The sequence below is a fragment of the Pseudonocardia sp. P-1 genome (assembly GCF_058111925.1).
The window spans coordinates 1,703,558-1,761,228 of record NZ_CM176614.1; the positions used below are offsets into that span (position 1 = coordinate 1,703,558).

At 73.6% G+C, this 57,671-nt stretch carries 40 protein-coding genes, 1 tRNA gene, 3 rRNA genes and 2 pseudogenes (2 of these 46 running past the window's edge); 15 read left to right on the plus strand and 31 right to left on the minus strand.

Annotated elements, in window-relative coordinates:
* Together AC0GKK_RS08200 and AC0GKK_RS08205 are read left to right on the plus strand one after the other, a co-directional pair.
* Positions 1-501, plus strand: partial view of an FAD-binding oxidoreductase gene (locus AC0GKK_RS08200; protein ID WP_476654112.1) — the 3' end only. Its footprint begins 645 nt before the window's first position; the window shows 501 of its 1,146 coding nt (coding positions 646-1,146); its start codon lies beyond the left edge, outside the window; the stop codon is at positions 499-501.
* A gap of 7 nt (positions 502-508) precedes the next feature.
* A complete protein-coding gene (locus tag AC0GKK_RS08205) occupies positions 509-1,897 on the plus strand; it encodes a (Fe-S)-binding protein (protein ID WP_405418697.1) in 1,389 nt (462 codons plus the stop codon).
* A gap of 13 nt (positions 1,898-1,910) precedes the next feature.
* Here AC0GKK_RS08205 and AC0GKK_RS08210 read toward each other — a convergent pair whose 3' ends face one another.
* Entirely contained in the window at positions 1,911-2,285 is a 375-nt protein-coding gene (locus tag AC0GKK_RS08210; protein ID WP_100879954.1) for a hypothetical protein, read from the minus strand.
* A gap of 248 nt (positions 2,286-2,533) precedes the next feature.
* On the opposite strand from AC0GKK_RS08210, the gene AC0GKK_RS08215 reads away from it, so the two are divergent.
* The gene (locus AC0GKK_RS08215) at positions 2,534-2,809 is read left to right on the plus strand and encodes a hypothetical protein (protein ID WP_073578221.1); all 276 of its coding nucleotides are present in this window, start codon (positions 2,534-2,536) and stop codon (positions 2,807-2,809) included.
* 60 nt (positions 2,810-2,869) lie between these two features.
* Here the strand turns inward: AC0GKK_RS08215 and AC0GKK_RS08220 are convergent, their stop codons facing one another.
* Complete coding sequence (locus AC0GKK_RS08220) at positions 2,870-4,645, minus strand: L-lactate permease (RefSeq protein ID WP_489883518.1); 1,776 nt, start codon at positions 4,643-4,645, stop codon at positions 2,870-2,872.
* Between the two features lie 105 nt (positions 4,646-4,750).
* Positions 4,751-5,737: a thiamine-phosphate kinase gene (locus AC0GKK_RS08225; protein WP_489883997.1), complete on the minus strand. Its 987-nt coding sequence runs from the start codon at positions 5,735-5,737 to the stop codon at positions 4,751-4,753.
* Positions 5,738-5,837: 100 nt separating this feature from the next.
* Between AC0GKK_RS08225 and AC0GKK_RS08230 the strand changes: the two genes are divergently transcribed.
* A complete protein-coding gene (locus AC0GKK_RS08230) occupies positions 5,838-6,074 on the plus strand; it encodes an Lrp/AsnC family transcriptional regulator (protein WP_020627802.1) in 237 nt (78 codons plus the stop codon).
* A gap of 13 nt (positions 6,075-6,087) precedes the next feature.
* Positions 6,088-6,624, plus strand: a complete 537-nt coding sequence (locus AC0GKK_RS08235) for a DUF3515 domain-containing protein (protein WP_405418703.1) — start codon at positions 6,088-6,090, stop codon at positions 6,622-6,624.
* Here AC0GKK_RS08235 and AC0GKK_RS08240 read toward each other — a convergent pair whose 3' ends face one another.
* Both AC0GKK_RS08240 and pdxR read right to left on the minus strand, forming a co-directional pair.
* Entirely contained in the window at positions 6,625-7,695 is a 1,071-nt protein-coding gene (locus tag AC0GKK_RS08240) for a D-alanine--D-alanine ligase family protein (protein ID WP_062400911.1), read from the minus strand. It abuts the gene before it with no gap.
* Positions 7,696-7,758: 63 nt separating this feature from the next.
* On the minus strand, positions 7,759-9,096 hold the full coding sequence (gene pdxR / locus AC0GKK_RS08245) for a MocR-like pyridoxine biosynthesis transcription factor PdxR (protein WP_489883519.1): 1,338 nt from the start codon (positions 9,094-9,096) through the stop codon (positions 7,759-7,761).
* 68 nt (positions 9,097-9,164) lie between these two features.
* Between pdxR and AC0GKK_RS08250 the strand changes: the two genes are divergently transcribed.
* The 5 genes from AC0GKK_RS08250 (at position 9,165) to AC0GKK_RS08270 (ending at position 16,286) form a co-directional block, all read left to right on the plus strand.
* Complete coding sequence (locus tag AC0GKK_RS08250; RefSeq protein WP_489883520.1) at positions 9,165-9,818, plus strand: pyridoxamine 5'-phosphate oxidase family protein; 654 nt, start codon at positions 9,165-9,167, stop codon at positions 9,816-9,818.
* Positions 9,819-9,868: 50 nt separating this feature from the next.
* A complete protein-coding gene (locus AC0GKK_RS08255) occupies positions 9,869-10,900 on the plus strand; it encodes a mechanosensitive ion channel family protein (protein WP_489883521.1) in 1,032 nt (343 codons plus the stop codon).
* Positions 10,901-10,923: 23 nt separating this feature from the next.
* Positions 10,924-11,307 carry a globin gene (locus tag AC0GKK_RS08260; protein WP_405418706.1) on the plus strand — a complete coding sequence of 128 codons (384 nt, stop codon included), beginning with the start codon at positions 10,924-10,926 and terminating at the stop codon, positions 11,305-11,307.
* Positions 11,308-11,493: 186 nt separating this feature from the next.
* Entirely contained in the window at positions 11,494-12,783 is a 1,290-nt protein-coding gene (locus tag AC0GKK_RS08265) for a hypothetical protein (RefSeq protein ID WP_489883522.1), read from the plus strand.
* A gap of 2,087 nt (positions 12,784-14,870) precedes the next feature.
* Positions 14,871-16,286: a YncE family protein gene (locus AC0GKK_RS08270; protein WP_489883523.1), complete on the plus strand. Its 1,416-nt coding sequence runs from the start codon at positions 14,871-14,873 to the stop codon at positions 16,284-16,286.
* A gap of 33 nt (positions 16,287-16,319) precedes the next feature.
* Here the strand turns inward: AC0GKK_RS08270 and AC0GKK_RS08275 are convergent, their stop codons facing one another.
* The 10 genes from AC0GKK_RS08275 to AC0GKK_RS08320 all read right to left on the minus strand — a co-directional run bounded on the left by AC0GKK_RS08275 (position 16,320) and on the right by AC0GKK_RS08320 (position 35,093).
* Positions 16,320-16,964 carry a DUF8185 domain-containing protein gene (locus AC0GKK_RS08275; RefSeq protein WP_405418713.1) on the minus strand — a complete coding sequence of 215 codons (645 nt, stop codon included), beginning with the start codon at positions 16,962-16,964 and terminating at the stop codon, positions 16,320-16,322.
* Positions 16,961-17,386, minus strand: coding sequence for an acyl-CoA thioesterase (locus AC0GKK_RS08280; RefSeq protein ID WP_489883524.1), 426 nt, complete (start codon positions 17,384-17,386; stop codon positions 16,961-16,963). Before AC0GKK_RS08280 ends, AC0GKK_RS08275 begins: the two co-directional genes overlap by 4 nt.
* 9 nt (positions 17,387-17,395) lie before the next feature.
* Entirely contained in the window at positions 17,396-22,297 is a 4,902-nt protein-coding gene (locus AC0GKK_RS08285) for an NAD-glutamate dehydrogenase (RefSeq protein ID WP_476654106.1), read from the minus strand.
* A gap of 57 nt (positions 22,298-22,354) precedes the next feature.
* Positions 22,355-22,630, minus strand: a complete 276-nt coding sequence (locus AC0GKK_RS08290) for a hypothetical protein (RefSeq protein WP_489883525.1) — start codon at positions 22,628-22,630, stop codon at positions 22,355-22,357.
* Between the two features lie 454 nt (positions 22,631-23,084).
* A complete protein-coding gene (locus AC0GKK_RS08295; RefSeq protein WP_489883526.1) occupies positions 23,085-26,687 on the minus strand; it encodes a hypothetical protein in 3,603 nt (1,200 codons plus the stop codon).
* A 105-nt stretch (positions 26,688-26,792) separates the two neighbouring features.
* A complete protein-coding gene (gene ettA / locus AC0GKK_RS08300) occupies positions 26,793-28,469 on the minus strand; it encodes an energy-dependent translational throttle protein EttA (protein WP_208826435.1) in 1,677 nt (558 codons plus the stop codon).
* A 24-nt stretch (positions 28,470-28,493) separates the two neighbouring features.
* On the minus strand, positions 28,494-29,036 hold the full coding sequence (locus AC0GKK_RS08305; protein ID WP_346106268.1) for a single-stranded DNA-binding protein: 543 nt from the start codon (positions 29,034-29,036) through the stop codon (positions 28,494-28,496).
* Between the two features lie 871 nt (positions 29,037-29,907).
* Positions 29,908-30,024: ribosomal RNA gene (gene rrf, locus AC0GKK_RS08310) — 5S ribosomal RNA — on the minus strand.
* Positions 30,025-30,166: 142 nt separating this feature from the next.
* Positions 30,167-33,249 (minus strand): 23S ribosomal RNA (locus AC0GKK_RS08315).
* Between the two features lie 324 nt (positions 33,250-33,573).
* Positions 33,574-35,093: ribosomal RNA gene (locus AC0GKK_RS08320) — 16S ribosomal RNA — on the minus strand.
* Together the 16S, 23S and 5S rRNA genes form the textbook arrangement of a ribosomal RNA operon.
* A gap of 736 nt (positions 35,094-35,829) precedes the next feature.
* Here AC0GKK_RS08320 and AC0GKK_RS08325 point away from each other — a divergent pair.
* The gene (locus tag AC0GKK_RS08325) at positions 35,830-36,453 is read left to right on the plus strand and encodes a class I SAM-dependent methyltransferase (RefSeq protein ID WP_489883527.1); all 624 of its coding nucleotides are present in this window, start codon (positions 35,830-35,832) and stop codon (positions 36,451-36,453) included.
* 3 nt (positions 36,454-36,456) lie between these two features.
* Here AC0GKK_RS08325 and AC0GKK_RS08330 read toward each other — a convergent pair whose 3' ends face one another.
* Positions 36,457-37,260, minus strand: a complete 804-nt coding sequence (locus AC0GKK_RS08330) for a PP2C family protein-serine/threonine phosphatase (RefSeq protein WP_251786930.1) — start codon at positions 37,258-37,260, stop codon at positions 36,457-36,459.
* Positions 37,261-37,453: 193 nt separating this feature from the next.
* Here AC0GKK_RS08330 and AC0GKK_RS08335 point away from each other — a divergent pair.
* Positions 37,454-37,527, plus strand: a tRNA-Arg gene (locus tag AC0GKK_RS08335).
* Positions 37,528-37,592: 65 nt separating this feature from the next.
* On the opposite strand, the gene AC0GKK_RS08340 is transcribed toward AC0GKK_RS08335, so the two are convergent.
* The 3 genes and pseudogenes from AC0GKK_RS08340 to AC0GKK_RS08350 form a co-directional block, all read right to left on the minus strand.
* The gene (locus AC0GKK_RS08340) at positions 37,593-38,408 is read right to left on the minus strand and encodes a family 1 encapsulin nanocompartment shell protein (RefSeq protein WP_073577214.1); all 816 of its coding nucleotides are present in this window, start codon (positions 38,406-38,408) and stop codon (positions 37,593-37,595) included.
* Between the two features lie 8 nt (positions 38,409-38,416).
* Entirely contained in the window at positions 38,417-38,989 is a 573-nt protein-coding gene (locus AC0GKK_RS08345) for a hemerythrin domain-containing protein (protein WP_489883528.1), read from the minus strand.
* A 9-nt stretch (positions 38,990-38,998) separates the two neighbouring features.
* Positions 38,999-39,780, minus strand: a pseudogene (locus tag AC0GKK_RS08350) (serine/threonine-protein kinase).
* Between the two features lie 418 nt (positions 39,781-40,198).
* On the opposite strand from AC0GKK_RS08350, the gene AC0GKK_RS08355 reads away from it, so the two are divergent.
* On the plus strand, positions 40,199-41,011 hold the full coding sequence (locus AC0GKK_RS08355; RefSeq protein WP_489883529.1) for an LmeA family phospholipid-binding protein: 813 nt from the start codon (positions 40,199-40,201) through the stop codon (positions 41,009-41,011).
* A 10-nt stretch (positions 41,012-41,021) separates the two neighbouring features.
* Here AC0GKK_RS08355 and AC0GKK_RS08360 read toward each other — a convergent pair whose 3' ends face one another.
* Both AC0GKK_RS08360 and AC0GKK_RS08365 read right to left on the minus strand, forming a co-directional pair.
* Positions 41,022-42,521, minus strand: coding sequence for an FAD-dependent oxidoreductase (locus tag AC0GKK_RS08360; RefSeq protein WP_405418747.1), 1,500 nt, complete (start codon positions 42,519-42,521; stop codon positions 41,022-41,024).
* A 13-nt stretch (positions 42,522-42,534) separates the two neighbouring features.
* Positions 42,535-43,479, minus strand: coding sequence for an AurF N-oxygenase family protein (locus AC0GKK_RS08365; RefSeq protein WP_489883530.1), 945 nt, complete (start codon positions 43,477-43,479; stop codon positions 42,535-42,537).
* Positions 43,480-43,664: 185 nt separating this feature from the next.
* On the opposite strand from AC0GKK_RS08365, the gene AC0GKK_RS08370 reads away from it, so the two are divergent.
* A complete protein-coding gene (locus AC0GKK_RS08370; protein WP_489883531.1) occupies positions 43,665-44,486 on the plus strand; it encodes an MSCRAMM family protein in 822 nt (273 codons plus the stop codon).
* Positions 44,479-45,282 (plus strand): YceI family protein, encoded by an 804-nt coding sequence (locus AC0GKK_RS08375; protein WP_251786897.1) that lies wholly within the window; start codon positions 44,479-44,481, stop codon positions 45,280-45,282. The genes AC0GKK_RS08370 and AC0GKK_RS08375 overlap by 8 nt, the downstream gene beginning before the upstream one ends.
* 99 nt (positions 45,283-45,381) lie before the next feature.
* Here the strand turns inward: AC0GKK_RS08375 and AC0GKK_RS08380 are convergent, their stop codons facing one another.
* The 10 genes and pseudogenes from AC0GKK_RS08380 to AC0GKK_RS08425 form a co-directional block, all read right to left on the minus strand.
* Positions 45,382-45,714: a hypothetical protein gene (locus tag AC0GKK_RS08380; protein ID WP_405418749.1), complete on the minus strand. Its 333-nt coding sequence runs from the start codon at positions 45,712-45,714 to the stop codon at positions 45,382-45,384.
* A 38-nt stretch (positions 45,715-45,752) separates the two neighbouring features.
* Positions 45,753-46,994 (minus strand): annotated as a pseudogene (locus AC0GKK_RS08385) (YeeE/YedE family protein).
* A gap of 80 nt (positions 46,995-47,074) precedes the next feature.
* Complete coding sequence (locus AC0GKK_RS08390) at positions 47,075-49,084, minus strand: hypothetical protein (protein WP_489883532.1); 2,010 nt, start codon at positions 49,082-49,084, stop codon at positions 47,075-47,077.
* Positions 49,084-50,916 carry an FHA domain-containing protein gene (locus AC0GKK_RS08395; RefSeq protein ID WP_489883533.1) on the minus strand — a complete coding sequence of 611 codons (1,833 nt, stop codon included), beginning with the start codon at positions 50,914-50,916 and terminating at the stop codon, positions 49,084-49,086. The genes AC0GKK_RS08390 and AC0GKK_RS08395 overlap by 1 nt, the downstream gene beginning before the upstream one ends.
* Positions 50,913-51,278, minus strand: coding sequence for a hypothetical protein (locus AC0GKK_RS08400; RefSeq protein WP_476654094.1), 366 nt, complete (start codon positions 51,276-51,278; stop codon positions 50,913-50,915). The genes AC0GKK_RS08395 and AC0GKK_RS08400 overlap by 4 nt, the downstream gene beginning before the upstream one ends.
* A gap of 732 nt (positions 51,279-52,010) precedes the next feature.
* A complete protein-coding gene (gene couO, locus AC0GKK_RS08405; RefSeq protein WP_405418757.1) occupies positions 52,011-52,883 on the minus strand; it encodes a 4-hydroxyphenyl-beta-ketoacyl-CoA hydrolase in 873 nt (290 codons plus the stop codon).
* 12 nt (positions 52,884-52,895) lie between these two features.
* Positions 52,896-53,861, minus strand: a complete 966-nt coding sequence (locus AC0GKK_RS08410; RefSeq protein ID WP_405418758.1) for a 3-hydroxyacyl-CoA dehydrogenase NAD-binding domain-containing protein — start codon at positions 53,859-53,861, stop codon at positions 52,896-52,898.
* A complete protein-coding gene (locus AC0GKK_RS08415; RefSeq protein WP_489883534.1) occupies positions 53,858-55,804 on the minus strand; it encodes an acetoacetate--CoA ligase in 1,947 nt (648 codons plus the stop codon). Before AC0GKK_RS08415 ends, AC0GKK_RS08410 begins: the two co-directional genes overlap by 4 nt.
* Positions 55,801-56,577 carry a crotonase/enoyl-CoA hydratase family protein gene (locus tag AC0GKK_RS08420; protein WP_208822643.1) on the minus strand — a complete coding sequence of 259 codons (777 nt, stop codon included), beginning with the start codon at positions 56,575-56,577 and terminating at the stop codon, positions 55,801-55,803. The genes AC0GKK_RS08415 and AC0GKK_RS08420 overlap by 4 nt, the downstream gene beginning before the upstream one ends.
* Positions 56,574-57,671: the 3' portion of an acyl-CoA synthetase gene (locus AC0GKK_RS08425; protein ID WP_253068504.1), read on the minus strand. Its footprint extends 411 nt past the window's final position; the window shows 1,098 of its 1,509 coding nt (coding positions 412-1,509); its start codon lies beyond the right edge, outside the window; the stop codon is at positions 56,574-56,576. Before AC0GKK_RS08425 ends, AC0GKK_RS08420 begins: the two co-directional genes overlap by 4 nt.

Sequence of the window (57,671 nt, forward strand, 5' to 3'; positions counted from 1 at the left end):
TCCGGTGACCCGGGACGCCTGCTGGTCCGGTTGGAGGGCGGCGCCCGGACCCTGCCCGCGCGGGTGGAGCGGCTGCGTGAGCTGCTCGGCGCCGACGCCCGGGAGGTGGGCGCGGACGCGTGGGACGCCCACACGTCGCTGACCGACGGTCCGCACGCCGGCGGTGACGGCGACGGACTCGCCCTCGACGGCGCCGTCGTCCGGATCGGGTGCGCACCGACCCGGCTGGCGCCGCTGGTGGAGCAGCTGCCCGCCACCGCCGTCACGGCCGGCCTCGCGACCGGCGTCGCGACCGTCACCGTGCCGGGGGCCGCCGTCGCGGAGGTGCACGACGCCGTCGCCGCGGTCGGTGGCACCAGCGTGCTGCGTGACCGGCCCGAGACCCTCGACGCCCCCGCGTGGGGCCCCGCACCGTCCGCACTCGCCCTGCTCAGGGCCGTCAAGACCCAGCTCGACCCCGAGGCCCGGTTCGCCGCCGGTCGCTTCGCTCCCTGGATGTGAGGCACGCATGACGAGCACCCACGAGCCCGCAGGCACCCCGACCGGGGCGGCCGAGACCAAGATCCCCCAGCAGGGCCCGAGCGCGTTCGACGACGTCCACCCGCCGCAGCGCGAGCTGCTCGACGACTGCGTCCACTGCGGCTTCTGCCTGCCGACCTGCCCCACCTACGTGCTGTGGGGCGAGGAGATGGACTCCCCGCGCGGCCGGATCCTGCTGATGGACCTGGCCGAGAAGGGCGACATCGGCCTCGACGGGCCGTTCACCGAGCACATGGACAACTGCCTGGGCTGCATGGCGTGCGTGACCGCCTGCCCGTCCGGGGTGCAGTACGACAAGCTGCTGGAGTCGGTGCGCCCGCAGATCGAGCGCAACGTGCCCCGCAGTACGTCGGACAAGCTGTTCCGCGACGCGATCTTCGCGCTGTTCCCCTACAAGCGACGGCTGCGGGCGGCCGCCCTGCCCGGCGCGCTGTACCAGCAGCTGCGGAAGGTCCCCGCGATCCGGAAGCTCGCCGAGAAGCTGCCCGGTCAGCTCGCGGCGATGGAGTCGCTGCTGCCGCCGGTCTCGGTGCGCGAGGCGTTCGCGACGCTCCCGGTGCACACCCCCGCGGTCGGCACCCGCCGGGCCCGGGTCGCACTGCTCACCGGCTGCGTGCAGGACGTGTTCTTCCACCGGGTCAACGAGGCCACCGTGCGGGTGCTCGCCGCCGAGGGCTGCGACGTGCTCGTCCCCCGCGACCAGCAGTGCTGCGGCGCGCTGGAGGTGCACGCCGGGCGCGAGGAGTCCGCGCTGGACCGGGCCCGGCGCACCATCGCCCGCTTCGAGACCCTCGACGTCGACGCGGTGGTCACGAACGTCGCGGGCTGCGGCTCGTCGATGAAGGACTACGGCCACCTGCTCGCCGACGACCCCGCCTGGGCCGAGCGCGCGGCGCGCTTCTCCGCCCGCTGCCGCGACGTGCACGAGGTCCTGGCCGACCTGTACTCCCGGGAGGACGACGGCGGCCCCCGCGCCCCGCGGACCCCGGTCACCGGCCGCGTCGCCTACCACGACGCCTGTCACCTCGGGCACGCCCAGGGCGTCCGTAACCAGCCGCGCGAGGTGCTCCGGACCATCCCCGAGCTGGAGCTCGTCGACATCGCCGAGGCGTCGCTGTGCTGCGGCTCGGCCGGCATCTACAACATGGTGAAGCCGGACGCGGCCGCCGATCTGGGCGTGCGGAAGGCGGAGAAGATCCGCGACGCGAAGCCGGACGTCGTGGTCACCGCGAACCCGGGCTGTCTGCTGCAGATCGGCAAGTACCTGCCGAACGAGGACTTCGCCGACGTTCCGCTGCTGCACCCGGTGCAGCTGCTGGACGCGAGCATCCGGGGGGCGGCGGTGCCACGGCGCTGACCCCCGCCCCCCGTCAGGAGGGACGCCGCCGGGTACGGCCCACCGGGCGCCGGTGCGACCGGCGCCATGCCGTGGCGCCGGCCGTCCGGGTACGCCCGGGCGTCCCGCCGGCCGGGACCGGGGACCCGGGGTCACCTCCGGGGTGCCGCGGCACGGACGGGCCGGCACCGGTGGACGCGGCGGGGTCGGACAGCTCGTCCGGCCGCCGGTGCAACGCCCGCAGCTGGGCACGCAGCGCGACGATGTCCCACTTGCGGGCGGTGTGCTCCCGCTCGAGCCGCTCCAGCCGCCGGTGGGCCAGTACGAGCAGCACACCGGCGGCGATCCACCCCGCCAGGGCGGCCCACGCCACCACCGCCACCAGCCCCGACACGCCCGCTCCGTCCACCCGTCCCACCTGCTCGGCACTCACCGTAGCGAGCACCCGGGTCTCCGACGGCGTGCCGGGTGAGCCACCGCACACGTCTCCGGAGCACGTCACGTCGGTACCCTGGGTGTGCAGGCACCGCCGCCCCGCGCTCGCCTCCCGGGCCCGGCGGTGCCCCGTCCCGGATGCGGCCCGTGCGGGTGGACCCCGGCCCCGGCGGGTACGGGTCCCGGCGATGCGCCCCGCCCGAGACCGTGAGGAGGCCGGAGATGCAGCAGGCCGTCGGTAACGACCCGACCACCGCGAGCGATGGACCGGCCGTGGAGGAGACGACCGTGCACCCCGAGAAGACCCCGTCGCCCGATGCGCGCCACTTCCCCCAGACCCTGGTCGCGATGGACCCGCCCACCCTCCCGGCGGCCCACCTGACCCCGCCGCCCGCGGAGTTCCGGCAGTTCCCGGCCCCGCAGCGGTCGGTGCCCGGTCACCCGAGCCTGCGGAGCCGGCTGCGCCGGGTGCTGCTGTTCTGGCGTCGCGGCTCCTGATCCACACGACGACGGCCCGGTCCCCGCAGCGATGGGGACCGGGCCGTCGTCGTCTCCGGGTCAGGCCGGCAGCCGGGTCGCCGCCCGCCGCAGGCCCACCACGATCGCGGCCAGTGTCAGCAGCACCAGGGTGAGCAGCACCGTGCCGGTGTTGAGCCCGACGCCGTGGATCAGCACGAACGCCAGCCCGCCCGAGAGCAGGCAGTAGTACGTCATCGGGATGATCGTCATCCGGATCACGTCGCCCTCCCGGCCGAGCAGCCCCACCGTCGCCGACGCGGCGACGACGTTGTGCACGGTGATCATGTTCCCGGCGGCGCCGCCGACCGCCTGGGCCGCGACCACCGTCTCCGGGGTGGCGCCGATGTTCTCCGCGGTCGCGAACTGGAACAGGGCGAACGTCAGGTTGGACACCGTGTTCGACCCGGCGACGAAGGCCCCCAGGGCGCCGATCCACGGTGCCAGGACCGGCCAGGCCGGCCCGGCGACGGCGGCGGCCCCCTCGGCCAGCGTCAGCGGCATCGAGGCCAGCCCGGTCGTGTTCAGCTCGGCACCGGAGTTGATCAGGATGCGGACCAGCGGCAGCGCGAACAGCAGCGCGACCGCGGCACCGGCGAGCTGGCGTCCCGACACGGCCCATGACGTCGCGACCTGGCGGCCGTTCATCCGGTGCAGGCCGTAGGTGACCAGACAGACCAGCAGGAACACCGCGCCCGGCGAGTAGAGCGGCTGCAGCGTCTCGTCGATGCCGGTCCCGAGGATGTCCGCGGGTCCGACGGTGATTCCCGACAGCGCGTCCTTCACCGGTGCGACGGTGCGGGTCAGCACCAGCACCGCCGCGACGAGCACGTAGGGCGACCAGGCCAGCCAGGTGCTCATCCGGGTGCCGGTGACGCCGTCGTCGGCACCCGCGGAGATGGCGCCGGTCCAGCGGTCGAGCCACCGCTCGCGCGGCGGGAAGTCCCACACCGTGCGCGGCATGAGGAAGCCGCGGCTGGAGGTGAACATCACCAGCGCCAGCCCGACGAGCCCGCCGAGCAGTGACGGGAACTCCGGGCCGAGCAGCGCGGCGACCAGCACGTAGGGCACGGTCATCGCGAACGCGGCGTAGAGCGCGAACGGGGCGACCGCGAGGCCCTCGGCGAAGCTGCGGTTCTCCCCGAAGAAGCGGGTCAGCAGGCACACCAGGAACAGTGGGATGAGCGTCCCGGCGACGGCGTGCAGCGCCGCGACCTCGAACCCGATCGCGGACAGGTAGCCGGTCGCGTCCAGGCCGAGCGCAGCGGTGCGCGCGTCGACCTCCGCCGACCCGGACAGCCCCTGCCCGATGCCGGTGAGTACGGGCGTCCCGGCGGCGCCGAAGCTGACCGGCGTCGACTGGATCACCATGCCGACCAGCACCGCGGCCAGCGCCGGGAAGCCGAGCGCCAGCAACAACGGCGCGACGACGGCTGCCGGGGTCCCGAACCCCGACGCACCCTCGATGAACGACCCGAACAGCCAGCCGATGATGATCGCCTGGACCCGCCGGTCCGGGCTGATGCCGGTGAACCCGGCACGGATCGTCGCGAGCGCGCCGCTCTGGGTGAGCGTCTGCAGCAGCAGCAGCGCACCGAAGATGATGTAGAGCAGGCCGACCGCGATGATCAGGCCCTCGATCGTCGACGCGACGATCGCGGTGGTGCCCATCCCCCAGACCAGCGACCCGATCAGGGCCGCCGCGACGAAGCCGAGCGGCATCGCGTACTTCGCGGGCCAGCGCAGCCCGACCAGCAAAACCGCGACGACGAGGATGGGGGTGAGAGCGAGCAGGCTGAGTACGCCCAGGTTGTCCACGGTGACACCCCTCCGGTGCGGGGCGAATCGCGACACGTGCCCGAATCGCCCGATCGTGAGGGCACGATGTCACCCGTCCCGGCGCCGCGCAAGCACGATGTGGAATCAGTCTTTCGCGAAGTGGACCCAGCCGCCGTCGCCGTCGTAGGGACGGCCGTCGACGGTGACCCCCGGGCCCGCCTCGTCCGGTGCCTCCACCGCCCCCACCTCGGTCCAGCCCTCGGGCAGCGGCGCGTCCCCGGGGAAGGTCGCCGCCAGCGCGTGGTCCTCACCACCGGTCAGGACCCAGCGCAGCGGGTCCAGGCCCAGCGCGGACGCGATCTCCGCCATCCGCGGGGCCACCGTGAACGGCCGCGACCGCAGCCGCAGCGCCACCCCCGAGGCCCGCGCGACGTGTGCCAGGTCGGCCAGCAGGCCGTCCGAGACGTCGATCATGGATGTGGCGCCGGCGTCGGCGGCCTGCGGACCGGCGGAGTAGGGCGGTTCCGGGACCCGGTGCGCGTCGACCAGCGCCGCCGGGGAGCGGAACCCGCGCCCGAGCACCGCCAGCCCGGCCGCGGACCAGCCCAGCCGCCCGCAGACCGCGATCCGGTCCCCCGCCCGGGCCCCGGAGCGCAGCACCGGGGCCCGGCCCTGCAGGTCCCCCAGCGCCGTCACCGAGACGACGATCACCGGCGCCGAGGTCAGGTCGCCCCCGACCAGCCCGGCACCGGTCGAGCGGGCCTCGGCCCACAGCCCGTCGGCCAGCTGCTCCAGCTGCGCCGCGGGCGTCGACGAGGGGCAGGCCAACCCCACCAGCAGCGACGTCGGCACCGCCCCCATCGCGGCGATGTCGGCCAGGTTCGCGGCGGCGGCCTTGCGCCCGACCTGCTCGGGACTCGACCAGTCGAGCCGGAAGTGCACGCCCTCGACGAGCACGTCGGTGCAGGCGACGACCCGCCCGTCGGCGGCGGTGACGACGGCCGAGTCGTCCCCGGGACCGAGCTCCGTCGTAGCCGGTTGGACACGGTCCGTGGTGACCCGGTCGATCAGTGCGAACTCACCGACCTCCCGGAGTGAGACACCGGTCTCGGAACCGCCCTCGGGCGTGATCGCGGATGGGGACACGGGGGCGGCCTCCGGTAGGTTCTGCGTCCGACATTCCTGCCGCCAACCATCCGGCAGGTCGGCAGTTACCGGAAAGGGGCACGCCGTGGTGCAGGCATACATCCTCGTCCAGACCGAGGTCGGCAAGGCCGCCTCCGTCGCCTCCGAGATCGGGGGTCTGCCGGGCGTGGTCTCGGCCGAGGACGTCACCGGCCCGTACGACGTGATCGTGCGCGCCGAGGCGGACGACGTCGACGAGCTCGGCCGGCTGGTCGTGGCCCGGGTGCAGAACGTCAACGGGATCACCCGGACGCTCACCTGCCCCGTGGTCAAGCTGAGCTGAGACGGGCGGAGACGTGGCAGGGGCACGCGTGTCACCACCGGTCGTGGTGGCGATCGCGCTGCCCCTGCTGCTCGCCCTCGTCGTGGCGGGGCTCGCGGTCTGGGCCCGCCTGACGACGGGGCCGGACACCGGCCCCCTGGAGCTGCCCGCGCAGGCCGCACCGCAGGCGTCGTCGACGTCGTGCGACGCGGTGCTGCGCGCCCTGGGGGCGGGCATCCCCGGCGACACCGGGGACCTCGCGCCGCGCGAGATCGACCCGCCGGTCCCCGGCGCGCGGGCGTGGGTCGCCGAGCCGGAGCCGGTGGTGCTGCGCTGCGGCACCGAACGGCCGGCCGAGCTCGGGCCGACCTCACCGCTGATCGTCGTCAACGGGGTGAGCTGGCTGCCGCTGGCGACCCCGCAGGGCGCGCTCGCGACGACCTACGCCGTCGTCGACCGCGGGGTGTACCTGGAGCTGTCCGCGCCCGCGGAGACCGGTCCGGGGCCGCTGCAGGCGGTGTCGGACGCGGTCGTCGACACCCTCCCGCCGCAGCCGGTGCGGGTCCGGTAGCTACCGCAGCCCGGTCCCGCGGGCCAGCGCGGTGTCGACCATGGTGCTGAGCAGCTCGGAGTAGTCGAGCCCGGTGACCGCCCACATCTTCGGGAACGCGGAGCTCGGGGTGAACCCGGGCATCGTGTTGACCTCGTTGACGGTGATGTCGCCGTCGTCGGTGACGAAGAAGTCGACCCGGGCCAGGCCCTGCACGTCGAGCGCGCGGAACGCGGTGATCGCCTTCCAGCGCAGCGACTCGGTGATCTCGTCGTCGAGCTTGGCGGGGATCTGCAGCTCGGAGGTGTCGAGGTACTTGGACTCGAAGTCGTAGAACTCGCCGTTGTAGCGCAGCTCGGCGGGCAGGCTGGCGCGGACGCTGCCGTCGGGGAACTCCAGCACCGCGCACTCGATCTCGCGGCCGGGCACGGCCGCCTCGACGAGCACCTTCGGGTCGTGCCGGCGGGCCTCGGCGACGGCGGCGTCGAGCGCGGCCGGGTCGGTGACCCGGGTGACGCCCATCGAGGACCCGGCGCGGGCCGGCTTCACGAACAGCGGCAGCCCGAGCCGGTCGCGGTCGGCGAACCCGATGTCGGTGCCGGGGCGGAGCACGACGCCGTCGGCGACGTTCAGGCCCTCGGCGCGCAGCAGCTTCTTCGCGAACTCCTTGTCCATGCCGACCGCGGAGGCCAGCACGCCGGCGCCGACGTAGGGCAGCCCGGCCATCTCCAGCAGACCCTGGATGGTGCCGTCCTCGCCGAAGGCCCCGTGCAGGATCGGGAAGACGACGTCGACCGAGGTCAGCGCCTCGCGCGCGTCGAGGCGGACCAGGCCCCGACCCGGCTCGCCGGGCAGCACCAGGGCCTCGGCGGTCCCGTCGACCTCGGGCAGCTCGCGACCGGAGATCGCCAGCCGGGCGGGGTCGGACGGGCCGACCACCCACGCGCCGTCCGGGGTGATCCCGACCGGGACCGCCTCGAACCGCTCCGGGTCGAGGTGGGTCAGCACGCTGCCCGCGGACACGCACGAGATCGCGTGCTCGGAACTGCGGCCGCCGAAGACGACGGCGACCTTCACCCGGTCGGCACTCATGGGGCCCGAGGGTAGGCGGCGGCTCCGCGGGGGCGCGCAGCCGGGCGTCGGCCGGGCGGCCGCTCACCCCACCAGCGCCGCCAGTGCGGCGGTCAGCTCGGCCCGGGTCCCGGCGGCGTACCCGACGACCAGGCCGGACGTGCCGGGTCCGTCCCGGTGGTAGTCGGCCAGCCCGCGCACGGCGACGCCCCGCCGGGCGGCCGCGGCGATCGCGGCCCGCTCCCCCTCGGGCGGACGCAGCACGAGGTGCGCCCCGGCCGGGTCCCCCTGCGCGGCCCAGCCCGCCGTGCGGGCGGTGTCCAGGACCAGGGCCCGCCGCTCTCGGAGCTCGCGGCGCAGCCGTCGCAGGTGCCGGGACAGGTCGCCGTGTGCGGCGAGCGCGGTGAGGACCAGCTGCCCCGCGGGCGACGGCCGGGTGCCGGTCCGGGCGCGCAGGTCCCGCCACGCGGCGACGACGGCGGGCGGCGCGACCGCCCAGCCGACCCCCAGCGTCGGGCTGAGGATCTTGCTCGCGGTGCCCAGGTGCACGACGTGGGCGGGCGCGAGCGCGGCGAGCAGGGGCAGCGGGGCGACGTCGTAGCGGAGCTCCCCGTCGTAGTCGTCCTCGATGACCAGGAAGTCCTCGGCGCGGGCACGCCCGACCAGGGCGACCCGGCGGGCGGCGGACAGGCGCACCGCGGTCGGGAACTGGTGCGCGGGCGTGGTGTAGACGGCCGCGCAGCCGGCCGGGACGGCGTCGACGACCAGGCCGTCGTCGTCCACGGGCACGCCGACGACCCGCAGCCCGGCGGCCCGCAGTGCGCTGACCGCCCGCGGGTACCCCGGCTCCTCGACGGCGACGGTGGCCCCCGCAGGCAGCAGCCGGGCCAGCTCGGCGACGGCGGCGGAGGTCCCGGCGGTGGCCAGCACGGTGCCCGCGGGCGGGGTGAGCCCGCGGTGACGCAGCAGGTGGCCGGTGACGGCGTCGTGGAACGCGGGCAGCCCGTCGGCGCGGGGCCGGTCGTCCGGGGGCGGATCGGCGGCGGCCCGCCAGGCGCGGCGCCACATCGCGGGGTCCAGCGCGGCGACACACGGCCGCCCCGGGTCCAGCACCGACGGCTCGGCCTGCGGCCGGGGCCCGGCGGGCGCGGCCGGGCCCGCCGGGGCGGGCCCGGGGACCGCGGTCACGAACGTCCCCGCGCCGACCCGGCCGGCGACCCAGCCCTCGGCGAGCAGTTGGTCGTAGGCGGCGGCGGTGACCGTCCGGCTCACCCGCAGCGTCGTCGCGAGCCCCCGGGTCGACGGCAGCCGGTCACCGGGGCGCAGTGCCCCGCCCACGGCCGCGGCGCGGAGACCGTCGGCGAGCTGGACCGCCAGTGGGGTCGCCGCGGCGCGGTCGAGGACGATCGGGAGATCCTGCACAGTGGCCTTTCGTCCGCGACCGGAAGTGGCCGTTCCAGGATGCCACCGTCGAGAGCCATCCTCGGCTGGTGACGCTCTCCCCCACCACCCGCAGCACGCTGGGCCGCAAGCGCGACCGGGCCGCCGTCGACCGGTCCGACCTGCACGCGGTCCTCGACGACGGCCTCGTCGCCCACCTGGGCTTCGTCCGCGACGACGCACCCGTCGTCCTCCCGACCGCCTACGGCCGCGACGGCGACACGCTCTACCTGCACGGCTCGTCCGGGGCCCGCTACCTGACCGGCGACACGCTGCCCTGCTGCGTGACCGTGACCCACCTCGACGGCATCGTGCACGCCCGCGCGCTCATGCACTTCTCGATGAACTACCGCAGCGCGGTCGTGCACGGCGACGCCCGCCGCGTCACCGGCGACGACGAGCGTCTGCACGCGCTGCGGGTGATCGTCGAGCACCTCACCCCGGGCGCATGGGACCACGCCCGCCGCCCGGACCGCCGGGAGCTGGCCGCCACCGCGGTGTTCGCGCTCGACCTGACCGAGGCCAGCGTGAAGAGCCGCTCCGGGCCGCCGTCCGACGACGAGGCCGACGTCGCCGCCGGTCTCGCCTGGGCCGGCGTGGTGCCGCTGCGTACCGTCGCCGGGCCTCCGGAGACCGCCCCTGACCTGCGGGGACGTCGGTCGGTTCCGGACCACGTGCGCGACCGTCGTCACACCGGAGGGTGACGTAGCCTCGGGGGTTCCGACGCAGCCCTCACCGCCCCCGAGGAGGACTCGTGACCCCCGTCGAGCTGCCCGACGTACCCCTGCAGAACATGACGCTGATGCCGGACTGCGTGCAGGACGCCGGTTCGTGGTGCGCCACGCTCTACCGCTGGACCAGCAACGACTTCCTGGCCCAGCACGCGGACACCCTGGTGAGCAGGACCGTGGCGATCACCGTGATCGTCGTGATCGCGGTGCTGTTCCGGTGGCTGGCGCACCGGGCGATCGCGCGGATGGTCGACGGCGCCACCAACGGCCGGTTCACCGCGCTGGTGGGCCGGGCCCGCCGGCTGCGTCCGGGTGGCGGCGCCGCCGTCGCGCCGGCGGCGGACCCGGGTACGCAGCGACGGGCGCAGCGGGCACGCACGATCGGCTCGGTGCTGCGCTCGATCGTCTCGGCGGTCGTGCTGCTCGTCGCGGTGATGATGGTGATGAACGAGCTCGGCTACCCGCTGGGCCCGTTGCTGGCCGGCGCCGGGGTGATCGGGCTCGCCATCGGTTTCGGTGCGCAGAACCTGGTGCGCGACTTCCTGTCCGGCATGTTCATGCTGCTGGAGGACCAGTACGGCGTCGGCGACGTCGTCGACGTCGGGGAGGCCGTCGGCACCGTCGAGGCGGTCGGCCTGCGGATCACCACGATCCGCGACATCAAGGGCACCGTCTGGTACGTCCGCAACGGCGAGATCCTGCGCGTGGGCAACATGAGCCAGGGCTACGCGGTCGCGGTGGTCGACCTGCCGATCGCGCACCACGCCGACGTCGAGGAGGCCACCGAGCTGGCCGGGAGCACCGCCACCGAGCGCGCCTCCCAGGACGACATCGCCGGTGACGTGCTGGAGGCCCCCGAGGTGCTCGGTGTCGACAAGATCGGCCCGGAGGGCGTCACGCTGCGGATCACCGTGCGGGTCAGCCCCGGCCGGCAGTGGGCGGTGCAGCGCGCGCTCAACGGCGCGATCACCGACGCGTTCGACGACCACGGCATCCCGCGGCCGATGGTCTACCCCGGCGCGGCCTTCGACGGCCAGGCGCAGAAGCAGAACTGACGACTCCTGGGAGACTGGTCGGCGTGAGTGCACCGCAGAACTTCTACGCCGAGGTGGGTGGCGCCCCGGTCTTCCACCGGATCGTCCACCGGTTCTACGAGGAGGTCGCCCGGGACGAGGTGTTGCGGCCGCTGTACCCGGAGGAGGACCTCGGCCCGGCCGAGGACCGCCTGCGGCTGTTCCTGGAGCAGTACTGGGGCGGCCCGCGCACCTACTCCGACCAGCGCGGCCACCCCCGGCTCCGGATGCGGCACGTGCCGTTCAAGATCGGCCCGATCGAGCGCGACGCCTGGCTGCGCTGCATGCGGATCGCCGTCGACGAGGAGAACCTCTCTCCGGAGCACCGCGAGCAGCTGTGGAACTACCTGCAGTACGCCGCAGCGAGCATGCAGAACTCGGAGTTCTGACCCGAGTAGGGGCGTTACCACACACTGTGATCGTCAGCCCGTCCGTCCGGCGGCCATTCGAGTGGCATTCGGTCGCTTTCCGGGTTGATCCAGTGCTGAACGTGACCGAACGCGTCCGGTCTCGTTGGACGGGACGCCGCCCCGGCACGTCGGGCGGCTCGTAGTCACCCGTCTTGGGGGTTCATCGTGAGCGTCTCTCCCTCGCTGTCCGGTCCGCATCGGCACGAGCCGGTCGACGGGTCGTCGCGGCACACGCACCGCGGCGGCGACTCCGGGGCCCACCCCGACCGCCACGACGGCGAGGACGGCTCCTGGTTCACCGTCGTGCTGCGCGGCTACGACCGCGGCGAGGTCGACACCCGGCTGGCCGAGCTCGACCACCGCATCCACGACGAGATCCGCCGCGCGGACGCCGCCGAGCAGTCGCTGTCCGCGGCCCGTGCGCAGGTCCGGCGGCTGCAGGAGCAGCTGGAGAACGACTCCGCCGCCCGGGCCGGTGAGGAGCGCCGCGCCGAGGAGGCCGGCTTCGGCCGCCGCGTCGAGCGCGTCCTCCAGGCCGCCGAGCAGGAGGCGGCCGAGCTGCGCGAGCGTGCGGCCGACGAGGCCGCGGAGATCGTGGAGCGCGCCCGCCGCGAGGCCGAGGACCGCCGCTCCCGCACCGAGGAGGCGCTGCTCGGCCGCGCCGCCACCCTGGACCGCGAGTTCGCCTCCCGCAGCAGCACCCTCGACGACCGCGAGCACGACGCCGACCGCCGCGAACGCGATCTCGCCGAGCGGGAGCGCACCGTGTCCGACCGGCTGTCCGGTGTCCACATCGAGGCCGAGCGCATCCTCGCCGACGCCCGCTCCGACGCCGAGCAGACGCTGTCCACCGCGCGCGCCGAGGCCGCCGCACTGCTGCGCGACGCCGAGCAGGGCGCCGGGGAGCGACGGTCGGCGGTCGTGCGCGACGTCGAGCGACTGGCCGCGCTGCGCGACGACGTCCGGGACGAGCTGACCCGGGTGCAGCGCACCCTCGCCGAGGAGCTGGACCGTGAGCCGGTCTCCGCCGCCCTCGACGACGCCCTGTTCGGCCCCGCGCCCGTCTCCCTGCCGCCCGTCTCCCCGCCGCCCTCGACCCCGGCGCCGTCGTCGGACGAGGGGTTGATCGCCTCGGTGTCGGAGCTCAGCAGCAGGCCGTCGGCCGATGCCACCGAGTCCCGCTCGGAGGCCGGTGGTCCCGCCGAGGACGAGGACGTGCCCGCCACCGGTTCCCTGCTCCTCGGTCCCGGGCACCGCCCGGCCGAGGAGGACCCCGACAGCACCACCGTCGGCCGCATCCCGCCGATCTCGCTCACCTCGATCGGGGTCCTCCCGTTCGGTGACCTCGGAACGGGGCGTGACCAGCCCCGGACCAGGACGGACGTCGCAGGTGGGACGACCAGGACGGGCCGGGGGGCCACCCGGGGTCCGGGCCCGGGACGACGCTCGCGATAATCGAATCGTTATGTGCACCCGACCGCCGCAGAACGCATGACGTCGGCGCCCGGTCACCCGGGCCCCGACGACCGCTCCCCCCGGCGTGCCGACGGCCCGCCGGACCCCGAACCGAACCCCGACGGGCTCGGCGAGGCGATCCGGACCGGCCGCGTGCCGGTGGTCCCCGGCTCCCTGGTCGACCTGGTCATGCGGTCCGGCTCGGGCGAGGCCCCGGAGCCGGAGGCCACGTCCGAGGACGACGGCGCCCGGCGCGAGCCGACCCCGACCGGGTTCACCGAACTGGTGTCCCGCGAACGGGGTCCCGCGCCCGCCCCACGGCCCACCCCGGGACCGCGGCCCGCCGTCCCCGAACCGCCGTCGGACGCGGGTGACTACGCCGATCTCGGCGACCTCGGCGACGACCCGCTGGGCGTCGGGCCGCTGCCCGACGAACCCGGCGACGACGGTCTCGACCCCCTGCACACCCCGGCGGACCGCTTCGCGCCGCCGCCGTCGTTCGCGCCGGGCACACCGGGTGGGACGACACCTCCCGCGACCGGCCGCACCCCGGCCGCGCCGACGCCCGGCCCGGCCGACGCCACCCCCGCGGCACCGCGGCCGGACTCGGCGGACGGCGGCCCGGCGGCACCCCGTCCCGGCCCGGCGGACGCCGTTCCGGCGACTCCCCGGTCCGGCTCGTCGGACGTCTCCCCGTCGGCTCCCGGGGTGGACGCGGCGGGCACCGTCCCGTCGGCGCCCCGGCCGGACCCCACGCAAACGGGACGTCCCGGCCCCGGGCCCGGTGCGAACCGGCCCGACCCCGCCGCCACCCCCGCGGAGGGCGGTCGTCGCACCGATGCCGGTCCCGGGCCGGACGGTGTCCCGGTGACCGCACCCGCACCGACCGTCGTCCCGCCGATCGCGCCCACCCCGCGGCCGCTCGGCGACAGCACCCGCCCCACCGCCGGCTCCACCCCGGACCAGGACGCCGCCCCGTCGCCCTCGGCCGGGGACACCACGGAGTCCGGCGGCACCGGCTCCCGCGACGGGGACCGCGACACCGCGGGACAGCACACCACCAAGCGGTGGCCGCCCCGCCCGGCGCGCAGCGGCGCCGACGGTCCGGAGACCGACATCCTGCCGCCCGGCGCACTGATCGGGCACTACCCGAGCGCGGACCCCTCCGACGACCGGACCGAGCAGCCGCCCGCGCGGCCCTCGACCCCACCGTCCGGGAACCGTCCGACGATGCCCGGTCGCAGGCCTTCCGCGCCGGCGGGCCCGGAGCAGCGTCCGGTGCCCCGTCCGGCGATGGGTGGGGCACCGTCCGGTCCGGCGATGGCCGGGCTGTCGGGCAACGACCTGTTCGCCACCGCCGGCGGTGACTCGGGCAGCGGCTTCGGCCGGCTCCCGGGCCGCGCCGACGACCCGTGGCGTTCCCGCGCCGACACCGCGGCCTCCGCGCCCGACCCCGACGGGCCCTCCCCCGACGACGTCCACCGTGACGACACCACCGGTGAGGATTCCGCCCGGGACGCCCCGGCGTGGGACACCGGCCGTCCGCCCACGGACGACGCCGCACCGTCCCGCGACGGCGCGTTCCCGACGCCGGGGTCGTACGGCGACACGCCGCCGCGCTCCGGGCCGGCCGCGGCCCCGGGCCACGCAGCCGCCGCGTTCTCCGGACCGGCGCGGACCGGGGCGTTCCCCGCCCCCGGCGCGGGCCCGGACGAGCGGCGCGGCGGACCGGGCACCGGGGCGTACCCCACCGACCGGCCCGGCGGACCGGGCACCGGCGCGTACCCCACCGACCGAACCGGCGGACCGGGCACCGGCGCGTTCCCGACCGACCGCTCCGGTGGTCCGGGCACGGGGGGGTACCCCGTCGACCGCCCCGGTGGGCGGGGCTTCGGTTCGTCTCCGACCGACCGGCCCGGCGCCCCGGGGCCGGTGGCCGCCCGGACGGGCCCGGTACCGGTGCCCACCCGTCGAACGGCGCCCCCGGTGCCCGTTCCTGGGCCCCCGCCCCGGACCGCCCGGGCCCCGGAGGACCGGACGGACGGCCCGCACCGCGACCGGACGCTCCGTCCGAGAACGAGACCACCGTGGTCCTGCGGCCCGTCGGCACCGACGGCGAGCCGCCCACGCTGCAGGGCCACACCCCGGTCACCGGACACCCGGACGCCCCGGCGACGGACGACACGGGCGGCCCGTCGGGCCCGGACCGGCCGGACGCCTCGACTACCAGCCGCAACGCCGCCGCCGCGGCCTCGGTCGGGGCCGTCTCGGTGGCCGCCGCCCGCGCCGCGTCCGGCCGGGACGGCACGGTCAGCGACACCGGTCCGGGCACCGCGGTCCAGCCCGCGGCCGCGGCGGCGACCGGTGAGAAGCCGCCGGTCACCCCGCGCCGCGAGGCGATCATGTCGGCGAAGCCGCGCAACGGCCGTCGCAGCCCGTCCGCGGCCGGGCTCGCGATCGCGCTGGCGATCGTGCTGCTCGGCGCGCTGACGCTGTGGGCGATGCTGTCGCCCAGCCAGTCCGACCCGGGCGCGAACGCGACCCGGCCCGCCGTCTCCGCCGGTCCGGGCACGGGGCCGCGTCCGGACGCGGTCGCGGCCGGGGCGAGCCTGGCGCAGCCGACGGTGCGGGCGACCGTGCCCCTCGGCGGCGCGCCGGTCGCCGTCGCGGCCATCCCGGACGGCTCGACGGCCCTCGTCGCGGTCCGTGACGCGAACCGGCTCGCGGTCGTCGACACCGCGTCCGACGCCGTCACCGGGGAGATCGAGCTCCCGGCGGCCCCGCAGGGGGTGGTGACCTCCCCGGACGGCACCCGCGCCTACGTCAGCACCGCCGGTCAGGGCGGCGGGCAGATCGCCGTCGTCGACGTGCCGGGGCGGACCGTCGTCTCGACCGCTGCCGTCGGCGGCGACCCGGCCGCGGCCGCGGTGTCCCCCGACGGCCGGTTCCTCTACGTGCCCTCCCGCGCGGACGCCACCGTGCAGGAGCTCGACCCGAACGCGGGCACCGTCACCCGGACCGTGCCGGTGTCCCGCGACCCCTACGCGAGCGCCACGAACGACGCGGGCGACCGCGTCTACCTCGCCACCCGCGGCGCCGACCAGCTCACCGTCCTCGACCCGGACAGCCTCACCGTGCTCGGCAGCTTCCCGGTGCGTGGCGGCGCGGAGTCCCTGGCCGTCAGCCCCGCGTCGGTCCCGCGGACCGTGGTCGCGGTCGGCGGTCCGGAGTCCGGCACCGTGACCGTCCTGGACCCCGCCGACGGCCGCGAGATCGCGACCGTGCAGGTCGACGGCGGCGCCACCGGAATGGCCTTCGCCCCCGACGGCCGCCACCTCTACGTCGCGACCCGGCAGGCTCTCGTCACCGTCGACACCGGGTCCTGGCAGGTCACCGGGACCACCGACGTCGCCCCGAACCCGACCGCCGTCGCGGTCGCCCCCGACGGCCGCACCGGCTGGGTCACCGGCGACGGCGCGGTCAGCGTGCTGAACCTGACCTGAGCCCGGGCCGGCCCCTGCTGCGGGCCCGGCCCGTCAGCGCGCGACCGACAGCGGCAGCGACACCACGCGCCGCTTCACCACCGCCCCGTACCGGGCGTCGAGCCGCATCCACGAGCCCGACGCGGACACCCGTACCCGCGGCCCGTCGGTCTCCTGCGGCGCCGAGCCGAGGAAACCCATCCCGGACATCGCGAACAGCACCCGCATCGGCACGGTCACCGGGCGGCCCGCGTCCGGCGGGGACACCGTCAGCACCGTCTGGTCCAGCAGCGACGCCGGCGGCCCCATCGGGCCTGCGTGCTCCCGGGCCAGTGCCAGCCCCCGGTCGGCGAGCTCGTCGAGCTCCGCGGCGGGGACGTCGTCGACCCGGGACCAGCCGTCCTCGGGCGGGAGCTCGTCGAGCCACGGCGCGGGCGGGCCGGGGTCGACCGCGGCGGAGCGGTCGACGGCCAGCGCCGTCAGCAGCGTCGACGCCTGCGCGATGACCGGCAGCGCCGGGTCGAGCTCCCCGGCCACCGACCGGGTCACGAGGACGTCGAACGGGGTGCGGGCCCACGCCGTGATCCGGCCGGCACCGGCGGCGAGCCGGATCGCGGCGGTCTGGTCGAGCCGGGCGACGCGCGCGGTGAACGCGCCGAGGTCGTCGCGCTCGGTCGCGTCCGCCAGTCGCAGGGTCACGACACGTCTCCCCGGTGGCGCTCGAGGAAGTTCCGCTCGTCGACGGTGAGTCGGCGGACCCGGTCCGCCTCGAGGTCGTAGAGGGCCATCCGGGTCCAGGCGGTGACCGCGACCGGGTCGTCCGCGCCGGGTCCGTCGTGCAGGGCGTAGTCGAGGACGAACGACGCGGCCCGCAGCTCCCGCACGGTGATCGCGCACCGCAGCGGCTCGGGGCGCCACGGCAGCTGCCGCTTGTACTCCACGTGCAGCCCGGCGACGAGCAGACCGGAGGAGAACCCGGCGAGCCCCTCCCGCCCGGCGGCGGTGAAGGCCAGCGCGACGCGGGCCTCCTCGACGAGCGTGACGATCCGGGCGTGGTTGACGTGGCGGTAGGCGTCCTGGTCGGTCCAGCGCAGTGGGACCTCGGCGACGAAGGCGGTCACGGGGAGCTCCTACCGGGCCAGTCCGCGCAGCTGACGCGAGATCACCGACAGGGTCGCGAGGTCCAGCGACGCCGACGCCCCGATCTCCTCCAGCGCGCTGCGGGCGCGTGCGAGCTTCGAGGAGTTGGCCTGCTCCCAGGCGGCGATCGCGTCGTCGACACCCGTGCCGGGCGGGGTCTCGCGCAGCGCGTCGAGGGTGATCGAACGCAGCGACCCGTAGAGGTCGTCACGCAGCGCGAGCCGCGCCAGCGCGTGCCAGCGGTCCCCGCGGTCGAGCCGGGACACCGCGGTCAGCGCCTGGTCGACGCCGAGGTGCTCGGACAGCGCGTAGTACAGGCGGGCCACCTCGGCGCCGGGCCGTGGCTCGGCCTCGCGGTCGGACAGCTCCACCAGCTCGACGACGTCGAGCAGGCCGTAGGCGTAGAGCGACAGCGCGGCCGACTCCACCATCTCCTCGGGCACCCCGCAGGCGCGCAGCTCCGCGGCACGTTCCTGAACCGCGTCGAGCTCGCGGCCCTGCAACAGCTCGGGCAGCCGCGCCCGCAGCTCCGCGATGGGGCCGGCGAACCGGTTGACCTCCGCGCCGACGGCGAGCGGCTGCGGCCGGTTGGTCAGGAACCAGCGCGACACCCGGTCGAGCAGCCGCCGCGACTCCAGCACCACCGCGTCGGCGATCGGGACTCCGACCTCGGCCCGGCGGACGGCCTCCCACAGCGCAGGCAGCCCGAACACGCGGGTGGTGACGGTGTACGCGCGCACCACGTCGTCGGGGCCCGCGGAGATCTCCTCGCCCAGCCGGAACGCGTAGCTGATCCCGGCACCGTCGACCATGTCGTTGACCAGCGACGTACCGATGATCTCCCGACGCAGCGGGTGGTTGCGCACGGCGTGCTCGAAGCGCTCCCGCAGCGGGTGCGGGAAGTAGCCGGGCAGCGCCGGCGCGAACGCGGGCAGGTCGGGCAGGTCGGTCTGCAGCAGCCGGTGGGTCAGGTCGAGCTTGGTGTGGGCGAGCAGCGTCGCCAGCTCGGGGCCGGTGAGACCGAGACCGTCGGCGGCCAGGCGCGCGAACCCCGCCTCGTCGGGCAGGACCTCCAGCGTGCGGTCGAGCCCGGTGCGCCCGGCGAGGTCGGTGACCATCCGGGCGTGCACACCGACCATGTCCGGGGCGTGGGCGCGGGCGACGCCGAGCACCTCGTTCTGCGCGACGTTGTCGGCGAGCACGAGGGCGGAGACCTCGTCGGTCATCGACGCGAGCAGCTCGTTGCGGGCGTCGCGGTCCAGGGAGCCGTCCGCGACCGGGCGGTCCAGCAGGATCTTGATGTTGACCTCGTGGTCGGAGCAGTCGACACCCGCGGAGTTGTCGATGGCGTCGGTGTTGACCCGGCCGCCGGCACCGTCCGGGCCGCCGCGGCGGGCGAACTCGATCCGCCCGCGCTGGGTGAGCCCGAGGTTGCCGCCCTCGCCGACGACGCGCACCCGCAGGGCGCGGCCGTCGACCCGGATGGCGTCGTTGGCCTTGTCCCCCACCTCGCCGTCGGTCTCGCCGGACGCCTTGACGTAGGTGCCGATGCCGCCGTTCCACAGCAGATCGGCGGGGGCGAGCAGGATCGCGTGGATCAGCTCGGGCGGGGACAGCGCAGTGACCGTGTCGGCCAGCCCGAGCGCGGCCCGGATCTCCGGCCCGACCGGCACCTTCTTCGCGGTCCGCGGCCACACCCCGCCACCCGCGCTGATCAGGGAGGTGTCGTAGTCGGCCCACGAGCTGCGCGGCAGCTCGAAGAGCCTGCGACGCTCGGCGTAGGAGGTCGCGGCGTCCGGGGTCGGGTCGACGAACACGTGCCGGTGGTCGAACGCCGCGACGAGCCGGATGTGCTCCGACAGCAGCATCCCGTTGCCGAACACGTCACCGGACATGTCGCCGACGCCGACGACGGTGAACTCCTCGCGCTGGGTGTCGACACCCAGCTCGCGGAAGTGCCGCTTGACCGACTCCCACGCGCCGCGGGCGGTGATGCCCATGGCCTTGTGGTCGTAGCCGACCGAGCCGCCGGAGGCGAACGCGTCGCCCAGCCAGAAGCCGTAGGACTCGGCGACGGAGTTGGCCAGGTCAGAGAACGTGGCGGTGCCCTTGTCCGCGGCGACGACGAGGTAGGAGTCGTCGCCGTCGTGACGCACCACGTCGGTGGGCGGCAGCGTCTCGGTGGTGCCGTCGGCGTGGGTCAGCAGGTTGTCGGTGATGTCGAGCAGCCCGGAGATGAAGGTCCGGTAGCAGTCGCGGACGTGCTCGGGCGCCGGCCCGGGCCTGCGCACGACGAACCCGCCCTTCGCCCCGACCGGGACGATGACGGCGTTCTTCACCGCCTGGGCCTTGACCAGGCCGAGCACCTCGGTGCGGTAGTCCTGCTGGCGGTCGGAGAAGCGCAGACCGCCGCGGGCGACCGGGCCGAACCGCAGGTGCACGCCCTCCACCGCGGGCGAGTACACGAAGATCTCGAACCGCGGGCGGGGCAGCGGCATGTCCGGCACGGCGGCCGGGTCCAGCTTGAAGGAGAAGAACGGGCGGCCCCGGAACCAGTTGGTCCGCAGCGTCGCCTCGATGACGGCCAGCAGGCCCCGCAGGATGCGGTCGGCGTCGAGACCGGAGACCTGGTCGATCAGGGTGGTGACGTTCTCCAGGGCCCGCTGGTGGGCGGCCTCGCGCTCGTCGGCGTCGGCCGTGGCCGGGTCGAACCGGGCGCGGAACAGGGTGATCAGACCCTGCGCGACCTGCGGGTGGGCGACCAGGACGCCGGCCGTGTACTGCAGGGTGAACAGCCCGCCGAGCTGGCGGGTGTAGCGGCTGTAGGCCCGCAGAACGGCGGCCTCGCGCCAGTGCAGACCGGCGCGCAGGACGAGCGCGGAGAACCGGTCGGACTCGGCGTCGCCCCGCCAGGCCGCGGCGAACGCCTCCTCGAACCGTCGTCCGGCGTCCTCGACGGTGACCGTCGGGACCGCGGGGGCTCCGGCGGGCTGCGGGGGCCGGAGCCCGAAGTCGTAGAGCCAGCAGCGACGGCCGTCGGGGCGGCGGAACTCGTAGGGCCGCTCGTCGACGACCTCGACGTCGAGCTGCTGCAGCAGCGGCAGCACACCGGTGAGGGTGACCGGGTCGTCGCCGACGTAGAGCGCGAACCGGATGTCGCCCTCGATGCTGCGGTACAGCCGCAGGTCGAACGCGTCCTCGCCCTTCTCCCCCAGCGTCATCAGCCGCCGCAGGTCCTCGACGGCGCGCAGCGGGGTCACCGTCGCCTTGTAGGACTCGGGGACCCCGGCCAGCATCGGGCGGGCGGCGGGCCCGGCGTCGCCGAGCGCGGCGACGAGCAGGTCGTCCCACGTGCGGGTCGCCTCGGCGACGTGGTCCTGCAGCTCGGCCAGGTCCACCGTCACCGGCTCGGCGCCGGGATCGGTGGTGATCGTCAGGTGCAGCAGCGCCAGCTCGACGTCGCCGACCTGCGCGGTGTAGCTGACGTCGGTGCCGCCGAGCCGGGTGCGCAGGATGTCGGTGATCTTCAGCCGGGTCGCGGTCGTGTAGCGGTCGCGCGGCAGGTAGACCAGGCAGGACAGGAAGCGGCGGTACGGGTCGGGGTGCACGAACAGCCGTACCGCGCGGCGGGCGCCCGCCTCCAGCACCCCGACGGCGGTGTCGTGCAGCCGATCCTGCGACGAGGTGAACAGCTCCGCGCGGGGCAGCTGGGAGAACACCTCGAGCATCTGCTGCCCGGAGTAGGAGTCGGCCGGGAAGCCCGCGCGCCGGATGGCGCCACGGATGCGGCGGGCGACGACCGGGATGTCCAGGACCGACTCGTGCCGGGCCGGGACGGTCAGCATCCCGAGGAAGCGGTGCTCGCCGGTGACGGTCCCGTCGGCGTCGCGGGTGCGGACCCCCACGTAGTACGGGTGCACCGCACGCAGCACCCGGCTGCGCTCGCTGGCCCGGGTGAACAGGAGCAGGCCCGCGGGGTCGGCGGCGCCGGTCTCCTCGGGGAGGAAGACGTTCGCGCCGGCGTCGCCGGGGCGCAGGACGCCGAGACCGGTGTCGGTGTCGGGCCGCAGGCGCCCGTCCGGGTCTCCCCCGTCGTCGGTGCGCCGGGAGTAGTGGCGGTAGCCGACGAACACGAAGTGGTCGTCGACGAGCCAGCGCAGCAGGTCCGCGACCTCGGCCGGGTGCACGTCGTCCTCGTCGGTGTCGGCGGCCGTGGCGGCACCGGTTCCGGAGAGGTCGTCGGCGAGGGCGCGGGCGCGCAGGGTCATCGCGGCGGTGTCGTCGACGACCTGCCGGACCGCGGCGAGCGTGTGCTCCAGCTCGGCGTGCAGCGCGTCGGGGTCGAGGTCCCCGGAGGACACGACGTCGACGTGCATCCAGGACTCGACCGAGGCGCCCTCGGTCGGGTCGGTCGGGTCGGCGGCGGTGTCGACGCCGGTCAGCGTGCCGTCGGCGGCGCGGTGCACGACCAGGATCGGGTGCACGACGCGCCGCGCGGTGCCGCCGGCCCGGCCGATCCCGGCGAGCGCCGACTCGACGATGTAGGGCATGTCGTCGGTGACGATGTCGACCGTCACCGCGTCTCCCCCGGCGGCGGTCACCCGGACGGCGGCCCGCCCGGGTGCGCGGTGCGCACCGAGCGCGAGATGGGTGTCGACGACGGTCGCCGGCCCGGGCAGTTCCGCGCCGCCGGTCGTGTCGGTCTCGGGTGTGTGCCGGGCGTAGAGACGGACGAGGTCCGCGGCGGCACCGCTCCCGGGGCGGGGATCACCGCCCGGCCCGTCGGTGCTCGTGGTGTTCCCGGTCTGCCCCGTCGTCCCGCTGCTCACGATCCACTCCGGCCCCGTGCGTGTGCTGACGGCCGTCACCCTATCCCGGGGTACCGACGCCATCGGCGGACCGGGACGGCCGCGTCCGCGACGACCGGGCGAGCGGTTCCCGGCGGCCGGTCAGATCTCGCGGTAGGCCGCGAGGGCCCCGGCGAGGAGATCGGCGAGGCCCATGTCCTCGGGGATGCCGGCGGGGTCGGACGGGGCCGCCGCGCCCGGTGTGCCGTCGGCCGGTGACGACGTCGTCCCCGGGGCGTCGGCAGCGCTGTCCTGCCGTCCGGGCGTCACCGGTGACGCGCCGTCCCGCGTCGCGGCCGGGGCGTCGTCACGCGGGGAGGTCGGCGGCTCGTCCCTCGTGGCCGGGCCGTCCTCCCGTGTCGCGGTGTCCGACGGCACCGGTCCGTCCGCGGGGACCGCTCGGCGGGAGCGAGCCCGTCGGGTCGCGGTGCCGGCGTCCGGCGCCCGCCCGCCTGCGTCCGGTCGGTTCCCGCCGGGTCGTAGGCCCGTCGTCGGTGTGGGGACGGCGCCGGTCGACGGTTCGTCGTCGCCGCCCGCGGCGGCGTCACCGATCACGGCGGCGTCACCGACCACGGCAGCGTCACCGGTCACGGCAGCGTCACCGCCCGCAGCGGCGTCACCGCTCACGGCAGCGTCACCGCCCGCGGCAGCGTCACCGGTCGCCGGGGCGACGACGGCCGCCGCACCCCGCACCACGGTCGGTCCGGTCGCGGTACGCACCGTCCAGGTCCCCACGCCCACGCCGCTGCCGTCGGGATCGCCGGACGCACGGTGGCCGCCTGCGGACGTGGTCCCGCCCCCGTCGAACAGACCGGCGGCCCCGCCGTCTCCGTCATCGGCCGGTGGGGTGGCGTCCCGCCCACGACGACGCGGCAGCGCTGACTCCCCCGCTCCGTCGTCGACCCCGGACCACCGCACCGGCAGCCCGGAACGTTCCCGGGCCGGGCCGTCGAAGCGGGAGGCGGCGCCATCCGGCCCGGGGAGGTCGAGGTGGGCCCGGACCGCCTCGGCGAGGCGCCGGTCCGGTTCCGGGGGCAGCGCGAACCGGGTGTCCAGCGGGTCCGGCACCGGCGGGGGTCCGCCGGGGCGGAACCGCCCCACACCCGCGACCGCTCGTCCCTCGCCGGCCCGGCAGGGTCGCTGCCCACCTCGTCGCGGGCCTCGTCGCGGGCGGAGGGGGGTGGCGCGGAGGGGTATGGCGCGGCGGGGTGTGGCGCGGCGGGGTGTGGCGCGGCGGGGTGTGGCGCGGCGGGTGTGGCGCGGCGGGGTGTGGCGCGGCGGGGTGTGGCGCGGCGGGGTGTGGCGCGGCGGGGTGTCCGGGGTCACGATCGCGGGCACCGGAGTCGTGGGCGGCCCGGTGCCGGACGGTCCGGTCGCGGGCCGCCGGGTCCCGGAGGGCTCCGTCGGAGCGCCGCCGCCCACCGCTCCCGGGCCGGACGGTGAGACCGACGGCGCTCAACGACGCCGTCCCGTCGCCGGCGGCCCGTCGCCGCCCACCTCGGGCCGCTCGTTCGCCGGACAGGTCCAGCGGCGTCGCCAGCGCCGGCCCCGCGACCGGCTCCGGGGCGGCCGCCGGCTCGCCGGCACCCGATCCCGCGTCCCCGGTCTGCGCGGCGCCGGGGTGCCCGCCGGCCCGGGCCGAGGGGGCCTCGGGGAGGGGCGCCGGCGTGTCCGGCCCGGTCAGCTCGGTGATGATCTCGTCGCCCTCGACACCGTGCGGTCCGACGGCCTGCATCCGCAGGGACGTCCCCGCCGGCAGCCCGCCCCGGCGCACGCGGCCGCCGAGGTGCGTCGCGAGCGACCGTGCCCAGAGCAGGACGGTGACGTGGTCGACGTCGGGCAGGGTGACCCGCACCGTGTCGTCGTCGCGACGTGTGGTTCCGGACGGCGGAACCAGCCGGCGGGCCCGGGTGACCACGTCGTGCAGGGCCCCGACCGCCGCCGTACCGGTGACGGTCTCGAGGTCGCCGTCGACGAGGTCGAGGACGATCGACCGCTCCGCCGTACCGGGTGGCCCCGTCGGGGCCGCAGGGGCCGTCGGTGCCGCGGCCGGGCCGCTGTCCCCGGCACGGGCCGCGGCGCGCGCGCTCGCCCGATCGGACCTCGGGTCGGCCTCGGCGGGGTTCGGCTCGCCCGCAGCACGCCCGGCGACCACGGTCGGCTCGCCCGCAGCACGCCCGGCGACGGCGGGCGGCTCAGTCGCAGCCCGCTCGGCGGCGACGGCCGGCTCCGGCGTGGGAGCCCCGTTCCGGTCACCGTCGACGGGACCTGGCCCGGCTGCCGGGCCGGCCCCGTGGCCGTCGCCGGGCCGGTGGGCCGCCTCGTGCCGAGCTCCGTTCCGCGGGACGGCGTCGGCCGGACCGTGGGCCCCGTTGCGGTGCATGGCCGCGGGCTGCTCGGGGGCCCGCCACTCGGCAAGGAGGGCATCGGCGAGCGGCGAACCGCCTGCCGCGTCGGGGGTCCACGACGGGCCGGTCCACGAGGAGTCCCGGGGTGCCATCGGTGCCGGGCCGTCCGCGAGGAGCCCGGAGACGCCCAACGGGTCGGCGGGGTCGATGCCCGCGGGTCGTCGATCGCCGGCATCCGTCGTGTCGTCCGACGCCCGGTCGGCCGCCCCTGCGGCGTCCGCACTGTCCGGCGTACCGGCGGTGTCCGTCGTGCCCGGCGTACCGGTCGCCGACGACGCATCCGCCTCGAGAGCGGCCTCGCCGGGACGGCGACCGTTCCGGTTCGCCCCGGCGGATCCGCCCACGGTCCGGTCGTCCGGCGACGGGTCGGCGGTTCCGGCGCCGTTCCTGGTCCCGGGGTCCTGGAGCAGGCTCTCGGACGGCGCCCAGCGCACCGGGAAGCGTCCGGCCGCCGGGAGGCCGTTCGCCGGGAGGCCGTTCGTGGCCCCGGCTCCCGTGGCGCCGTCGTTCCCGGGCCCGGTCGGATGGTCGTCCCCGGCTCCGTCCGAGCGACCGTTCCTGCTCTCCGTGCCGGTGAACCGGTCGTCCCCGGGCCGATCGTCGGTCGGGCGATCGTGGTCGGGCTCGGTGTGGCCGGTTCCGGCGGGTCGGTCGGTCCCGGCACCGACCTCGCCTTCCTCGACGGGCGTCCCGGCGGGCGGGGCGGCTCTGTCCCGCTGGTCCGCGCCGGAGGACGGGTCCCCGCTGGCGGGGCGGGACGCGGCGAACCCTGGTTCCGGCGTACTGCGACCGGCGCTGTCCCGGTTACCGGCACCGGGTCCGCCCGTCGGAGCACCGGCAACGGTGCCTCCGGTCGCGGCCGGACGTTCGGCGGGTACGGCAGGCGACCCGCCCGTGCGCGGGAACGGGGTGGGTCGCTCGGTGGTGCTGGTGCGGACGGCGGCGAGCGGCAGCAACGCCGCCACCGCGTCGCGGAAGCGCGTCCCGCGGTCGCGGTCGACCTGGTCGGCCTCCATCGCGGCGCGCATGGTCTCCAGGGCCTCGCGGTACCGGCCCGAGCCCTCGTGCAGCTCGGACTGGGCGGTTCGGCAGGCCGCGACCAGCGCGGGGACACCCGCCTGTTCGGCGCCGTCGGCGGCCTCGACCAGCGCGCGGGCTGCGTGGTCCGCACGTCCCGCCTGCACCCGGGCCAGTGTGAGCCGCAGCAGCACACCCTGCCGACCGGCGTCCTCGGCCTCGCGCTGCACGGCGGCCGCGGCGACCGCGTCGGGCGGGACGTGCCCGGAGTCGAGCAGCGCAGTGATCCACTGGCTGAGCAGTGCCGCGGCGAGGTGGGTCGACAGCGGGCGGGACCCGGGTCGTTCCGGTGTCCATCCGAGCTGGGCCAGGCCGCGCAACGCGCGGTCCACGGCGGCATCGTGTTCGCGCCGGGCCCGGTGCACCGACCCGACGACGAGGTCCGCGTACGCCGCCGGTTCGCCACCGAAGCCGGAGCCGCAGGCGTCGACGTCGCTGCGCAGCCGCTCGAGCTCGGAGGCGGAGGCGCCGGCGAGTGCGCAGCGCACCTCGACCGCGAGTCGGTCGAGGCGCAACAGCCCCGGGTCCTCGCCCGGGGCGTCGTCCGGCAGGCCGACGACGAGTGCCCGAGCCGCCTCGAGCTCTCCGTCGGCCTGGGCGACCCCGGCCAGCTCCACCCGCAGACGGGCGCTCTCGGGGCGGGTGAGGATCTCGGTACCGGGCGTGCGGAGGGGCACGGGGACCGTGCTGTCACCCGGGGTGGCATGACCGGTCACCCCGGCGACGACGGCAGTGGCGACGTCGCGGGCGTCCCCACCGGCCGCGTGGCCGTCGAGCAGCCAGCCCGCGGCCTGCAGCCAGCGCAGATCGTCACCGTCTGCGACAGCTCGCGCGCACGCCTGCTCGGCCAGTTCCGCGGTGAGCAGGGGCCGCTGCCAGCGCAGGGCCGCCGCCATGCGCAGTTCGGCCGTCGTCGCGCCGGCGGCCCGACCCTGCAGGTCGAACGTCACATCGCCTCCCGTGAGTGACACCACCGTCCGGACCTCCCGAGGGAGCCGGTCACCCGTCGCCGGGGACCGGCCCGACCGGATGGGGAGGTCCGGACCGGGCGGTGATCAGTCGCGGGTGAGCTTACGGTGGGTGACCCGGTGTGGTCGCGCCGCCTCCGCGCCGAGCCGCTCCACCTTGTTCTTCTCGTAGGCCTCGAAGTTGCCCTCGAACCAGAACCACTCGGCCGGGTTCTCGTCCGTGCCCTCCCACGCCAGGATGTGCGTGCAGGTCCGGTCGAGGAACCAGCGGTCGTGGGAGATGACCACGGCGCAGCCGGGGAACTGCTCGAGCGCGTTCTCCAGCGAACCGAGGGTCTCGACGTCCAGGTCGTTCGTCGGCTCGTCGAGCAGGATCAGGTTGCCACCCTGCTTGAGCGTGAGCGCGAGGTTGAGGCGGTTGCGCTCGCCACCGGACAGCACCCCGGCCGGCTTCTGCTGGTCCGGGCCCTTGAAGCCGAACGCCGCGACGTAGGCGCGCGACGGCATCTCGGTGTTGCCGACCTGGATGTAGTCGAGCCCGTCGGAGACCACCTCGAAGACGGTCTTCTTCGGGTCGATCCCGCCGCGGTTCTGGTCGACGTAGGACAGCTTGACCGTGTCGCCGATCTTGACCTCGCCGGAGTCCGGGTGCTCCAGACCGACGATCGTCTTGAACAGCGTCGTCTTACCGACACCGTTCGGACCGATCACGCCGACGATGCCGTTGCGCGGCAGCGTGAAGGAGAGATCCTTGATCAGCTGGCGACCGTCGAAACCCTTGTCGAGGTGGGAGACCTCGACGACCTGGCTGCCCAGGCGCGGGCCCGGCGGGATCTGGATCTCCTCGAAGTCGAGCTTCTTGTGCCGCTCGGCCTCGGTCGCCATCTCCTCGTAGCGGTCGAGCCGCGAGCGGCTCTTCGCCTGGCGGGCCTTGGGGTTGGAGCGGACCCAGGCCAGCTCCTCCTTCAGGCGCTTCTGGAGCTTCGCGTCCTTCTTGCCCTGGACGGCGAGGCGCTCGCCCTTCTTCTCCAGGTAAGTGGAGTAGTTGCCCTCGTAGGGGAAGGTGCGTCCGCGGTCGAGCTCGAGGATCCAGCCCGCGACGTTGTCCAGGAAGTACCGGTCGTGGGTGACCGCGAGGACGGCGCCCGGGTAGTTCGCGAGGAACTGCTCGAGCCACAGGACGCTCTCGGCGTCGAGGTGGTTGGTGGGCTCGTCGAGCAGGAGGAGGTCGGGCTGGGACAGCAGCAGCTTGCACAGCGCGACGCGCCGGCGCTCACCACCGGAGAGGTGGGTGACCTCGGCGTCCCCGGGCGGGCAACGCAGTGCGTCCATCGCCTGCTCGAGCTGGGAGTCGATCTCCCACGCGTCGGCGTGGTCGAGCTCCTCCTGGAGCTGGCCCATCTCCTCCATCAGCTCGTCGGTGTAGTTGGTCGCCATCTCCTCGGCGATCGCGTTGTACCGATCGAGCTTGACCTTCACGTCGCCGAGACCCTCCTCGACGTTCCCGAGGACGGTCTTCTCCTCGTTGAGCGGGGGCTCCTGCTGGAGGATGCCGACCGTCGCCCCGGGCTTGAGGAAGGCGTCGCCGTTGTTCGCGTTCTCCAGCCCTGCCATGATCTTGAGGACGGTCGACTTCCCGGCGCCGTTGGGGCCCACGACGCCGATCTTCGCCCCCGGCAGGAAGCTGATCGACGCGTTCTCCAGGATGACCTTGTCGCCGTGCGCCTTACGCACGTTCCGCATCGTGTAAATCAGATCCGCCACGATGCGATGGTAGATCGGGCCCGCTCAGCCGCTCGAGGCCGGTGCGGTCGCCAGCCTCGCGAGCTCGTCGAGCTCCGCGCCCTCGGCCTCGTCCGGGGCGTCGTCGTACCCGTCGTGGTCCGGCTCCTCGACGGGCGGGGCGCCCCACCGCGTCGCGGCGTCGTCGGTGTCCCGGGCCTGCGGCACCGACGGGCCCTGTGACACCGACGGACGGGGCGCGACGGCCGCCGGGGAGAAGCGGATGTCGAGTCCGACGCTGGACGGCTCGATCCGGATGCTCTGCCGCACGTCGCCCTCCCGGCCCGTCCACTCCTCGACGTACATCCGGCCGATGACGATGACGCGGTGCCCCTTCTCGAACGTCCGCACCGCGTGCTCGGCCAGGGTCCGCCAGCACGTCACCGTGTAGTAGGTGCACGCGACGTCGTGCCACTGCTCGGTCATCGGGTCCTTACGACGGTGGTTGACCGCGACCGTGAGGTCGGTGACCGGGATGCTGTTCGCGGTGTAGCGCAGGACGGGGGTGCGGGTCAGGTTGCCGACGATGGTGGCGGTGTTGTCGCTCATCGGATCCTCCGGGGCTCTGGGGTGCGTTGTCCCCATGAGCTTCACCCGCCGACGCCCCGTCGACGCGGTCGCTTCAGAGCCTGTGGACAACCGTGCCCGTTGGGGATGACCGGCCGTTCCGATCCGGTCCGGCGACGACGACTGTCGGTCGGGTGTGCTTCTCCCACCCCGACGTGTCCGTCCCCGTGGCCGGCGTCCCGAGGCGGTGACACCGCGGCCGCACGGCCCGCGTCGTCACCTCACCTGTCCCCTGCCGACCGGAGACGGACCCCGCTGCTTGATCGGAGCGGTCCCCATCGCCCGCCCGACGCCTCCTGCTCCCTCACGCACCGGACGCGGGCTCTCGATCGCACGGCATCGAACGCCCGGCGATCAGCGGGACGCCCCGACACGGTCCGCCGTAGGCCGCATGCCGTGGATGTCACGGACGCCGGTGGGGGTCCCGTGCGGCCGCCACGAGCCGGGCGCCGCACCCGATGAACGTGCCCGGCAGCGCCCGACGGGCCCCGCGACGCACACAACACTGTCCGGGCACCGTGACGACCGAGCCGTTCGGCACGCCGCACCGGGGACCCCACGTCGCTCATGTTTCTGTGACCTCGCAGGCCCTGCAGAGGGTGCGAGGTCACAGGAAGGGGTGCGAGGTGCGGCCGACCGGCAGGACGGGCCCGAGATGCGACTCCCGACTCCGCCGGGGGAGCGGCACGGCCCCGACCAGCAACCCCTCAGGGACCCGTGCCAGCGCTCGGGAACGGACACACCGACACCCGACCCGGGCCGGGCCGGGTATCACGCATCGGACCGAGAAACGGTCCGGAAACGAGAAATGCCCCGGACTCGGAAGTCCGGGGCATATCCCATGAAAGTTGAATGTCGGCGACGACCTACTCTCCCACACCCTGGCGAGTGCAGTACCATCGGCGCTGGAAGGCTTAGCTACCGGGTTCGGAATGGGACCGGGCGTTTCCCTACCGCAATGACCACCGACAACACTATCCAACTATCACCCCACCCCGAACCCGGGACAGGGGTCGAGCACACACACCGACTCCACACTGTTCCCGGGCATACCCGGGAACAGTGTGGATGGTTGTGGACTCAGGGTCACACAGTGGATGCGAACAACTCGTTGTGGCAAGCCCTCGGCCTATTAGTACCGGTCAACTCCACCCCTCACAGGGCTTCCATCTCCGGCCTATCAACCCAGTCATCTACTGAGAGCCTTACCCACTCGAAGGTGGTGGGAGACCTCATCTTGGAACAGGCTTCCCGCTTAGATGCCTTCAGCGGTTATCCCTCCCGAACATAGCCAACCAGCCGTGCCCCTGGCGGGACAACTGGCACACCAGAGGTTCGTCCGTCCCGGTCCTCTCGTACTAGGGACAGCCTTCCTCAAGTCTCCAACGCGCGCGGCGGATAGGGACCGAACTGTCTCACGACGTTCTAAACCCAGCTCGCGTACCGCTTTAATGGGCGAACAGCCCAACCCTTGGGACCTACTCCAGCCCCAGGATGCGACGAGCCGACATCGAGGTGCCAAACCATGCCGTCGATATGGACTCTTGGGCAAGATCAGCCTGTTATCCCCGGGGTACCTTTTATCCGTTGAGCGACACCCCTTCCACAAGGTGGTGCCGGATCACTAGTCCCGACTTTCGTCCCTGCTCGACCCGTCAGTCTCACAGTCAAGCTCCCTTGTGCACTTACACTCAACACCTGATTGCCAACCAGGCTGAGGGAACCTTTGGGCGCCTCCGTTACTCTTTGGGAGGCAACCGCCCCAGTTAAACTACCCACCAGGCACTGTCCCTGAACCAGATCATGGCCCGAGGTTAAGACACCCAATTCGACCAGAGTGGTATTTCAACAACGACTCCACCACCACTGGCGTGGCGATTTCACAGTCTCCCACCTATCCTACACAAGCCGAACCGAGCACCAATACCAAGCTATAGTAAAGGTCCCGGGGTCTTTCCGTCCTGCCGCGCGTAACGAGCATCTTTACTCGTAGTGCAATTTCGCCGAGTCTGTGGTCGAGACAGCGCCCAAGTCGTTACGCCATTCGTGCAGGTCGGAACTTACCCGACAAGGAATTTCGCTACCTTAGGATGGTTATAGTTACCACCGCCGTTTACTGGCGCTTAAATTCTCCGCTTCGCCCCGAAGAGCTAACAGGTCCTCTTAACGTTCCAGCACCGGGCAGGCGTCAGTCCGTATACATCGTCTTGCGACTTCGCACGGACCTGTGTTTTTAGTAAACAGTCGCTTGGGCCTGGTCTCTGCGACCGGCCGTCCCTAGCCCGCAAGGAGCCTCAAGACAACCGGCCCTCCTTCTCCCGAAGTTACGGAGGTATTTTGCCGAATTCCTTAACCACAGTTCGCTCGATCGCCTCGGTATTCTCTACCTGACCACCTGTGTCGGTTTGGGGTACGGGCCGCAACAGCACTCGCTAGAGGCTTTTCTCGACAGCATGGGATCACCCTCTTCGCCTCAATCGGCTACGCATCACCTCTCACCCTTAAATGAGCCCCGGATTTACCTAGGACTCGGGCTACAGGCTTACACCACGACAACCACCGCGTGGCGGAGCTACCCTCCTGCGTCACCCCATCACTTGCCTACTACCAGATCGGATCCCACGCTCCCCCACAAACAACACTCCCGAAGGAACGAAGGTGGGTTCGGATGGTTAGCATCACCAGCCTCGGCATGGACGCACTATCACGAGCACGGGAATATCAACCCGTTGTCCATCGACTACGCCTGACGGCCTCGCCTTAGGTCCCGGCTCACCCTGGGCGGAACAACCTGGCCCAGGAACCCTTGGTCATCCGGCGGCAGAGATTCTCACTCTGCATTCGCTACTCATGCCTGCATTCTCACTCCCACACCCTCCACCCGTAAATCACTCCCGGGCTTCACCAGATGCAGGACGCTCCCCTACCCAACAACACCTAAGTGTCATTGCCACGGCTTCGGCGGTGCGCTTGAGCCCCGCTACATTGTCGGCGCAGGACCACTTGACCAGTGAGCTATTACGCACTCTTTCAAGGGTGGCTGCTTCTAAGCCAACCTCCTGGTTGTCCGGGCGATCCCACATCCTTTCCCACTTAGCGCACGCTTAGGGGCCTTAGCCGGTGATCTGGGCTGTTTCCCTCTCGACCACGAAGCTTATCCCCCGCAGTCTCACTGCCGCGCTCTCACTCACCGGCATTCGGAGTTTGGCTGACTTCGGTAAGCTTGTCGGCCCCCTAGGCCATCCAGTGCTCTACCTCCGGTGAGAAACACACGACGCTGCACCTAAATGCATTTCGGGGAGAACCAGCTATCACGAAGTTTGATTGGCCTTTCACCCCTACCCACAGCTCATCCCCCAGGTTTTCAACCCTGGTGGGTTCGGGCCTCCACGACGTCTTACCGACGCTTCACCCTGGCCATGGGTAGATCACTCCGCTTCGGGTCTACACCCCGCGACTATGGCGCCCTATTCGGACTCGCTTTCGCTACGGCTACCCCACACAGGTTAACCTCGCCACGAAGCATAACTCGCAGGCTCATTCTTCAAAAGGCACGCCATCACCCCGAAAGGCCCTGACGGCTTGTAAGCACACGGTTTCAGGTACTATTTCACTCCCCTCCCGGGGTACTTTTCACCTTTCCCTCACGGTACTTGTCCGCTATCGGTCATCAGGTAGTATTTAGGCTTGACGGGTGGTCCCGCCAGATTCACAGCAAATTTCACGGGCTCGCTGCTACTCGAGAACACGCCCACAACAGAACCCAGTGTTTTCGCGTACGGGGCTATCACCCACTACGGCCGACCATCCCAGAGTCGTTCCGCTAACACAGGCACTTGCTGTCCCACCCTCGGCAGAAGATGAACGACACGTCTCACAACCCCGCACCCGCAACGCCTGCCGGCTTGACACGGACACGGTTTAGCCTCTTCCGCTTTCGCTCGCCACTACTCACGGAATCACTATTGTTTTCTCTTCCTGTGGGTACTGAGATGTTTCACTTCCCCACGTTCCCTCCACGCACCCTATGAATTCAGGTACGGGTAACGCCCCATGACGGGCGCTGGGTTTCCCCATTCGGACACCCTCGGATCACAGCTCGGTTGACAGCTCCCCGAGGCCTATCGCGGCCTCCCACGTCCTTCATCGGCTCCTGATGCCCAGGCATCCACCATGTGCTCTTAACAACTTGACCACAACAAGATGCTCGCATCCACTATGCAACACTCAACCCACAACCACACCCAACCAAGAAACAACCACCACCCACACACGCAGGCGTTAGGAAGCCCTCAACCAGAGCGGCCAAAGAAAACAACCCCAGCTCCGAAGAACCACAAGGTGTCCTCTCAGGACCCAACAGTGTGCCAAGCCAAACGGTCCGACGTACTGCGTTCCACCCAACGCACCCGACCCACGAACGAGGCCGCAAATGCGATTCAATGAAGGAACCACAGACTCACCATGAGCAGAACTCACAGAGCATCGTGGCGCCCCATCACATGATGGGACTCCTTAGAAAGGAGGTGATCCAGCCGCACCTTCCGGTACGGCTACCTTGTTACGACTTCGTCCCAATCGCCAGTCCCACCTTCGACAGCTCCCTCCACAAGGGTTGGGCCGCCGGCTTCGGGTGTTACCAACTTTCGTGACGTGACGGGCGGTGTGTACAAGGCCCGGGAACGTATTCACCGCAGCGTTGCTGATCTGCGATTACTAGCGACTCCAACTTCACGGGGTCGAGTTGCAGACCCCGATCCGAACTGAGACTCACTTTAAGGGATTCGCTCCACCTCACGGTCTCGCAGCCCTCTGTATGAGCCATTGTAGCATGTGTGAAGCCCTGGACATAAGGGGCATGATGACTTGACGTCATCCCCACCTTCCTCCGAGTTGACCCCGGCAGTCTCCCATGAGTCCCCACCATTACGTGCTGGCAACATGGAACAAGGGTTGCGCTCGTTGCGGGACTTAACCCAACATCTCACGACACGAGCTGACGACAGCCATGCACCACCTGCACACCAACCACAAGGGAAGCCCTATCTCTAGGGATGTCTGGTGCATGTCAAACCCAGGTAAGGTTCTTCGCGTTGCATCGAATTAATCCACATGCTCCGCCGCTTGTGCGGGCCCCCGTCAATTCCTTTGAGTTTTAGCCTTGCGGCCGCACTCCCCAGGCGGGGCGCTTAATGCGTTAGCTGCGGCACAGAAACCGTGGAATGGTCCCCACACCTAGCGCCCAACGTTTACGGCGTGGACTACCAGGGTATCTAATCCTGTTCGCTCCCCACGCTTTCGCTCCTCAGCGTCAGTATCGGCCCAGAGACCCGCCTTCGCCACCGGTGTTCCTCCTGATATCTGCGCATTTCACCGCTACACCAGGAATTCCAGTCTCCCCTGCCGAACTCAAGTGATGCCCGTATCGACCGCACGCTCAGAGTTAAGCCCCAAGTTTTCACGGCCGACGCGACACACCGCCTACGAGCTCTTTACGCCCAATAATTCCGGACAACGCTCGCACCCTACGTGTTACCGCGGCTGCTGGCACGTAGTTGGCCGGTGCTTCTTCTCCAGGTACCGTCAATCGCTCTTCGTCCCTGGCGAAAGAGGTTTACAACCCGAAGGCCGTCATCCCCCACGCGGCGTCGCTGCGTCAGGCTTCCGCCCATTGCGCAATATTCCCCACTGCTGCCTCCCGTAGGAGTCTGGGCCGTGTCTCAGTCCCAGTGTGGCCGGTCGCCCTCTCAGGCCGGCTACCCGTCACCGCCTTGGTAGGCCATCACCCCACCAACAAGCTGATAGGCCGCGGGCCCATCCCCCACCGAAAAAACTTTCCACCACCAACCATGCGATCAGTGGTCCTATCCGGTATTAGACCCAGTTTCCCGGGCTTATCCCAGAGTGGAGGGCAGGTCACCCACGTGTTACTCACCCGTTCGCCGCTCGTGTACCCCCGAAAGGGCCTTACCGCTCGACTTGCATGTGTTAAGCACGCCGCCAGCGTTCGTCCTGAGCCAGGATCAAACTCTCCAACAAAACCCTGACTTGCAACAAACAACTAGCCACAACACCCGACGGGATCGAATGCTGCAACCAAACAAACAATTTGGCACAAAACGCCAAACCGAATCAAAATAGCTCGACACACTGTTGAGTTCTCAAAAGACACCCGCACCGCACTCACCCAACCCCCTGAAAAGGAGGCGGGATCCTGAAGACGGATCGCCTTGACCCACCAAGGTAACCACACCGAAAACTCGGTGAACCACCGGGGGTCGCTGTCCGCGGGGCCTGTTGACCGAACCCCTCAGGGCCCGTTCTGTCCGGCTCACTCGCTGACAGGAAGAAAGTTACGGCATGGCATTCGGGCACGTCAAACCGGGGTCGGAAACCCGCGCTGACCTGGGCAAACCCGTCTCCGGGCCGCACAGCACCACGGTCGAGCCCGACCCTGTCGAGCGACGAACGGTCGCCCTGACGAGCTCACTCCGGATACTGGTTGACCAGCGCCGATCGCGCAAGTGCAGGCTCACGACAGGGGCCGGAACCGGTGCTCCACCCGTCGTTCGTCCCGCGTCCGCCTGCCCGCCAACAAGTTTCAAGATTTTTTCCGACCGTCCGTCGCGGCGTCCGGCCGCGACGAGCGGTCGGCAGGCGGGGGCTCGTCCCCGACGGGGACCGGCCGGGGCAGGTGATCACGATCGTCGTCCGCGGTCGGCCGTTCGTCGTGGTGACTGGTGGGAGCCGTCCGTCGGCACGCGAGACTCGGCGCGTGCACCCCGACGGAGATGTCCTCCCGCCCGTCCTGCACCGGCTGCGTGCCGGCGCGGAGCTCACCGCGGAGGCCTGGTGCCGTACCCCGGGTGCGACGAGCCGGGTACGGGCGACCGTCGTCGCCGGGCGGCTGGTGGTGGAGGCGGGGGACAGCGAGCCCCTGTGGATCACATCCTCGGCCGTGGCGCTCCCGCTGCGGACGCGGTCGGTGGACCGGGTCGCCGTGCCGATGCTGCTCCCCCACCTCCGGGACATCGACGGTCTCTTCGCGGAGCTGCGGCGGGTACTCGCCCCTCACGGGCTCATCTCGGTCCTGGTGCCGGCGCCCCGGTCGTTCGGCTGGGGTGGGGGCGCGCTGCGGAAGGCGGTGCGTGACGCGTGGCGGCACCGGTCGGCCGTCGAACACCCGGAATGGCTCGCGGCCGCCGCGGACTTCGCCGTACTCGCCGACGACCGTCTCGACTTCACCCTCGACGGGGTCGAGGCGTCGAAGGGTGCGGACGAGCTGTGCGCGGCCGGCGTCTACCCGCCCGATCTGCCGGAGCGGGCCCGGGCGGACCTCGCGGCGCACCGTTCGGCGGTCCGCACGGTGCGGCTGCGCCGGGTGGTGGCCCGGCGCTGAGGGTCAGTCCGCGGTGGCGATCTCGGCGACGGCCCCGGCGATCCGCAGGTCCTGACCCGGGCCGTCGAGGTCGTCGATCTCCACGACGTCGGCGACGATCGCGGTGATGTTGTCGGGCCCGCCGCCCTCGTTGGCGAGTGCGATGAGCCGGGTGACGACCTGGTCCGGCTCGGCGCCGGAGGCGAGCTCGCGATGCAGGGCGTCGTCGTCGAGCACCGCGGTGACGCCGTCCGAGCAGAGCAGATAGCGGTCCCCGGCGAGGATGTCGACGCGGTCGAGGTCCGGGTCCGGCGCGTGGTCGGTACTCAGCGCGCGCATCAGGACGGACCGGCGCGGGTGGTGCGCCGCCTCCTCGAGGGTGATCTGACCCTGGTCGACGAGCTGCTGGACCATCGTGTGGTCGTGGGTGAGACGGCTCAGCTCGCCACCCCGCAGCAGGTAGATGCGCGAGTCGCCGATGTGGGCGAGCGCGAGCTGGTCACCGGTGAGGAGCAGCGAGACGACGGTCGTGCCCATCCCCCGCATCTCCGGCTCGTCCGCGGCGCGGCGGGCCAACCGGTCCGTGGCGTCGTTGAGTGCCTCGGTCAGCTCGGCGGCGAGATCGATGTCGCTGAGGTCCTGCGGGAGGCGGGCCTCCAGCTCGGTGAACACCGACACCGTCGTCGCACTCGCGATCTCGCCGTGGGCGTGACCGCCCATCCCGTCGGCCACGATCAGCAGTCGGCCGGTCGTCGCTCCGGAGTCCTGGTTCGACGTCCGGCGACGGCCCACATCCGACCCGAGCGCGGATCGCAGTCCCAGCACCATGGGGACAGTATGGACGTCACGGTCCGTCAGCGTCGCAGGCGAGGCCCGTTCGGCGTGTGCTTCAACCGGTCGGATGGCACTCCGCCCAGCACACGGGCCGGATCGGGTGGTTCGTGACGGCGGTGCCGCAGCCGTGATCGCTTGCCCTCCTCGCTACGGTGGGAGCGCACCGGACGAGGTCCCGGGGCGGCCGGCCCTCGTAGCTCAGCTGGATAGAGCAAGAGCCTTCTAATCTCTAGGTCGCAGGTTCGAGTCCTGCCGGGGGCACACTATCCGCACACGACTGTGCCCCGCCGGATCACGACGGGGCACGGCCGGTGGCGGGTCGCGGGTCAGCGCAGGCGCACGCTCGCGTCCGGCTCGACGGCGCGGAAGGTGAAGCTCTCCTCCAGGTAGAGGTGCACCTCGCGCGCGTCGTGGTCGGAGTAGCCGATCGCCAGGTCCTGGCCGACGTCGAGCAGGAAGTCCCCGCCGCGCTGGCTGACGACCACGGCCCCGTCGAGGCCGTGGGCGCGCAGGATCTGCCCGCCGAGGATGCGGCTCAGGTGTTCGAACAGCGGGTAGCCGCCGTGCTCGGCGGTCTCCACGATGCGGGTGTAGCCCTCGGGCGCGATCGCCATCGCGTAGGGGCCCTCGATGCCGTTGCGGCGCAGCTGGTCCACCGCACGGGCGACGGCGCCGGGGTAGGTGTCGGGGTTGTCGCCCAGGGCCACGGTGTCGTAGGGCGAGACGTCCGCGATGCCGGCGAAGCCGGCCTCCGGCCAGCCGTGGAAGATCGCGCGGTTCTCGATCGCGGCGGCCGCGCGGGCGGCGCGGGCGAGATCGTCGAACTCGGGGTCCTGCGCGCCGCGCTGCAGGTCGTCGATCTCGTCGCGGGACACCGTGAACGGGACCCGGAACTCGGCGAGCGGCTGCACCCGGCGCAGGCGGGCCGTGATGCCGTCGACGGCGACGCCCGGCGGCGGCCCGTCGAGCCGCTGTGAGCGACCGAGGTCGACCGACGACGTCTGCCAGCCCGCGGTCCCGGTCCAGTCGGCGAGGCGGCGCCCGGCCAGGAGCGGGGTCAGGCGCTCGCGCGCCTCGTCGTCGACGGCCTTCCAGGCGGTCGTGGGGATGGGTGCCTTCTCCCGCAGGAGGTGGTCGTGCACGGCCACGTCTACTTCCCCTTCAGGCTGCCGATGCCGAGCCCGTCACGGGTCGGGTCGGACGGGTCGATCTCGGCCCGGACCTCGTCGACGTAGGCCTCGGGGTCCTTGTCGGAGTTGTCGAGGCCCGCGGTGGTGGGGTGGGCGTCGAGGAACTCGGCGAACTGCCGGCCGAGCGACTCGCGCAGGCCGGTGGTGGCGTTCAGGCGGAAGTTGGCGAGGCCCTCGTTCTCCTCCTCGCCCATGTGCTCGTCGTTGGCGCGGCGGGCGGCCCAGACGCCCTCCCACCACTGGCCGCTGCCGACCGGGCTGCGCTCGGCCTGCGCGACGCCGTCGCGGATCTCGTTGTGGTCCCCGATGGCGTCGAGCGTCTCGTCCTCCGGGTCCTCCCCGTGCGCGAGGAGCTGCGGGTAGAAGATCTTCTCCTCGGCGAGGGCGTGCACGTCGAGGCGCGCGGCGAGCGGCTCCCAGAGGCGGGCGAGCTCACGGGGGTCGGAGTCGCGGGCCTGGAGCTCGTCCAGCGCGGCGAACTGTCGGCGGAACCAGGCGTGGTCGTCGAGGATCAAGGCGGTGATGTCCGGCACCCGCGCAGGCTACGACGGTCCGGAGCCTCCGTCTCCCCGAAGTCCCGGCGGTAGTCGGGGGTGCCGGAGGCCGACGGCGAGGTCGGCGGCGGCCGGCCGGTCCCCCGGGTGCCGGCGGGTCGAGTCGGACAACGCCCGGTGCAGCCGGGCCGGCAGCTCGTCCGGGACACGCGGAGGCCGGTGCAGCCGGGCGACGGCGGACTCCACCGTGGTCCCCGGGTACTCCCGCTCCCCGGTGAGCGCCTCGAGCAGGACCAGGCCGAGGGCGTGCACGTCCGCGGCGGGCCCGACGGTCTCACCGGCGACCTGCTCGGGCGCGAGGTAGGCCGCGGTGCCCAGGACGGCGTCGGTCCGGGTCAGCACGGAGTGGCCCAGCACGCGGGCGATGCCGAAGTCGGTGAGCCGCGCCCGGCCGGTGTCGGAACAGAGCAGGATGTTGGCGGGCTTCACGTCGCGGTGCACCACCCCACGGCTGTGCAGGTACGCGAGCCCCGACGCGATGTCGGCGCCGATCGCGACGGCCCGCTCGACCGGCAGCGGGCCAGCCGGGCTGCGAGCGTCTCCCCCTCGACGAGCTCGGCCACCAGGAAGGGTCGGCCGCGGTCGACTCCCCCGCCCAGCAGCCGCACCAGGCCCGGATGGTCCAGGTGGGCCATGGTCCGCAGCTCACGGCACTGCCGGTCCACGCCATCGGCGTCGTAGCGGTCGAGGAACAGCTTGACCGCGACCACCCGGTCCTCGTGCGGGTCCCACGCCCGGTACACCGTCGCCCGTCGACCCGATACCGACATGGGTCGCCAGGATGTAGCGGCCGGCGATCACGTCGGTCTCCGGGACGGGAGAGCGCATCACTGCCATGACAGACGGTGCCGACATCACCTGTGCACCTGTCCAGACCGGAGCCCGTCGATCACTCTCACGAGCGTCCGTAAACAACCCGATGAGGCCATTCCCGGGACCCGGAAGGCCTTGCGGGACAGCGGAAGGACGACGGTCCCGCGCTCCGCCGGGGTGGCCCGCCGTCCGCGACCGGACGACCGGGGGCGGCCGGCGGTGCCGGTGCGCCGGTGCCGCGCGACCGCCGTCGCGCCACCGGCCGACCACGCCGTGCGGGTCGTCGCACACCCCGGTCGCGGCCCGGGCGGGTCGCCGCCGGGCCTGCGAGGCTCGGACCGACCCCGTCCACCGTCCGAGGGAGCCTCCAGCGCCATGGCAGTCGAGACGCCGGCCGGGGTCTCCGCGGCGTCGGCCCTGCTGGACGCGGGCACGGCGCCCGGGTCGGCGCTGCTGTTGCGCGCGCTGCTGGAGGCCGCGCGGCTGCGCTACGTCGGACGCCCGACGACGCTGCGTTCCCGCGGGTCGGAGGTACGGCTGGTGCCGACGGCCGTCGCGTCGTCGGGGCTCGGTGCCCGGGCGCTGACGACCGGGCGGTTCGCCACGGTCACCCTGGCCGCGCGCGACGTCGTCCGGCCCGGCCTCGCGCTGCGCGGACTCACCGTGACCGCCGCGGACGTGCGGCTGCGCCCCGGCCTCGCGCCGGAACTGGTGGCCGGTCCGGTGGGGATCGAGGCCGAGCTCGACCCGGACTGGGTCGCCGGGCGCCTGCGGGAGCACCTGTCGCAGGTCGAGGTGGGTGTCGACGCCGACGGCGTCGCCCGGGCCCGGCTGCGTCGCCGTCCCGGGCTCGGGGCCGCCGACCTCGCCGTGTCGGTGGACGGGCACACCCTGTCCTGGAAGGTCGTCGGTCTGACCGTCGCCGGGCGGTGGATGGGGCCACCCCGGTCGGCGGACACCCGTCGCTCGGTGCGGGCGATGGTCGACCGCAGCCCGCTGGCGGCGATCCGCTCGGGCCGGGTCGAGCTGCCCGGGCTGCCCGGTGCGCTGCGGCTGCACGGGATCGACCTGACCCCCGGGCGGATCCTGGTGCGCGGCGGGCTCGACGGGTGGCGCCGCACCGTCCCGCTCGCGCGGATCGACGACGTGCTGCGCGGCGCGCTGTCATTGCTGGACCTGAGCCGCTGATCAGGGGCGGTCAGCTCCGGCGGAGCCGCCGGGTGATGGCGCCCAGGCGCGAGGCCGGGCGGCGCGACGGGAGCCGGCCGGCGACGGCATCGTCGAGCAGGGACCCGACGGTCTCGGCCGCGCAGGTGCGGTTGGTGCCGATCCCCCCGGACGGGCCCCGCTTGATCCAGCCGACGACGTAGTGGCCGGGACGGCCCTCGACGCGGCCCGCGTCGTGCGGGACGACGCCGCGGTCGTCGTCGAAGGGCAGGCCGGCGACCGGGCGGCCTCGGTGCCCGACGGCGCGCACGACCAGGTCGGCCGGGATGTCGGTCCCGTCGGCGGTGTGCACCCCGCGGGCCCGGGTGGTGCCGTCGACCCGTTCGGGCGCCGAGTGGAACCGGAACACCACCCGCGGGCGCTCCGCGGGCACCGACCAGTCGATCTTCTCCCGGCGGGCGCCGCGCAGCAGCGCGTGCGACGGGGACGCGGCGGGGCCGTCGAGGGACTCGGCGATGCGGGGGTCGTGCTCGTCGACCACGACCTCGACCGTGCTGCGGCCCAGCAGCTCGCGCAGCTCCGGCGCGGTCGCGGCGACCGCTTCCGGGCCACGGCGGGCGAGCAGCACGACCTCGGTGATCGCACCGGTGCGCAGGGCGGCCAGCGCGGCAGGATCGATCGGGGTGCCCTCCAGGTCCGCGGCGGGCGCGGTGAGGACCCGGGCGACGTCGATCGCGACGTTGCCGGTGCCGACCACGACGACCCGTCCCGCCGCGGTGTCCACGGCGTCACGCGGCACGTCGGGGTGGCCGTTGTACCAGCCCACGACGGTGTCGGCGGCGATGCTGCCGACTCGCCCCTCCCCCGGCAGGCCCAGGTCGCGCGGCACGGGCGCCCCGACGGCCCAGATGACGGCGTCGTGGCGCTGCGCGAGCTCGTCGGCGGTGACGTCGCGGCCGACCTCGGTGCCCAGGCGCATCCGCACCCGCGGGTGGGTGTGGAAGCGGGCGAAGGACTCCCCGATCCCCTTCGTCGACGGGTGGTCGGGCGCGACCCCGAACCGCACCAGACCGCCCGCGACGTCGAGCCGGTCGTAGAGCGTGACCGTCGACGAGGTGTGCAGGAGCAGGTCCTGGGCGGCGTACATCCCGGCGGGCCCGGTCCCGACGACGGCGACGTCGAGCGGGGCCATGTCCGCGGGAAGCGACCGTGTGAACTTCAGCGGGTACCACTCGTGGAACAGCGGTGAGTCGCCCTCCAGCTTCCCGGCGACCGGCTTGCCCTCGTAGTAGTCCGCGTTGACCTCGGCGTACCCGGCGAGCGACGCGCTCAGCCTCTCCACCGGGAAGATCGCGTCGACCGGGCAGGCGTCGGCACACGCCCCGCAGTCGATGCACGCCCGCGGGTCGATGTAGAGCATGTCGGTCGTGGCGAAGTCCGCCTCGTCGGGCGTCGGGTGGATGCAGTTCACCGGGCAGGCCGCCACGCAGGACGCGTCGGTGCAGCAGGTCTGGGTGATCGCGAAGGGCACGGCCGGCTCCGGGTCAGATCAGGTTCGCGCGACGGTAGAAGTACAGCGCGGGCCTGGTCAGCAGGCCGCAGGATCCCAGGAACTCCATGAGCCCGGCGCAGGAGGAGCGCAGCAGCGCCTTGTGGTGCTCGTTGGCGGCCGCCTCGCGCAGGGCGCGCCGGGTGTCGAGGCCGACGTTGGCGTAGACCTCCTCGTTCCACATGCTGGTCACGATGAAGTACGCGGCCATCGCGACGGCCAGCGCCTGCCAGTGACGACGGACGGGGCCGGCGCCGCGCAGGTTCTCCTTGGTCTCCTCGCGGGCGAACTTCATGTGCCGCGACTCCTCCACCACGTGGATGTTGGAGATGGTCCGCACGAACGGGGCGACCCGCTCGTCGCGCATCCAGTCGCGCTGCATGACGTCGAGGACCTCCTCGGCGACCAGGATGGAGGCGTAGGCGGCCTCGCCCCGCCAGGTGGCGGCGCAGAAGCGGCCGAGCGCGACCGTGGAGCGCTTCGGGACGTACGCGGGGGCCCCGAGCTTCGCCGAGCCGCGGGCGAACATGATCGAGTGCCGGCACTCGTCGGCGATCTCGGTCAGGGCCCACTGGAACGACGGGTCGGTCGGGTCCTTGGCGTAGAAGTCCCGCAGGACCAGCTGCTGCAGGATCATCTCGAACCAGATGCCGGTGGAGGCGACCGAGGCGGCCTCGTGGCGGGTCAGCTCCTTGCGCTTCGCCTCGGACAGCTCCGCCCAGTAGTCGGTGCCGTAGAGGCTGCTCCACTCCGGGCTCATGCCGTGGTCGTCGGGGTTCAGCGGGGTCTCCCAGTCGACCTGGGTGGACGGGTCGAACGACAGCTCCGCGGACGAGCGCAGGAGACGCTCGGCGGTGTCGTGACGCTCGGCGGTGTGCCGGTCCGCTGCGTGCCGGACGTCCCCGGCCTCGAGCCCGTGCTCCGGAACGGTGGCGGTCATGTCGACTCCTCGCAGACAACGACGTCAGTGCTGTAACCGCCGGTAACGTTACCACCGGTTACACGTGACGCAAGTCCTGGGATGCGGCACGACACGATCACCGCCCGGCGACACCGGTGCGGGTGACGCACGTCCACCCGGGAGGGTTATCGTTGCGATGCGCAACTAACCTGGGAGGTCGCGACGTGACACCGGAACGGGACGGACCTGCGGTCGTCGGCACCGTGCGGGGGCGGTCCGGCACCCCCGTGCCGGGCGCGACCGTCACCGTCACCGACCTGGACGGGCGCCAGCACGGGCGGGCCGTCAGCGGCGGCGACGGCACCTACGCCGTGGCCCTGACCACCGGCGGGACCTATCTGGTGGTGACCCGCACCGACGGTGCCGGGCCCGACGCCGGGCTCGTCGCCGTCGTCGCCTCCCCCGCGCGGCACGACGTGACCGTCGCCAGCGGCGGCACGGTGCGGGGCACGCTGACCGACGCCGCGGGCCGCCCGATCGGGAGCGCCGCCGTCACGCTGATCGACACCGCGGGCGAGGTCGTCGCGCACACGCCGACCGACACGGCGGGCCGGTTCCTGGCCGAGACCCCCGGTACCGGCCCGCACACCCTCACCGCGACCGCACCCGGGCACGGGCCGCTGGCCCGCACGGTCGACGCCGACCCGGCCGGGCCGCCGGTGGAGCTGCGGTTCCCGGCCCTGGCCGGGATCGCCGGCGTCGCGCGCAGCGGCGACGGCCGCCCGGTCCCCGGGGCGCGGATCGTGATCGGCGACAGCGACGGGCGCACCGTCGCCGAGACCACCACCGGCCGGGACGGCAGCTACGAGCTGCACGGGCTCCCGCCCGGACGGCACGAGCTGACGGCGAGCGGCTGGGCGCCGGTCGTCGTCGCGGTGCAGGTGGCGCGCGGCGCGACCACACCGGTCGAGGTGCGCTTCGGCGCCCCGGACCCGACCGACGACCGGATCGGCGACCCGACGAGGACGGAGCAGGGACGTGGCTGAGCTCTACGGACGGCTGAGCACCCCCGACGGCTGGCCGGTGACCGGCGCGACGGTCACCGTCATGGACGCCACCGGCGTGCAGCGGGGCCGGGCGGCCAGCCGGGCCGACGGCGGGTTCGCGGTGGCGGAGCTGGCGGCGGGGCCGCACACCGTCGTCGTCGCCGCGGCGGGGTACGAGCCGTCGGCGCGGGCGGTCTCCCTCGCCGGGGACGGCACCGACCTGGGCCGCGTCGAGCTCGCCCGGGCGGGCGGCGCGGTGCTGCCCACCCCGGGCCTGTGGCGGATCGACCCGCAGCACTCCAGCATCCGGGCCACCGCGCTGCACCTGGGGATGAGCCGCATCCACGGCAGGCTGCGCCGGTTCTCCGGCGACCTGCGGGTGGCCGACCCGTTCGAGGCCAGCTCCGTGAGCGTGTCGATCGACGCGGGCTCGGTGGACTCCGACGACCCCGACCGCGACACCCACCTGCGGACCGCGGACTTCCTCGACGTCGAGACCCACCCGGCCATCGGCTACGAGGGCGACGGCCTGACCCGCGTCGACGCCACCCGCTGGACGGTGCACGGGATGCTGGCGCTCAAGGGAGTCAAGGCCCCCGTCGACCTGCACATGACCTACGGCGGCACCGGCCCCGACCTGTGGGGCGGCACCCGGGCGGCGTTCACCGCCACCACCGAGATCTCCCGCGACGAGTTCGCGATCGACTGGAACCAGTCGGTGCTGGCCGGGGTGCTGGCCGTCGGCCGGACGCTGCGGATCGACCTCGACGTGCAGGCCGTCCTGCAGGAGGACTGACCCACCCCCGGCGCACGGCCGCCCCGCCCGGACGCGCGGTCCGGGCGGGGCGGTCGGCTCGGCCCGGGCGGCCCTGTGCACAGCCGCCCGGGACGGGTCTCAGCTCAGGCCGTCCAGCACGCCGAACGCGGGCGCAGTCAGGTCGACCGGCTTCAGCAGGTCCTCGGGCGCCGCCGCCGGGACGTCCTTCAGCAGGTACACCGGGGTGTTGCCGTCCGCGCGGTCGCCTGCGGACTCGTTCAGATCGGCCGAGTCGCTCGGCGTCGCCTCGCCGTCGTAGTGCCAGACGGAGCCGTCGTAGTGCGCGTCGCCGTGGCCGTGGCGGCTGCCGTGGTGGCCCTCGTCGGCGTGCGCGAGGCCGCCGGCCAGGGTGGCCAGCGCCCCGGCGCCGGCGACGGCGGCCAGCGCGCGGACGGTGGTACGTGCGGTCATCGTGTGAACCTCTCTGGTGGGGGGAGCGTCCGGCCGGCTCAGCAGAGCGAGTCGGCAGGCTTGGGGTTGGTCAGGCCGAACAGCGGCCGCAGCCGCAGCCCGACCCAGGTGCCGCCGAGCGCGACGACGGCCCAGATCCAGCCGTGCAGGCTGAACGAGGCGATGCCGGAGAAGTAGGCACCGATGTTGCAGCCGCCCGCGAGACGCGCGCCGTAGCCCATGGCGATGCCGCCGAGGACCGCGCCGAGGGCGAGCTTCCACGGGATCCGCTTGTGCAGCACGAACGCGCCGCCCACCGCGGAGGCCACCAGCGCGCCGATCATGATGCCGACGTCGAGGTTGGAGATGCGGTCGGCCAGCACCGGGGCGGCCAGCGACCGCGCGTTCGCCGGGACCTGCCAGTACGCCAGCCCCGCCATGTCGAACCCGACGGCCTGCAGGAGCTTCGAGCCCCACAGCGCGAACGCCGAGGTCACGCCCCACGGGGCGGCGGAGACGAACAGGACCGCCGCGTTGAGCACGGCGAGCACGACCGCGCCGACCCACATCGGCCACGATCCGCGCAGGACCCGCGCGACGCCGCGCGCCGACGGCGGGCGCTCGACCGGCGGCGGGGTCCGCCGGCGGGCGACCACCCAGGTGACCGCGGTGATCGCGGCCGTCACCAGCAGGGTGACGGCGACGGCGCCGGGGTAGCCGAGCAGCTGGGCCAGGTTGACGCTCGGGCCCTGCGGCACGGTCTGCGTCCAGAAGGTGTGGGTGAACACCGCGAACATCGAGCCGACGACGAACCCGAGCAGGGTCAGCACGATCGCGGACTGCCCGCTGCCGACGGCGAACAGCGTGCCCGAGGCGCACGACCCGCCGACCTACATGCCGACGCCGAACAGGAACGCGCCGACGACGAGCCCGATGCCGATCGGGTTGGTGAACCCCTTCGGCTCGCCGGCGAGGGCGAACCCGGACGAGAGGATCACCGCGAACAGCACCGACGCCGTCGCCAGCATGACCATGTGCGCGCGGATCGCGGCGCCCTGCCCGACGGCGACGAGCTGGCGCCAGCCGGAGGTGAAGCCGAACCGGGAGTGGAACAGGGTGAAGCCCAGGGCCAGGCCGAGCGCGGCGGTGCCGACCATCGTCGCCGGGGCCACCGTGCCCACCCCGACCAGGAACAGCACGGCCAGGACCAGGCCGACGGCGACGACCCGCCACTGCGGCGGGGCGGCGGCGCGGTCCTGCGGCCCGAACGCGGTGCGCCCGCTGCCGGGCAGCTCGCGCAACGCGCGGGCCAGTGTTCCCGGCGACCGGCCGGGCGGGTCCTTCGTGATCGACACGGGAGCCTCCTCGTGGGTGGTGCTGGTCAGGGGGTGGGTCCGGCGGGGGCGCCGGTCCCGGGGTCGGTGTCCGCCCGTCCGGGCCCGGTCAGCGCGGAGCCGATCCGGACGATCGCGCCGCCCGGGAACCAGGCGGCCTCGTTGGGGCCACCGTGGTGCCCGCCGTCGTCGTCGGCGGCGGTCATCGGCACGCTCACCGGGGCGGCACCGTACAGAGCCGGTGCCGGGTCGGTGTAGGCATCTCCGGTCGTCGCCGCCCAGGCGCGCAGCCCCGACAGCGACGGGGCGGATCCCGGTGCGACGGCGGCGAGCGTCCGGACGTAGCGCTGCGGGACCTGTTCCTGCGGGCCGAAGTCCAGCGGGAGCAGGGTGCCCGGGCTCTGCCCGAGCACTCCCCCGGTCAGCAGCCACGGCGCGAGGTAGGTCCCGCCGAGCGCGGTCGGCGTGGTCTGCGCCGCGCGGGCGGTGTCGCGGACCGTCGTCGCGGCGTGCTGCCAGCCGGACACGACGACCAGGGCGTCGTCCGGGCCGGGGGCCGGGCGCACCGGCAGCCCGGCGGCACCGGCTTCGGTACGGACGACGTCGGCGGCCGCACGGGAGCGGGGCGACACGTCACCGGCGATCGCCAGACCCGGCGCCCCCTGGGAGGCGAGCGCGCGGACGGTGCCGCGCAGCGCCAGGGCGTCGGCCGGGTCGAGCCCCTCCGACGGGCACGGGCCGGCTGCGGGGTCGCCCCCGGCCAGGATCCGCCCGACGGCGGCGGACAGGCACTCCGGCCCGTCGGCACCGCTCGCGCCGGCGGGGGCGGTCCGGTCGGTGCCGACGTCGACCGGCACCGCGCGGGCCGGTCCCCCGGCGGTGACGGTGATCGAGGTGGTGCCCTCGGGCAGGTCGACCAGCGCCCAGCCACCCGGTGCGCCGGAGCGGGCCGTGAACGGCACGTCCCGGTCACCGGTGCGGACGGCGTAGCCGGCGGGGGCACCGGTGTCCCCGTGCCCGGCGGGCATCGTGGCGTCGGGCCCGGTCACGGTGACCCCGGCGCCGGTGAGCTGGACGAGGTTGGGGCCGGGGCGCATCGGGGAGACCGCCAGGGTGAGCGGTCCGGCACCGAGGTCGACCGAGCGCAGCAGGGCCTGTCCCGGGACGGCCGCGGGCGCCGGCGCCGGGAGGGCGGCGAGCAGCGACGCCGCACCGACGGCGACGACCGCGGCCAGCGCGGCGGGGGTGCGCACGCGGTCGCGCACCTCGTCGGCGCGGACCCGGTTGGCCGCACGGCGGATCAGCAGCGTCTCGGCGAGCAGCAGTGCCGCGACCGCGGCCGGGGCCACGACCGTCACCAGCGCGGCGCGGCCGAATCCGGTGCCGTGCACGTCGGTGAGCGAGAACGGCCCGGCGACGGCGAGCCGCACCGCGGCGAGCACGGCCCCCACCGTGCCCGCCGCGATGCCGAGCACGCGCACCCGGGCGGGCCGCGCGTCGTCGTCGGTGCGGGTGGTGACCAGGTGCACCGCCGCACCGGCGGCCAGGGACCCGGCGACGGCGTACCCGGCGTCCGGCGCGAACCACGGCGCGCCGGGGGTGCCGGCGAGCTGGAGGACCAGCAGCGCCGTCACGGCGACTGCGGGCAGCACGGCGAGTACCGGGCGGGGACCGACGAGCAGCGCCGGTACCGCGACCGTGACCAGGAGGAGGAACAGGGTCCAGCCGGTGAGCCCGGCGCCGGACCGGGTCACCGCGGCAACCGCGGCGGAGACGGCGACGAGCGCCGCGACTCCCGCGACGACCCGCTCGGCGCGTCCGGGCGCACCGGCCAGGACCCGGACCAGACCGGTTCCGGCCACCACGGCGAGCGCGGTGAGCAGGACCAGCCGCAGGGCCGTGTCCGCGAACGGCACGCCGTCGAAGGGTCCTCGGGCGAGGACCGCCGGGGCGGCCCCCGCCACTGCACGGAGCAGGGCGGGGGCGTCCCCGGCCGGGCCGGCGGGCAGGAGCCCGCCGGCCGGCACGAACGTCACGATCGACGAGGGGGACATCATCAGTCCTTGATGTCCTCGTCGGCCGCGACGAACAGCATCGAGTGCGGCTTGGCGTTGCCGAAGTCGCCGTGCGGCCAGTGCTGGCGGTTGAAGCTCACGCACGTGTCGCCGGTGTCCTCGTCCGTGAACGACTCGTCCAGGCTCAGCGAGCCGTCCGGGGCGATGTCGGTCATGCACAGGCGGTGGTCGCCGTCGAGCCCGGTGCGGGCCACGAAGTAGTTCGCGGTCGCGAGGCGCGTGGGCCGGTCGGTGTGGCGGTAGTAGCCGTCGTCACCGCGCTCCAGGTTGTCCAGCGCGCCCCAGTGCGGGCCCGCGCCGGTCTGGTCCGGGTTGATGCCGACCGTGCCCTTGATCGTCGGGCAGTCGCTCTCGGCGCCACCGGCGGTGGTCTCCTCGATCGTGTCGATCGAGCACTGCGGCGCGTTGCCGGAGGCCAGGAGCTTCTCGATGTCGAGCGCGACGACCCCGCCCGCGGTGCCCTTGTCGTCCGGGCCCAGCGTGCCGGCCTTGCGACCGATCGTGGCGTGGTAGAGCGTCGTGTCGTCGGCGCTGGTCTGGATCCAGCCACCGTTGGCGCTCGGGCCGCCGTTCTCGCCACCGACGCCCAGCTCGGGCGCGGAGGTCCCCAGGTCGAAGACCTCCTTCCACTCCGGGTTCTCGGCGGTGATGTCCGGCGTGTAGAAGATCGCGCCGCCCTGCATGGTCTGGGCGAACGCGCCCTTGTTCTCCGGCCGGTTGGTGACCGTGGTCTCCATGACGGCGCGGTTCTCGTTGCGCAGCGGGTCGACCCCGTTGGAGCGCGGGCCGGTCGGCAGGTACTGGACCGACGTGACCTTCGGCTTGTTCAGGTCGGAGATGTCCCAGGTCCGCACGGTGGGCCGGCGCAGGTACGGCGACGGGTTCTTCACCGGGTCGAGGATGATCGACCGCGGCTCCGCGTAGTCACTGGTCACCATGGTGTTCAGGTCCTCGCGGACCTGGATGCCGTGCGGGTTGGCGCAGGTGGGGTTGCCCAGGGCCGGCATGTTGAGGCACTGGGTGGGGTCCTCGGGCGTCTCGGTCGCGGCCGGGGCCTCGACGAGGTTCCTGCCCTCCTGGTCGAACCGGATCACCGAACCGGGAGAGCCCGCGAAGCCGTTGCCGGTGCGGACCTCGCCGTTGGTATAGCGGCACGGGCCCGGGGCGACGGGGCCGCCCATGTAGGTGCCGTAGGCGGTGCCGTCCTTCAGGACCCAGTACGCGTCCGGGACCGAGCCGCAGAGCGTCTGCGACGGCAGCGAGATGCCCGACAGCGTGATCTCCGGCAGCGCCGCGACGTCGAAGACGTAGGTGGCCGCGGAGAACAGGCCGCCCGCGTAGATCTTGTCGCCCTTGCGCCACGAGTACTGCATGTGGTGCGGCTCGTTCTCCACGAGCGGGCCGACGGTCGCGGTGTTGACGACCTTGCCGTAGTCCGGGGTGCCCTTGGTGACGTCGACGACGGCCAGGAAGTCCGGACCGGGGAGTGCGTCGCGGACCTTGTCGACCGGGTCGAGCAGCGACCCCGGCAGGTTGCGCACGTCGGCGACCGCGGTGTCGGCGACGTTCTCGTCACCGGCCCAGACCAGCGCGTACTCCTTCTTGGGCCCGTCGGCGGACTGCTGACGGGCCTCCGGCGTGAGGTTGTTCTCGACCCAGTAGTTCTTGCCGTCGGCGCCGGTGACCTCGGACTTGACCTTGTCGATCGTTCCCTGGGCCGACGCGGGGATCGCGACGACCCCGGCGACGACGGCGGCGCTCGCGAGGGCGATGAGCCCCCGCCGCGCCCAGCGGGACTGCGGGAGCAGGCTCATTCGCCGGCCCCACCGGACAGGAAGGTCGGGGTGATCTGCTTGGGCGCCTTCGACACGACGTCGACCAGCCCGGCGGCGGGGACGCCCGCGGGGGCGAAGTCGCGCAGCTGCTGGATCGGCTGGTCGGAGTCGAACGCCTCGTAGGACGACTCGACGGGCGGCGCGGTGGGCGCCGGGTCGGGCTGGTCGTCGTTCGCGGGCCCGGAGGAGTCGGAGCTGAGGATCGGGCCGAGGTCGGGGACCAGGTCCGGGGTGGCCGCCTGGGCCGCGCCGGACAGGCCGATCAGGGCGGTGCCGGCGAGAGCGGCGCCGCCGGCGATCAGCCGGGCCCGGGACGCGGACCGTGCGCGGTGCTGAGGCACGACGTGTCTCCTTCTTTCGTGACGGGGAGCGAGGTGGAGTCCGATGTGGACATCCGACGAGCGGCGGGCCGCGGCGTCGTCCGTCGTGGACGGCGCCGCGGGGCGCGGGCAGGTGCGGGCGTGCGCTCCGAGGGGCGTCGGACTCCGCCCTCCCGGGCCGCCGGGAGGGCGGGGCGGGAGGTCCGCGCGGGGCGCGGTGGTGTGTCGGGGAGTGCTGGGGCGGTCCCGTGGCTACCGCGGCTGCGGACCCCGTGCCGGGGACGGCGTGCGGCGGAGCGCGGGCGCGCCCCGGGAGCCGGGCGCGGTCAGGCGCCGGAACAGAGCGCGCTCGCCTGGCGGCGCAGGTCGACGTGGCGCCGAACCGCGAACCGGGAGACGAGGTGCATGGGAATCAGTAAACAGACCCGTTCGGAGCAACGCGACACCGGACAGGTCCACATCATGGGAACGGGGTCGCAGAGCCCCGAGATCGGGCGTGGGGAGTGACCTGGGCTACTCCGTACGGACCGGGACGACCCGCCCCGTAATGCCGGAACACGGCGAAACGAATCACCTGATCGTGTCAACGACGTCGGGAACCGGTTCGCTTCGAGGCGCTGACCTGCGACGACGCACGACGCGACGGGCCGTACGGGAACCCGTCCGGACAACCCGGGCGGCCGTCGATCCCGTGACCGGCACGAGCGGGGGGTCCGGTGCCGCATCCGGCAGCGGACCCCTCGCCGTCGACGATCACCCCAGTCCGAGCATCCGCACCGCGTTGTCCTTGAGGATCATCGGCCGGACGTCGGGCTTCATCTCGAGGGTCTCGAAGTCCGCGAGCCACCGGTCGGGGGTGATGACCGGGTAGTCCGAGCCGAACAGCACCTTGCGGCGCAGCATCGTGTTCGCGGCCCGCACCAGCTGCGGCGGGAAGTACTTCGGCGACCAGCCCGACAGGTCGATGTACACGTTGGACTTGTGGGTGGCGATCGAGATCGCCTCGTCCTGCCAGGGCACCGACGGGTGGGCGAGCACCACGGTGAGGTCGGGGTGGTCGGCAGCGACGTCGTCGAGCAGCATCGGGTCGGAGTAGCGCAGCTTGATGCCGCGTCCGCCGGGCAGGCCGGCACCGATCCCGGTCTGTCCGGTATGGAACAGCGCGGGCACCCCGAGCTCGGAGATGGCCTCGTAGAGCGGGTAGAAGGCCCGGTCGTTCGGCTCGAAGGCCTGCAGGCTCGGGTGGAACTTGAACCCGCGCACGCCGTGCTCGGTGACCAGGCGCCGGGCGCGCGCGACGGCGGCCTTGCCGGCGTGCGGGTCCACCGAGCCGAACGGGATGAGGATGTCGGCGTGCGCCGCGGCGGCGTCGGCGATCTCCTCGCTGGACAGCGGCGGGTGCCCGGTGCCCGACGGTGCGTCGACGGTGAACACCACCGCGGCGATCCGGCGTGCCCGGTAGTGCTCGGCGATCGCGTCGATGGTCGGCGTGCGGTCCTGGTCGGCCTTGAAGTACTTCGCCGAGGCGTCGAGCAGCTCCTGGTCGAGGGCCAGACAGCCGTGGCCGTCCTGTTCCACGTGGACGTGCACGTCGATCGCGTCGACGGCAGCGAGGTCGATGGGCATGGGGAACCTCCGTCAGGGGAGCTCGGTACGGGACTTGGCCTCGAGCAGCGCGGCGAGGACGCTGTCGCGGCGGGCGGCGAGCGCGGGGCCGTCGAGGTCGCCCAGCTCGTCGCGGACGCCGTCGACCAGCGTCGCGGCCAGCTCGGGGGTGAGCGTGACCTGGCCGAGGTCGCGCCACCACCGCTCGGTGGGCGGACCGAGATGCTCCAGGATGTGCGCGAGGCCGCCGGGACCGCCGGACAGGTGCTGGTTGGCGAACGGGCCGAGCACCGCCCAGCGCAGGCCGGGGCCGTGGGAGATGGCGGCGTCGACGTCGGCGACCGTCGCGACACCCCGCTCGACCAGCGAGTACGCCTCCTGCCACAGCGCGGCCTGCAGCCGGTTGGCCAGGTGGCCCGGCACTTCGGCCCGCAGCCGGACCGGCCGCTTGCCCAACGCGGTGTAGAAGGCGAGCGCGGCCTCGACGGCGGACTCCGCCGTCCGCTCCCCCGGTACGACCTCGACCAGCGGGATGACCTGCGGCGGGTTGAACGGGTGCCCGACGAGCACCCGCTCGGGGTGGCGTGCCGCGCCGCGGGCGATCGTCGTCGGCAGCAGGCCCGAGGAGCTGGAGGCGAGCACGACGCCGGGGGCGGCGGCGGAGTCCAGCTCGGCGAACAGGGTGTGCTTGAGGTCCTCGCGCTCGGGGCCGTTCTCCTGCACGAACCCGGCGGGCCCGGCGGCGTCACCGGCGCTGCCGGCGAACACCAGGTTCGCCACCGGCAGCGGGCCGTCGTGGCCGGGGAACGGGCCGAGCGCGGCGAGGTCGGCGCGCAGCCGGTCCTCGGCGCCCGGTGCGGGGTCGAAGGCGCGCACGTGCAGGCCGCGGGCCAGGAACAGTGCCGTCCAGCCGACGCCGATCACCCCCGTCCCGACGACGGCGACGGTGCCGACCCCGGCCGCGGCACCGGCGCCGCCGGGGGTCCCGGGCGCGCTCACGCCGGCGTCCCGGAGGCGAAGTGGACGAACGCGTCGAGCGCGGTCGGGTCGGCGAGCACGTCGCGGGAGGCGACGTCGTCGACGGCCGCGCCGAGCAGGATGCGCTTCACGGGGACCTCCAGCTTCTTGCCGGTGCGGTTGCGCGGCACGACCGGCACCGCCTCGATCCGGTCCGGGACGTGGCGCGGGGTGAGCTCGCCACGCAGCGCGGTGCGGATCCGGGTGACCAGGGCGTCGTCGAGGGGGGTGCCGCCGGCGGGCTGCACGAACAGCAGCAGTTCGCCGTTGCCGCCCGCGGGGTCCTCCAGGTGCACCACGAGCGAGTCCTCGACCTCGGGCAGCTCCTCGACGACGCGGTAGAACTCGGCGGTCCCCAGCCGGACGCCGCCCCGGTTGAGGGTGGCGTCGGAGCGGCCGGCGACGACCGCGGAGCCGTCGGCCGAGAAGCGGACCCAGTCGCCGTGCCGCCACACCCCGGGCCAGGTGGCGAAGTAGGTGTCGCGGTAGCGGCTGCCGTCGTCGTCGCCCCAGAAGCCGACGGGCATCGACGGCATGGGGGCCCGGATGACCAGCTCGCCGAGCTCGCCGACGACCGGGCGGCCCGCGTCGTCGAAGGCGGCGGCGTCGACCCCGAGGCAGGGCCCGGAGATCTCGCCGGACCACACCGGCTGGAAGGGGCTCCCCTGCACGATGCCGGAGCAGACGTCGGTGCCGCCGCTGCCCACGTTGAGCAGTACCTCGGGGCCGAACTGCTCGGCCACCCAGCGGTAGCCCTCCGGCGGGAGAGGGCTTCCGGCGGCGCCGATCTGGCGGACCGCGGACAGGTCGTGCTCGGCGGCCGGGCGCAGGTCCGCGGCGCGCGAGGCCATGAGGAACCCGGGGCTGGCACCCAGCAGCGTCGCGCCGGTCTCGGCGGCGAGACGCCACTGCCACCCGAGGTCGGGGTGGGCCGGGTTGCCGTCGATCAGCACGATCGAGGCCTGCCGCAGCAGCCCGGACACCAGCGCGTTCCACATCATCCAGGCGGTCGTGGAGTACCAGAGGATCCGGTCGCCGGGGCCGAGGTCCCAGCTCAGGGCGTGGTTCTTGAGGTGCTCGACCAGGATGCCGCCGTGGCCGTGCACGATCGCCTTGGGCAGCCCGGTGGTGCCGGAGGAGAACAGCACGCACAGCGGGTGGTCGAACGGGACCGGGTCGGCACCCGGCTCCGGGTCGGCGGCCAGCAGCTCGTCCCAGGTCATCGCGTCGGGCACGGTGTGCGGCCCGTACGGCACGGCGACGACGTGGCGCACCCCGGGCAGCCCGGCGCGCAGGGCGGCGACCTCGTCACGGCGGTCGACGTCGCGTCCGGCCCAGCCGTAGCCGCCCACGGTGAGCAGCACGACCGGGTCGACCTGGCCGAACCGGTCGAGCACGCTGCGGGCGCCGAACTCGGGGGCGCAGCTCGTCCAGACCGCGCCGAGCGAGGCCGTCGCGAGGAACGCGACGACGGTCTCGGGCAGGTTCGGCAGGTAGGCCGCGACGCGGTCGCCGCGGCCGACGCCGAGCCTGCGCAGCCCGGCCCGGGCGCGGGCGACCTGCTCGCGCAGCCCGCCCCAGGTGAGCTCGACCCGGTCGCGGGTCTGGGAGTACGCGACGACGGCGACGTCGTCCTCGGGGCCGTCCAGGGCGTGCGCGGCGTAGTTCAGCGTCGCGCCGGGGAACCACTGCGCGCCCGGCATCCCCCGGCGCCCGAGCACCGCCCGGGGCGGGGTGTCGAACCGGACGCCGAGGTGGGTCGCGACCGCGGACCAGAACGCCTCGGGCTCGGTCACCGACCAGCGGTGCAGCGCGGCGTAGTCGGGCAGGGTCAGGCCGTGCCCGCGCTCGACGGCGGTGACGAACCGGCCGATCTCCGTGGTCTCCCGGACGTCGTCGGCAACCGGGCGCAGCAGCTCGCTCACCGGCGCACCTTCCCACCGCGGCCGTCGAGGAAGGCCCGCATCCTCTCCTGGGCCTCGGCACTGGACGAGGCGACGGCGGCGACCAGCGACTCCATCATGAAGCCGTGGTCCGGGGAGGCCTCGGCGATCCGCGGCAGCGCCTGGAGCACCGCGACGTTGGTGATCGCCGAGTTCCCGGCGACGGTGCGGGCCAGCTCGCAGGCGCGGGCCAGTCCCTCCCCCGGGCCGGTGCGGTAGTGCGACAGGCCCAGCGTGTGGCCCTCGTCGGCGTCGAGGACGCGGCCGGTCAGCATCATGTCGGTCATCCGGTGCACGCCGATCAGCCGCGGTACCCGCACCGACCCGCCGCCTCCGACGAACAGGCCGTGCTGGCCCTCGGGCAGCGCGTAGAAGGTGGAGTCCTCGGCGACGCGCAGGTGGGTGGCCGAGGCCAGCTCCAGCCCGCCGCCGACGACGGCGCCCTTGAGCACCGAGACGACCGGCAGCCGCCCCTCGGCGAGCCGGGCGAACGCGCGGTGCCACATCCGGGAGTGCTCCATCGCCGCGACGACGTCGCGGTCCCCGAGCTCGGACAGGTCCAGCCCGGCGCAGAAGTGGTCGCCCTCGGCGTCGAGGACGACGGCGCGCACCCCCTCGGGCGGGCGGGCGAAGAAGTCCTCGATGCCGAGCACGGTCGCGTCGTCGAGGGCGTTGCGCTTGCGGGGCCGGGACAGGCGCAGCACGGCCACCTCGTCGTGGCGTTCCACGGTCAGCGACTCGGGCAGAGAACTCACGACAGCTCCTCGGCGACGGCCGCGGCCGCACGCAGGTCGACGCGCCGGACCTTGCCGGACGCGTTGCGGGGCAGCTCGTCGACGAACCGCACGTACTTCGGGACCTTGTAGCGGGCCAGCCGCCCGGCGAGCAGCGCGCGCACCGCGTCGGCGTCGAGGTCGGCGCCGGGGCGCAGCTGCACGTAGGCCGCGCCGACCTCGCCCCAGCGCTCGTCGGGGACCCCGACGACGGCGCAGTCGGCGATGTCGGGATGGGTGACCGCGACCGCCTCGACCTCGGCCGGGTACACGTTCTCCCCGCCCGAGATGATCATGTCCTTGACCCGGTCGACGGCGAACGCCCAGCCGTCGTCGCCGGCCCGGAGCACGTCGCCGGTGCGGAACCACTCCCCGCGCCGCGACGCCGCGGTCTCGTCCGGGCGGTTCCAGTAGCCGGGGCTGACGTGCGGCCCGCGGACCAGCAGTTCGCCGGGCTCGCCGTCGAGGGGGGCGAGCTCGCCGTCGCGCTCGACGGCGACGTCGGTGAAGAAGTGCGGCACCCCGACCGAGGTCGGCGGGTGCGCGGCCGTGCCGTCGCGGGTCGCCATGTGCACCCCGGGCGAGGCCTCGGTCATCCCGTAGCCCTGCTGCAGCGCGACGCCGCGCTCCAGCCAGGCCCTGGCGACCCGCTCCTGCACCGGGGACCCGCCGTAGACCACGGTGCGCAGCGACGACAGGTCCGTGCCCGCGAACGACGGGGACTCGCACAGCATCTGCAGCATCGTCGGGACGGCGGCGAAGCTGGTGATCCCGGCCTCGGCGATCCGGCCCAGGACCGCCGCCGGGTCGAACCGGGCGACGAGCTCGACGCTGCCGCCCTTGAACAGCGTGGGCAGCGTGACCTGGGAGAGCCCGACGCAGTGGAACAGCGGCGAGATGCACAGCGTGCGCTCGTCCGAGCAGACGTCGACGTGGGCGAGCTGGTTGACCGTGTTCCAGGTCAGGTTGCCGTGGGTCAGCACCGCCGCCTTCGGACGACCGGTGGTGCCGGAGGTGTAGAGCAGCACGGCCGGGTCGTCGAGACCGGCACCGGCGTCGTCGCGGGCCGGCCCGCG

Excerpts from the sequence above, each read along its gene's own strand:
- AC0GKK_RS08330 (WP_251786930.1), bottom strand. The coding sequence starts at position 37,260 with ATGGTGCTGGGACTGCGATCCGCGCTCGGGTCGGATGTGGGCCGTCGC.
- AC0GKK_RS08355 (WP_489883529.1), top strand. The coding sequence starts at position 40,199 with ATGGCAGTCGAGACGCCGGCCGGGGTCTCCGCGGCGTCGGCCCTGCTG.
- AC0GKK_RS08380 (WP_405418749.1), bottom strand. The coding sequence starts at position 45,714 with ATGACCGCACGTACCACCGTCCGCGCGCTGGCCGCCGTCGCCGGCGCC.
- AC0GKK_RS08215 (WP_073578221.1), top strand. The coding sequence starts at position 2,534 with ATGCAGCAGGCCGTCGGTAACGACCCGACCACCGCGAGCGATGGACCG.
- AC0GKK_RS08205 (WP_405418697.1), top strand. The coding sequence starts at position 509 with ATGACGAGCACCCACGAGCCCGCAGGCACCCCGACCGGGGCGGCCGAG.
- AC0GKK_RS08395 (WP_489883533.1), bottom strand. The coding sequence starts at position 50,916 with ATGAGCCTGCTCCCGCAGTCCCGCTGGGCGCGGCGGGGGCTCATCGCC.
- AC0GKK_RS08240 (WP_062400911.1), bottom strand. The coding sequence starts at position 7,695 with ATGAGTGCCGACCGGGTGAAGGTCGCCGTCGTCTTCGGCGGCCGCAGT.
- AC0GKK_RS08365 (WP_489883530.1), bottom strand. The coding sequence starts at position 43,479 with ATGACCGCCACCGTTCCGGAGCACGGGCTCGAGGCCGGGGACGTCCGG.
- AC0GKK_RS08285 (WP_476654106.1), bottom strand. The coding sequence starts at position 22,297 with ATGGCGTCGGTACCCCGGGATAGGGTGACGGCCGTCAGCACACGCACG.
- AC0GKK_RS08305 (WP_346106268.1), bottom strand. The coding sequence starts at position 29,036 with ATGAGCGACAACACCGCCACCATCGTCGGCAACCTGACCCGCACCCCC.
- couO (WP_405418757.1), bottom strand. The coding sequence starts at position 52,883 with ATGCCCATCGACCTCGCTGCCGTCGACGCGATCGACGTGCACGTCCAC.
- AC0GKK_RS08390 (WP_489883532.1), bottom strand. The coding sequence starts at position 49,084 with ATGATGTCCCCCTCGTCGATCGTGACGTTCGTGCCGGCCGGCGGGCTC.